We start from the raw sequence: 55,983 nt of genomic DNA, 5'->3' as shown, positions 1-55,983 counted from the left end.
GAAGCGATCTTCTTCCTGTGCTCGGATCGCGCCAGCTACATCACCGGACAGATCCTCGCCGTCGACGGCGGCTTCGACGCCGCCGGCATCGGCCTGCCGACCCTGCGCGGCGCGCGGCGGAATGGGTAACGGTTGATCGAACGAACTAATGTCACACCGCGACGGGACTGCACTCCCTCGCCCCGTTCTTACGGGGAGAGGGTTGGGGTGAGGGGCCCTCTCCGCGCGCGCAGTACCAGTTAGTCTCGCGGAGACTCCCCCTCGCCCGGAACGCATCTGTCGATGCGTTCCGACCCCGCACGCGGGGCGAGGTAAAGAAGAGTCACTGCGCTATCAGCGCTCGTTCACCGCGACCACGCGCCATGCATTCGGCAGCCGGTCGATCCGCGTCAATGACAGCGGATCGATGACGAAGCGCAGCGCGAGCTCCGGGGCAAGCTCGAGCGCGATCGCAAGGATCGCGCGAATGGTGCCGGAATGCACGACCAGTACGACGTCGCCGGACGGCAGACGCGCGAGCCCTGCCCGCGCCCGCGCGATCTGATCGGCAAAGCTTTCGCCGCGCGGCGGCCGGTTGCTGCCCGGCGATTGCCAGAACGCGCGATAGGCCGCGCCGAGCTCGGCTTCGATCTCGCTGTGACGCCGGCCGGTCCAATCGCCAAAATCCTGCTCGCGAAAGGCGTCGTCCTCCGTTGCCGTGAGACCGAGCTTTGCTGCGGTCTCACGGGTGCGCCGCGCCGGACTGCAGACCGCGCGAGCGTGGGCCGGCAGCCTCGCCTGCAACGACGCGAATGCCGCGGCATCGCCGAGGTCGGCGGGCGCATCCGGCGCGTGGATCACGCCGCGCGGACCGTCCACCGGTGCATGACGGATCAGCCAGAAACGCGTTTCGCGATCCATGCTCTGCTTACGCTTTCATTTTGACGCGTTTTCTTCACGCGAACCGGTCTCCACTTCGCTCGAAAACGCTCTAACCTAACCGCGCCGCGAGCAGTACCAGGATCGCGGTTTCCGCGACCTGCTCCGCACCGCCAAGCACATCGCCGGTCTGGCCGCCGATCTGCCGCTTTGCCACGAGCGCCATGACCAGCGCGCACACAGCGGCGGCGATCGCCGCCAGCAGCGCGCTGCTGAACGGCAAGGCGAGGATTGCGATCAGCAGCGCGATGCCGGCCGCGACCACGGCAATGGTCCCATCAGGCCTTCCGGCATTGGCGGCGAGCCCGTCCTTGCGCGCGTAAGGCTGGCTGATCGCAATCCATGGCAGCACGCCGCGGCCCAGCGCGTGCGCCGCGATCAGGCTCTGCACCACGAGACCATTCGGAATTGCCGCGAGAGCCGCGAGCTTGGCGGCAAAGCTCACCACCAGCGCCAGCGCACCGTAAGTGCCAAGCCGGCTGTCACGCATGATCTCGAGCTTGGTCGCGACATCGCGGCCGCCGCCGAACCCGTCGGCGACATCGGCGAGCCCGTCCTCATGCAGCGCGCCGGTGAGCAGCGCACCGCCGCCGAGCGCGAGCGCCGCCGCGGCGAGATCCGGCACACCGATCGCCCGCAGCAGCAGGCAAAACAGGCCGATCGCCGCCCCGATGGCGGCCCCGACCAGGGGAAACAGCCGCTGCGCCCGCGCAAAGCTCTCCGTCCGCGCGCCGTCCGGATGCGGCATCGGCAGGCGGGTCAGGAAGGCGGTCGCGGTCCGGAGATCGTCGAGCCATTGATTCATGGTGAAGGCCTGGAAATTGGGCTAAAGCGCGACGAGATCGGGCTCGATCTGATCGCGCTTTAGCTTCTTGTTAGGGCATGATCTCCGCGCAAATGCTACGCATTTGTCGCGAGGGAAAACCGCTTCACACGTTTCCGGATCATGCATTAGCTTGCGGCCCGCTCGACGAGGGAATCGCATGCAGTTCAGTACTCTAGACGACATCCGCGGCTTTTGTCGCGACCTGCCGCAGGGCGACGAGGCCAGTGCCGCGGCCGCCACGCAGCGCCAGCAGAACCTGACCAAGCCGCCGGGAAGCCTCGGCCGCCTGGAGGAGGTTGCGATCTGGCTGGCGCGCTGGCAGCGGCGTGAGATGCCCCGGCTCGACCACGTCACGATCGCCGTGTTCGCCGGCAATCACGGCATCGCCGAGCGCGGCGTTTCAGCCTATCCCTCCGAGGTCACCGCGCAGATGGTGGCGAACTTCGCCGCCGGCGGCGCTGCGATCAACCAGATCGCCAGGCTTGCCGGCGCCGAGCTGCGCGTCGAGCCGCTCGAGCTGGCGCGCCCGACCCGCGATTTCACGACCGGACCGGCGATGGACGCCGCCGATTTCCTCGTCGCGCTCGATACCGGCTGGCGCACGGTGCCCGAGCAATGCGATCTGCTCGTGGTCGGCGAGATGGGCATCGCCAACACCACGGTCGCCGCGACGCTGTGCGCCGCCTTGATGGGCGGGCGCGGAGTGCGCTGGGCCGGCCGCGGCACCGGCGTCGACGATGCCGGGCTGATACGCAAGCGCACCACGATCGATGCGGCGCTCAAGCTGCATCGCGGCGCGATCGACGATCCGCTCGCCACCGCAATGTCGCTCGGCGGACGCGAGCTGGCGGCGATCGCGGGCGCCGTGCTGGCGGCGCGCGCACGCTGCATTCCGGTGCTGCTCGACGGCTTCGTGGCGACAGCGGCGGTGCTGCCGCTGGCGCGGCTTCAACCCGACAGCCTCGCGCATTGCCGCGCCGGACATGTGTCGGCCGAGCTCGGCCACCGCGAATTGCTGCGCGAGCTCGAGCTCGCCCCCTTGCTCGACCTTAACATGCGGCTCGGCGAAGGCTCCGGCGCGGGGGTTGCGATCCTGCTGTTGCGCGCGGCGCTCGCCTGTCATGGCGGCATGGCTACCTTTGCGGAGGCCGGCGTCTCCGGCGCGGACTGAGGCTCCCGGGAGAGCCGGAGGGTTCCCTCAAAAAAGCCGGTGCATAGCGTCGGCGCGCGTCGACAATCTTCGCGTGTGCAGCATGGCCTCTGCGCGCTGGCGGCCTAACCTTCGCGGCGGTGGGACGCCGGCTGGCGTCTCACCCGTGCTGAACCAGATACCGGGAGAAATCACCTCGTGTCGGGCGTTCTCATCAATCTGATCATTCAGGTCATCAGCGGAGCCGTCGGCGGCAATGTCGCGGCGGGAGCGGCCAAGAACATCGATCTCGGCACGCTCGGTAACGCCATCGCAGGCGCCATCGGTGGCGGCGCGGGCGGACAGCTTCTGGGCATGCTGATCCCGCTGCTCGCCAATTCCGGCGCGACGCCTGACATCGGCAGCATCATCGGCCAGGTCGCCGGCGGCGGCGTTGCCGGCGCCGTGCTCACTACGATCGTGGGGGTCGCTCAAGAACCGCGCGGCCTGAGCCACGTGCTGTCGCAACCGGGACATCGGTCTTGACGATGCCCCATTCCGGCGCGAGCCTTCCGGCTTCAGATGCGGCGGCACCTCGATCGCATCGTGGCAGGGATTGCGCGCATGAAAATACTTGTCGCGGCGGCAGCTCTCTGCGCAACGGTTAGCTGCGCGCAAGCCGATGTTCGTATCCTCGCCAGCCCCGGCGGGCAGGTCGGCCCGTTCATCGAGCTGTTCGACAAGGTGCGCGAGTCGGGCGAGCGCGTCGTGATCGACGGGCCCTGCCTGTCCGCCTGCACCCTGGTACTCTCGATGGTGCCGGGCGACCGCATCTGCGTGACGCGGCGCGCCGTGCTCGGCTTCCACGCCGCGCGCTCGATCGACCAGCGCGGCCGCACCTATGCAGAGCCGGAAGCGTCCGTGGCGGTGCTGCAAGCCTATCCGGCACCGGTGCGCGGCTGGATCGCCCGCCGCGGCGGCCTGACCTCGCGCCTGCTATTGCTGCGCGGCCGCGAGCTCGCGGCGATCTATCCGCGGTGCAGGTAGCGGCAAATTACACGGTCATTGCGAGGAGCGAAGCGACGAAGCAATCCATGTCCCCGCTTGCGGAGCGATGAATTGCTTCGCGGAGCCTGTCATCAGGCGCGCTTACGCGCGACCCGTGGGCTCGCAATGACGTGGATAGCCGGCACGCACAATCTCCGTGAGCGCGAGCGAACAGAACCTGCGCGGCCTACATCCCCTGCGGGCAGTTCACCATCCAGGGGATGCCGAACTGATCGACGCACATGCCGAAGCCGTTGGAGAAGAAGGTCTTGCCGAACGGCATCGTCACCGTGCCGCCCTCGGACAGCGCCTTGAAGCGGCGTTCGGCTTCCGCGGGATCCTCGACCTGCAACGCGACGTGGAAGCCCTGCGGCTTCTGGAAGTGGCCGGGCGGGGCGTCGGAGGCCATGATGATCTCGCCGTCGATCGTGAGGCGGGCGTGCATGATCTTGTCTTTCCAGCCGGGCGGCGTCTGCATCTCCGCACTGCCCTCGCCGTAGGGGAAGGTGTCCTCGATCCGGGCGCCGAGAACCTTCTCGTAGAATTTCAGCGCGGCGCCGCAATTGCCGTCGTAGGAGAGATAGGGGTTGACCTGCATCGCATGCTCCCTTGGGTCATTCGAGCCTCGCCCCGGTGGTACCGGAACGAGGGCTCCGGATTGTCATCTTGACGCGTTTTCCCGACACGAACCGGTAACCACCTCGTTCGAAAACGCGCTACTTCTCAGTCAGTTTCTTCAGATTGGCGAGACCGGCCTCGAAATCCCTGCCGATCATGCGATCCAGGTTCATGAACACCTGCATCACCTTCGACATGAAGACGGCCGGACCATACATGGTCCATGTGACGCTGGTCGCATTTCCCTGCGGCAGCATTGTGAACTCGGCGGTGTTGTGGCCTTCGAACGGCTTGATGAAGTCGAGCTTGATGACGATCTTCGACGGCGCGGAGGATTGCAGGATCTCCATGCGGCCGGCGCCGACATTCTTGTTGCCGTCCCAGGCATAGGCCGCACCCTGCCCGCGCCCGGCGCCGCCATAGATCCGCTTCATGGCCGGATCCCGGTTCTCGTAGGGCGACCACAGCGTCCACTGATGGAAATCGTCGATCAATGGAAATATCCGCTCGGCCGGCGCGTTGATGCTGATCGCACGCGTGACGCGGAGCGTGCCCGGCTTGGTCGCCGCGAGGATGAGGATGACGGCGATCGCGACGCCGAGGACAATCGCGATGATGGCAATGGTCTCCAACATGACAGTCTCCACAAGGATGGATTGAACAATACCTCACCGGCGAAATGGAAGCATTGCGCGCAGATTGCCGTCGCGCAGATAGAGCCCGCCCCACAGCATCAGGCCGAGATAGAGCCCGAACAGCGTGTGGGTGAAAAGCGGGCTGCCGATCCGCACATGCGATGCGATCGCGCCGCCGAGATAGCCGGTGAGCAGGATGGCGCCGAGGATCGAGGTCGGCGGCACCGAGTAGAGCAGCGTGCAGACGATGGTGATGATGCCGAGGCTGCGCGCCAGCGCATCGCTCGCGCCGAAGCCCATCCTGTCCATGGTCTCGGTGACGACCGACAACGGCACCAGCTTGATCGCGCCGTCGAACAGCAGGAACAAGACGACCATGCCGCTCATGACACGGCCGGTGATGCGGGCGGGCTTTGAGACTTCGGTGTCGACGGTCGTCGGCATGACAGGCTCCGTAACGCTTGGTGATGCTCTCTGCCTTCATGACGAACGGCGGAGTACGCGGCCGACAAGGCGGGCGAAGATTTAGAGTCGATTGAGAGCTGCGACAAGCTCCCTCTCCCCAACCAAGACGTGGATACCCGGCACAAGGCCGGGCATGACGAGTTTGTGGAGCTATCGAGCCCATATGCGATTGCCCTGCACTCGCGGGGGAGGCGCGTTGCCAAAATATCGAAAACAACCCCATGCAAAGTAGCCGGCGGTGGCCGGCGGCCGACCGGGCTGCTTGACACGTCGGGCAACTCAGGGATATTTTTCCAATATTCCGAAATCACGCAGACTCGCGCTCGCCCCCGGGGGCATATGGCCTTCGCGCGCTTCTGTACGCGACGTTTCCACGTCGTCATGACCGCCAGCCATATGCGATAGCCCTGCGCTTGCGGGGGAGGTGCAGCGAGTATGCCGGTGCGCTGTTGCTGACCGCTACTTCGCCTTCGCGTTGTGCGGCTGGCTGTCGCGCATCAGGCGGTCGATATGCATGCGGATGTGGGCGGCTTCGGCTGTGGTGTTGGCGAGCGCGATGGCGCGGTCGAAGGCGATGCGGGCGTCCTCGTTGCGGCCGAGCTGCATCAGGAAGGCGCCGCGGACGCCGAAATAGTGGAAGTAGTTGGCAAGCCGCGGCGCCAAGGGCTCGATCATCTCGAGCGCGGCTTCCGGCCCCTTTACCTTGGAGACCGCAACGGCGCGGTTGAGCGTGATCACCGGCGACGGCTGCATGACCTCGAGCGCGCCGTACAGCAGATCGATCTGGGTCCAGTCGGTATCCTCGGGCTTTTCCGCACGGGCGTGCAGCGCTGCGATCGCCGCCTGCACCTGATACGGCCCGCTGCGGCGGTGGCGCATCGCCTTGTCGATCAGCGCGAGGCCCTCGGCAATCTGCTTCTGATTCCACAGGCTGCGGTCCTGGTCGTCGAGCAGGATCACCTGGCCATCGGCATCGAAGCGCGCCTCGGCGCGGGCATGCTGCAGCAACAACAACGCCGTCAGCCCCATGATCTCCGGCTCGCTCTGGAACAGCCGCAGCAGCAGGCGGGCGAGACGAATCGCCTCCTCGCACAGTGGCGCGCGGATTTCGGCGGTGTCGCCGCTCGCCGAATAGCCCTCGTTGAAGATCAGATAGATCATCGCCGCGACCGAGGCGAGCCGCTCGCTGCGCTCGACCGCGCCAGGCGTCTCGAACGGCACGTCGGCATCGGCGACGCGCGCCTTGGCCCGCGTAATGCGCTGCTCCATCGCGGCTTCCGAGACCAGGAAGGCGCGCGCGATCTGCTTCACCGTAAGACCTGAGACGATGCGCAGCGCGAGCGCGATCTGCTGCGTCGCCGGCAGATCCTTGTGACAGCAGATGAACAGCAGCCGCAAGATGTCGTCGCGGTAATGCGAGCCGTCGAGCCGCTCGGCGATCTCGTCCTCGGCGTCGTCGAGGTCGGAGATCGCCTGGTCGTCGTCGGGCAGCGGCTGCTGCTTCTTGTTGCGGCGGACCTCGTCGATCGCGACGTTGCGGCCGACCATGATCAGCCACGCCGCGGGATCGCGCGGCGGGCCGTTCTGCGGCCAGCTCTTGAGCGCCCGCAGGCAGGCGTTCTGGAACGCCTCCTCGGCGGTGTCGAGATTGCGGAAGTAGCGCAGCAGGGCGCCGACCGCCTGGGGACGCGCGGACGTCAACGCAGCATCGATCCAGGCGGTGTCGGTCACGCTCACGCCTTGGTACCTCCCTGATTGAAGTAGCCGACCGGGCGGATCTCATAGGTGCCGCCGGGATTGGCCTCGCCGAGGTCGCGCGCGATGTCGAGCACCTCGTCGAGGTTCTTGCCCTCGACCAGATAGAAGCCGAGCAGCTGTTCCTTGGTTTCGGCGAACGGGCCGTCCAGCACCAGCGGCGGGTTTTCCTTGCGCAGCGTGGTGGCGGCGGTGGTCGGCAACAGCCGCGCCACCGGGCCGAGCTTGCCCTGCTTGGCGAGCTTGTCCTGCACGACGGACAGTTTCTGCATGACGGAGGCGTCGTGTTCCTTGCTCCAGGAGCCGACCATGTCTTCGTCATGATAGCAGAGGATGGCGTACAGCATCGAAAAGGCATCTCCGTTCATTGCAAGAACGAACGATTATGCCCGCTGCCGACAGGGGGCGCGAAAGAAATTTAGGTTCCGGATGCCAACGGTGGATCTTGATCGCGGCTCCATGGCGCGCTTCGACGGACGGGACGTTTGTCGCGGCGGCGATGAACGTGCGGTTGCCGATAGACGCCGTAGCGGGCGGCGATCCAGCGCGCCTTGGCTTCATCGCTCTCGCGATGGCGGACGTGGCTCCTCGTCATCGGACGGGACGCCTGCTGCCGCGGAGACGCCACGGGTTGCGCCTGAGCCTGCGATCGGGCCGACCGGGCCTCGCCCTGCGTTGGAGCAACGGTCGGTTGAGCCTCAGCCGGCGTGTCAGCGTTTACGAGCACGGGCGTGGGCCGTGGCGCCGGCGGCGCGGATGAAAGCCGACGCCCGGATCAGTTTGCGCATGGAAGTTCTCCCCTGTTGATGGCAGGACATATGAGCGGGCCGGACCCGCTCTGTGACATGCATCACATAGACGTTGGAGGTATCGGGATGGGTAAGGGCGCGCTCGCGCTGCTGATCAATGGCGGCTCGGAAAACTGGTCGTCGGGGCGCTGGAAGGCGCGGTTCGACGCGGTCTGCCCGGACCGCCGCGTGGTGCTGCTGCCGGACGGCGCGCTCGATCCCGCCGAGGTGCATTACGCCGCGGTGTGGAAGCCGAAGCCGGGCGAGCTCGCGGCATTCAAGAACCTGCGCGTCATCTTCAACCTCGGCGCCGGGGTCGACGCGCTGATGGCTGATCGCTCGCTGCCCGACGTGCCGCTGGTGCGGGTCGCGGTCTCCGATCTCACCGACCGCATGACCGAATATGTCGTGATGCACGTGCTGATGCATCACCGCCAGGAGCTCTATTTGCGCGAGTCGCAGCGGGCGAAGCGCTGGGCGCCGGACTATCAGTGGGCGGCGAGCGCGATCACCGTCGGCGTCATGGGGCTCGGCACGCTCGGCGCTGCCGCAGCGCAGGCGCTCCGCGCGCTCGGCTTCCGCGTCGTCGGCTGGAGCCGCAGCGAGAAGCGGATCGACGGCATCGCCTGCTATCACGGCGCGGACGGGCTCGACGCATTCCTGCGCGAGACCAACATCCTGGTCTGCCTGCTGCCGCTGACGCCGGACACAAGGCACGTGCTCAACCGCGACGCGTTCGCGAAGCTGAACCGCAACAGCCCGCTCGGCGCGCCCGTCATCATCAATGCCGGCCGCGGCGGCCTGCAGAACGAGGCCGACATCCTGCGCGCGCTCGATGAAGGCACGCTGGGCGCCGCCTCGCTCGACGTCTTCGAGACCGAGCCGCTGCCCGAGGCGAGCCCGTTCTGGAGCCATCCGAAGGTGGTGCTGACGCCGCACAACGCCGCCGACACCGACGCCGACGAGATCTCGAAATATGTCGCGCAGCAGATCGCGCGCTTCGAGGCCGGCGGCGCGCTGGAGAACCTCGTCGATCGCAAGCGGGGATATTAGCACCGGCGCGTAGCCCGGATGCAGCGAAGCGAAATCCGGGGTTCTTTGCACCGGACAAACCGCTCCCGGATTGCGCTACGCTCCATCCGGGCTACGAAACCGGCGATGCGGAATCGCGCTTGAACGTCATTGCGGGGAGCTCGCGACAAAATTGCAAAGCAATTTTGCGCTGAAGCGACGAAGCAATGCTTCGCTTCGCTCGACGGACAAGATGCACGGCTGACTAAGACGCCTTGCGCGCGAAGGTGACGTGGGTCGCGTGCGGGCTCGCGACATGCGAGACGACGGCGTAGTCGAGGGCGGGCAGATCGATGCCCGCGAACAAACTCTCGCCGGCGCCGAGCACGACCGGCGGCAGCACCAGTTGCAGCTCGTCGAGCAGACGCGCCTGCAGGAATTGCCGCACCACCGAGACGCCGCCGCCGACGCGGATATCCTTGTCACCGGCAACCGCGCGCGCCCGCTTGAGCGCCGCGAGCATGCCGTCGGTCACGAAATGGAACGTGGTGCCGCCTTCCATCTCGATGTCGGGCCGCGCGTGATGGGTCAGCACGAACACCGGCGTGTGGTACGGCGGATTGTCGCCCCACCAGCCTTTCCAGGCATAATCCGGCCATGGTCCGCGGATCGGGCCGAACATGTTGCGGCCCAGGATCCAGGCGCCGATCCCCTCCATCGACTTGCGCGCGATCTCATCGTCGAGACCGGTGGTGCCGCCATCCTGGCCGGTCATCGCGCGAAAGGTTCGCGTCTCGAAGAACCAGGCGGCGGGCAGCGTCAGGCCGCCGACGCCGAACGGATGTTCGAGGCTCTGATTCAGCGCCGCGCCGAATCCGTCGATCGATACCGAGAATGCTGAAGTCCTGACTTTTCCCATGATGTTCCGCTTCCGTGAGTGGGGGGACCTTACGGAAGACGGGCGGGAAAGCCAGCGCCCGACATTTGCCCGGCGAGAAAATTTGCGCGGCTATTTCGCGCCGCACAGCACGTCGATGGCGCCCTTCACGATCGCCTCGAGCTCCTTGCGCGGCACGCGGGCGCGGGCGCGGATCGCGATGGTGTGGATGGTGGCGGACGCCAGATGCGCCAGCGACGCCGGATCGGTCTCCTCGGGCAGTTCCCCGCGTTCCCTGGCATGGCGGAAGCAGATGCCGAACGCCTTGTCGAGCTCGGTCAGGCCCTCGACCACCATGGTGCGGATGTCCGGATCCGACACCGCCTCGGACGCCGCCGTCATCACGGTGAAGCAACCGCGCGGGCCGGACTCGCCGGACAGATAGATGTCGAGCGCGATGCGATAGATGCGCTCGAGCCGCTCGCGCAGCGGCGCGTCGGCGCGGAAGATATCGACCATCGCGGCGCGCGCGTCGTCGCGATAGCGCTGGTAGCTCTTGATATAGAGCTCGCGCTTGTCGCCGAACGCGCCATAGAGGCTCGGCCGGTTCATGCCGGTCGCAGCGCTCAGATCATCGAGCGAGGTCGCGGCGAAGCCGTCGCGCCGGAACAGATCGAGCGCCTTGCCGAGCGCGACATCGGGCTCATACGCGCGCGGCCGCCCGCGGCGCTTCGGCGTGACCGGCCCCGCGATTTTGGCAGCAGTTGGCGGCCTCTTACTTTTTTGTACCATTTCGCATCTAATTCCTTGACGCCGCCAATATTATCCAAGACAGTACAAAAATCAACAACGGCCGGACACCCGCGCCAGACACTGGAGGCACCCATGGACCTTTATTTCTCGCCCCTCGCCTGCTCGATGGCGACCCGCGTCGCGCTCTATGAAGCGGGCCAGCCGGCCAACTATCTCGAGGTCGACCCGAAGACCAAGGCGGTGCGGAACGACGGCTCCGACTTCAACAAGGTCAACCCGCTCGGCCTGGTGCCGACGCTACGCACCGACGACGGCATCGTGCTGACCGAAAACGCCGCGATCCTGCAATATGTCGCCGACCAGTTTCCGCGCGCCGGCATCGGCACCGCGTCGAACGCCGAGCGTTCAAAGCTGCATCAATGGCTGTGCTTCATCGGCACCGAGCTGCACAAGGGCCTGTTCCTGCCGCTGCTCGACAAGAAGGCGCCGCCGGAAGCCAAGACCTATGCGCTGGAGAAGTACGTCTCGCGGCTCGACTATCTCGAGGACCACCTGAAGGGCCGCGACTACCTGCTCGATCATTTCAGCGTCGCCGACGCCTATCTCGTCACCGTGATCAACTGGACCATGGCAACGCCGCCGATCGAGCTCGCGAAATGGCCGGCGCTGAAGGCCTATTACGAGCGCCTGCGCGCCCGTCCCTCGGTCGCGAAGGCGATCGCGGAGGAGTTCGAACTCTACAAGGCCGAGATCGCGCGGCATAAGGCGGCGGCGTAAGGCTTCTTACGACGGAGGCACAGTCTTCTCTCCCTCTCCCCGTTCTTACGCAGGGGTGTCCGGGGAATGATTCACTGTGTCGCGGTGCATGCTCGGCAGGACCGAGGCAAATCGGTCTTTTCTGGTTGTCGAGACACAGAGGGCCGAGCATGCGATATCGCGGTAGCATTTTTGGAAGGCTGCTTGAACCGATCAATCGACGGCAGTTTCAGACGGTTGTGGATCGTCTGGACGGGGATGCCTACGACAAGTCGTTCAGGAGCTGGGATCATCTGGTGGCGCTGATCTATGCCCAGCTTAGCGGCCACAGCAGTCTGCGCGGGGTGGTGACTGGCTTCAACGCCAATTCGCAGCATCACTATCACTTGGGAACCGGCAAGCTGTCGCGCTCGACGTTGTCCGATGCCAATGCCCGCCGTCCGATCGGCATTTTCGCGCAAACCTTTGCGGCGCTGTCGGCGATGGCGCGTCGCCAGCTGCGGAGTGAAGGCATGGAGATGGTGCGTCTGATCGACGCCAGTCCGATCCCGCTCGGCAAGGTCTGCAGTTGGGCGACGTGGAACGGCCGCATCCGCGGCATGAAGCTGCATGTCGTCTACGACCCAAGGAGCGATGTCCCGACCTGCGTCGAGATGACGGCCGCGAACGTCAATGACATCGAGATCGGCCGACAGACCCCAATCCAGCCCGCCACCACCTATGTGTTTGACAAGGGCTATTGCCGTTTCGACTGGTGGCAGAAGATCAATGATAGCAAGGCTTTGTTCGTTACCCGGGCGAAGACGAGCATCCGTCTTCGCTCGCTCAGGCATCGCGCCATCCGCAAGCGTAACGGGGATGGCTTCGAAATCCTTGCCGATGACGAGGTGAAGCTCACCAGCAAGGGCGATTCGCGCCTTCCAATCCCGCTCCGCCGCATCAAGATCAGACGCGAGAAAGGCGGCAAGATCACACTCCTGACCAACGACCTTGCCCGTAGCGCCGTCGAGATCGCCGCCCTCTACAAGAGCCGATGGCAAATCGAGCTGCTGTTCCGCTGGATCAAGCAGCATCTCGATATTCGCAAGTTCCTCGGCGCCAACGACAACGCGATCCGCCTTCAGGTGCTCGCTGCGATGATTGCCTACCTGCTGCTGCGCATCGCCGCTCACACCAACTGCATCAAAATGCTCCCGCTCAGGTTCGCCGAACTCGTCGGCCAGCTCCTGCTCACGCGTCGATCCCTCGCTGCCATCGACAAACCTCCGCCCATCAACCCCAGCCGTCGGAAATCAACCATCTCACCTGACCAGATGGAGCTCCGCTATGCCTGAATTTCCCCGGACACCCCTGCGTTCTTACGGGGAGAGGGTTGGGGTGAGGGGCCGCTTCCGCGAGTTGCGAATGCGGTGAGACCTGTACCCCCTCACCCGGATCGCATCTTGCGATGCGATCCGACCTCTCCCCGCAAGCGGGGCGAGGTGAAGGGGTGCCGCCGTCAGCATCCTCGGCAAATCGAAAGCTTGCGCTTATCGAGCTCCCCGGCTGCAGGCTTCCCCTTCCCGCCGGGAGGGGACGGCATCTCTAGAAACACCGGCATGAAGTATTTCCATTCATCGTAGTATTCGGCCGGCAAGGAATATGGCTGGCATAGCGTGATCGCTTGCAGCGCGCTCTTGCGATAGGCTTGGGAGTAGTCTGACACGGCCGGACTGTTCTGCGACGACACCGACGGTTGCTCCGCCAGCGAGCCCTCGCGCGTCAGCCTGATCTCGACAACCAACTTTACGTTCGCTGCCTCGTCCCCAACGGGGGCAGGTTTACGCCAACACTTGGTGACCTGAGAGCGAAACAGCGGCCCCATTTTGCGGAATGGTCTGCGCTGCTCTGCGCAGCCGCGGGCTGGGCAAGGATGAGAGCAGTCGCGAGCAAGAGGCCTGCCAGCACTACGGCTGTAGAACGTTCAATTGGCATGTAATGGATCCGGCGGACGCGGTGAGGTTGCAATCGCCGACCAGCATAAATCAGCCCTCTTCGAGACGCGCAAACGTTTTCGATGAGTCCCCACAACGACCCGTAGCCCCGGATGGAGCGCAGCGCGATCCGGGATCGACCGCACAACAGGAGAGATCGTCCCGGATTTCGCTTCGCTCCATCCGGCTACAAGGCTACGGAGAGCCGATCAGAACGGCTCCTGCCCCAGGCCCGGCACGTCGGCCGGACGCGGGCCCGGGGCGGGCCAGTGGAAGCGGCGGTCCTTCTCCGAGATCGCGATGTCGTTGATCGAGGCCTCGCGGCGGCGCATCAGGCCGTGCTCGTCGAACTCCCACTGCTCGTTGCCGTAGGAGCGAAACCAGTTGCCGCCGGCATCGTGCCATTCGTACTGGAAGCGCACCGCGATGCGGTTGCCGTCGAATGCCCAGAGATCCTTGATCAGGCGATACTCCTGCTCCTTTTCCCATTTGCGGGTCAGGAAGGCCACGATCGCCTCGCGGCCCTGAAACACCTCGGAGCGGTTACGCCAGCGGCTGTCCTCGGTATAGGCGCCGGCAACCCGAACGGGGTCGCGCGAATTCCAGGCGTCCTCCGCCATGCGCGCCTTCTGCACGGCGGTCTCGCGGATGAAGGGTGGCAGCGGCGGGCGTGACATTGGCGATCCCTCGTTGTTGAAGCATGATCCGGAAAAGTGTGAAGCGGTTTTCCGAAAAGATCATGCTCGAAATGTAAGACAAACGCGATCAATCTGATCGCGCTTTGTCAGCCGCAAATCTATCGCCGCGCCGCGCAGAGTCGATGGGTCGGTTCTTATCGCCCGATAGCTGGAGCCTATTCCGTTCCGATCGCATCGGAACGGGGCTCCAGCTTCTTGTTTTGACGCGTTTTCTTCACGCGAACCGGTGCCCACTTCGCTCGAAAACGCTCTAAGCCAGATCGGCCTTCATCAGCGCGCGAATAGCCTTCGGAATCGGCTGCGCGCGGCCGCCGCTGATGAAGGCGACGCGGACCTCGGCCTTCACAAGCACGTCATCGCCGCGCCGGACTTCCTGAGCGAGCATGATGGAGGCGCCCTTCACAGCGATCGGCCAGGTCACGACGTCGAGCACGTCATCCATCCGCGCCGGCTTGAGGAAGTCGAGCGTCATCGAGCGCACGACAAAGGCGAAGCCGCCGGTCTCCTCCTGCGCTTCATCGAACAGCGCCTGCTGCTCGGCGCCCATCAGGCGGAGATGATTGGTGCGGCCGCGCTCCATGAAGCGCAGGTAATTGGCGTGATAGACGATGCCGGAAAAATCGGTGTCTTCGTAATAGACGCGGACCTGCATATGGTGGCGGCCATCGCGGATCTGGCCGTCGAGAATGGGTGAGGTCATTTGCAGCCCCCGATTGCGCAAGACTTTGGTTCGTATTGCGCAAAATCGCCGGCCGACGCAAGCACGGTCGGGAAATCTTGGGATCGGCTGGCGATCTGGATCAGGCGACCTTCTGGAATACCTTGTTTCTGACGACCTCTTGGTACCGATGATCTGTTCTGACCAGGTCGTCAACGATCATCTTGACTTGAAAAGCGTCGATCTGCTCATCGGTATATTGATCGCCGATTGCCGGAATTTTCGTCGGATCGAGTGACGATCCCCTCAGACGCCATTCATAGTCGTCGAAATCCATGTAACCGCCAACCTTGAGCAGTTTGTCGCACAAGAAGTAGTTCAAAGCGTCGACTGCGACCGTGTGCGCGCCGTCGAGAAAGCAATAATCATAGATCGGAGCGCCCTCATACTGCCTGATCAGCTTCATGAGAGACCAGTTGTAGGAATCGTTGAACTTCTGGGTGTTGCCGAAATATGAGATCTTGTTGGGGTAGGCGCTGAGCTTTGTCTCCGCGCGCTGGACCGCATCGTTGAAATCGAAAAGATGCAGCTCACACTCGGGAAACAGCTGGCAGACGTTTCTTGCGGTATCCGCCATGTAGATTCCAAATTCGGCGTAACGGAACGGCTGCTCCCGGCCGAAAACGGTTTTCATGAACTCGTAGGTGCCTGTCGTCCCCTGAACGCCGACGACGAGCTTCTTGGGATACCAATCCTGCATTTTGCGCAATCCCTCCCGCTACCTTAGGGTGAAGGGTACCGCCCACAGAAATATGCGGCAACTTACCATCCTTCATCGCGGCCATGTCGAAAGGCGCCACTCCGGAACCGGAACGCATACAGCAGTTACTTTCGACGGAACCGCCGTCGGCCCGCATCCGATGCGCAGCTCTCGCCCACGCAAGCGCGCTCAGGACACCACCGGCCCCTTTGCGCCGAGCGTGACCTGCACGATCTCGGGCGGCACGCCGAGGCGGAACGGCATGATGCTGCAGCCGAGGCCGCCGGAGACGACGACGTCGCATTTCAGCTTGATATGGCCATAGGCGAGCCGCATGCCGTGCTTCACCGGCACCGCCGGCGACCAGCCGAGCAACCGGACCTGCCCACCATGGGTGTGGCCGGACAGCTGCAACGCGACGCGCGAGGGCACCCGGAGCGCGACGTCGGGCTCATGCGCGAGCAGGATCACCGGCGCGTCGTCCGTGACCTTGGCAAGCGTCGCGTTGAGATCGTCGACGCCGATGCGCGAGACCTGGCGATAGGGCCGCGCCGCCATGAAGGCGAGCTGGTCGCCGAGACCGGCGAGCCAGAACGGACGACCGTCCTTGGCGAGCCGCACCGCGTCGTTCTCGTAGACCGGAATCCCCGCCCCCTCCAGCGCGCGGCGCGCGAGCGGGATGCCGCGCCCCAGGCGCTGTACCGCCTTGTCTTCCCAGTAGTCGTGGTTGCCGAGCACGGCGTGTACGCCGAGCGGCGCCTTCAGGCCCTTCAGCACCGCGGCCCAGTCGGAGGCCGGAATGAAGCGGGTGACGTGGCGCAGCCCGGCGACATAGTCGCCGAGCAGCACGATGATGTCGGGGTTCAGACCGTTCGTCCGCTCGACGATCTCAGCGATGCGATCGAGCGACATCCAGGGATCGCAGGCGTGGATGTCGGCGAGCGCGGCGATCTTGAGCGGAAAATCCGCCGGCCATTGCCGCGGTGACAGATCGTAGCGCGTGAGCGCGAGGCGGACGACCGGCTCGCTCAAGCCATAGGCCGCGGTCGAAGCGGTGGCGGCGGTCAATCCGCCGAACCCGCGCAGAAAATGACGACGTGAAATCATGGACGTGTGATCGGTGATGCCTGGCGCTTGTCGAAAACACTCTGGGCTATCATAGGCCCTTTGATTGGAGCGAAATTGGGCCGTGCTTGTGCAGACGGCCTGCAGAGATGCCGCAATGGTTAGCAGGCAAGGTTACCGGCGGCGCGACGCGCCGCATCAACACGTCTCTTCACGTCTTCGAGAGCGGAGGGCTTTTGTTCGAGCATGAAAACCGCTTCGCCCTCTTCCGGATCATGCGTCAATCCTCGTCGCCATTGCCGCCGAACAGGCCGAACTGCGAGGGGTCGCGGTTCGGCTCGGCGAGGCCGAGATGGCGGAAGGCATGCGAGGTCAGGAGCCGGCCACGCGGAGTACGCTGCAGATAGCCGCACTGGATCAGATAGGGCTCGATGATGTCCTCGATCGCATCGCGCGGCTCCGACAGCGCCGCCGCCATGGTCTCGACGCCGACCGGCCCGCCGCCATAGTTCAACGCGATGGTGGTGAGATAGCGCCGGTCCATCGCGTCTAACCCGACGCTGTCCACCTCGAGCGCGCTCAACGCCCGGTCAGCGATGCCGCGGTCGACGGAATCGGCATCGGCGGCGGAGGCAAAGTCGCGCACCCGGCGCAGCAGGCGGCCGGCGATGCGCGGCGTGCCGCGGGCGCGGCGCGCGATCTCATTTGCGCCATCAGGACTCATGCCGATATTGAGCACGCGGGCACCGCGGGTGACGATCTTCTCGAGCTCTTCCTCGGTGTAGAAATTGAGCCGGATCGGAATGCCGAAGCGGTCGCGCAACGGATTGGTGAGCAGGCCTGCGCGCGTCGTCGCGCCGACCAGCGTGAACTTCGACAATTCGATCTTGACCGAGCGCGCCGCCGGACCCTCGCCGATGATCAGGTCGAGCTGGAAATCCTCCATCGCGGGATAGAGCACTTCCTCGACCGCCGGGCTGAGGCGATGGATCTCGTCGATGAACAGCACGTCGCGTTCTTCGAGATTGGTCAGCAGCGCCGCGAGATCGCCGGCCTTCGCAATGACAGGGCCGGAGGTGGCACGAAAGCCGACGCCGAGCTCACGCGCGACGATCTGCGCCAGCGTGGTCTTGCCGAGGCCGGGGGGACCGACGAACAGCACGTGATCGAGCGCCTCGCCGCGTTTCTTCGCAGCCTCGATGAAGATCGAGAGATTCTTGCGCGCCTGGGCCTGACCGACGAACTCCGTCAGCGACTGCGGCCGCAGCGCGGTGTCACCGACATCGTCGGAGCGGCGTTCAGGCGAGACCATGCGCGAGGGCGTATTCATGATGCGAGACTAACACGAGATTGTTCTCCCTCTCCCCGCTCTTGCGGGGTGAGGGGCTGCTTCCGCGAGCGCAATGTGTGTCGAGACCTGTACCCCCTCACCCGGATCGCATCTGCGATGCGATCCGACCTCTCCCCGCAAGCGGGGCGAGGTGAAGAACAGAGGCGCTCCAATCCACTGATCACTTCGACAGTTCCTTCAACCCCAGCCGGATCAGCTGCGCGGTCTCGGCCTTCTCACCGGCGCTGCGCGAGGCGGCGGCGATGGCGGCGGCGGCCTGCGGCTGGCCGTAGCCGAGATTGACCAGCGCCGAGATCGCGTCGGTGACAGGACGCGGCGCGCGGTTGTTGTCGATCGCGCCTGACAGTTGCACCACCGCGGGATCGACATCGGCAAAGCCTGGCGCCTTGTCCTTCAATTCGCTGACGATGCGCTCGGCGACCTTCGGCCCGACTCCCGGCGTCCGCGCCACCGCCGCCTTGTCGCGCAGCGCGATGGCGTTGGCGAGATCGGTCGGCGGCAGCGTGCCGAGCACCGCGAGCGCGACCTTGGCGCCGACCCCCTGCACGGTCTGCAGCAGGCGAAACCATTCGCGCTCGTGATCGGTGCGAAAGCCGAACAGTTTGATCTGATCCTCGCGGACATAGGTCTCGATCGAGAGCACGGCGGCGCCGCCTGGCGACGGCAACGCCTGCAACGTGCGGCCCGCGCAGTGCACCTGATAGCCGACGCCGCCGACGTCGAGGATCACGTAATCCTCGCCATAGGAATCGATCAGGCCCTTCAGCTTGCCGATCATAGGCTCGCCACCCTGAGCCGCAGCGCGGTGCTCTGGCGGTGATGGGCGTGGGTGATCGCGACCGCGAGCGCGTCCGCGGCGTCGGCGGACGGCGGCTCGGCTTTCGGCAGCAGGATCTTCAGCATCACCTGGATCTGGTTCTTCTCGGCATGTCCGGCGCCGACCACGGTCTTCTTGACCTGGTTCGGCGCGTATTCGGCGACCGAGATACCGAACATTGCGGGCGCCAGCATGGCGACGCCGCGCGCCTGGCCGAGCTTCAGGGTGGCAACGCCGTCCTTGTTGACGAAGGTCTGCTCGACCGCCGCCTCCGCAGGCTTGTAATCGCCGAGCACGGCGGCCAGCCCCTCATGGATTGCAAGCAGCCGGCTCGCCAGCGGCAGATCGTCCGGCGGCTCGACCGAACCGCAGGCGATATAGACGAGACGATTGCCTTCGGTCTCGATCACCCCCCAGCCGGTGCGGCGGAGACCCGGATCGATACCGATGATGCGGACGGGAGAGCGAATCGGCTGGGATGTCATGGGCTAGTGATACCGCCTGCGCCGGGAGAACGAAACACAAACGGAGCCTCATCCCCTGCCGCGGTCGTCGTACTCGACCCACTTGTCATCCCCGCCTAGTGCGCAATTGCGCACGGGAGCGGGGGATCCAGTACGCCGCGGCTTCTCGGATCAAATGCATGTCTCTGGAATGCTGGGTCGCCCGGTCCAGCCGGGCGACGACAGCAGTGCAAGCGACTAGCCGCCCATCTTCGCGATCAGCGCGTCGGACACCTCGAAATTGGCGAACACGTTCTGCACGTCGTCATGCTCGTTGAGCAGGTCCATCAGCTTCAGCAGCTTTTCGCCGGTCTCGTCGTCGACCGAAACGGTGTTCTGCGGCTTCCAGGTCAGCGCCGCCTTGCGCGGCTCGCCGAACTTCGCTTCCAGCGCTTTTGCGACTTCGCGGAAAGTGTCCTGCGAGGCGTAGACCTCGTGGCCGCCTTCGCTGGAGACCACGTCGTCGGCGCCGGCCTCGATCGCGGCGTCCAGCATGGCGTCGTCGGAGGCGACCTTGGCGTCGTATTCGATGATGCCGGTGCGGTCGAACATGAAGGCGACCGAGCCGGTTTCGCCGAGATTGCCGCCCGACTTGGTGAAGAAGGAGCGGATATCGGAAGCGGCGCGGTTGCGGTTGTCGGTCAGCGCCTCGACGATGACGGCGACGCCGCCGGGGCCATAGCCCTCGTAGCGGATCTCGTCATAGTTCTCGCCCTCATTGCCCGCGGCCTTCTTGATGGCACGGTCGATATTGTCCTTGGGCATGTTCTCGGCGCGGGCCGCGACCACGGCGGCGCGCAGCCGCGGATTCATCGCCGGGTCCGGGGTGCCGAGCTTGGCCGCCACGGTGATTTCGCGGGCCAGCTTGCCGAAAAGCTTCGACTTCTGGGCATCCTGCCGGCCCTTGCGGTGCATGATGTTCTTGAATTGGGAATGGCCGGCCATGCGACGTCTCTTCGGAGCTTAGGGTCTGAACAGGGATGGAAAACGCGGCCTTATAGGCCCCTCACGGTCAAAATCAAAGGATCGGCGGGGCCCTCCGGCAGAGGAATACTACCGCAAGCCGGAATATGAGGCACTTGTTAACCATGACTTCATGCCCGGGTGCGAGGATCGCCCCGTCCCGCCGCAACTTTCCACAGCCCCCAAAGAGCCCACATGGCGTTCGGTTTGTTTCGAAAGCAAGTGCCGGAGCCGGCTGCGCCGGCCGTCGCGCCGCAGGTTCCAACCGCGGCCGCAACCCTTGAGGTCTCAGCCGAGACTGATTCGGCCAAGGATTCATCCAAGGATTCCTCCAAGGAGATCCTGGAATTGCTGGAACTCGAGCTCGGCGCGATGATCCGCCAGCTCGAACGCGCCGCGAGCTCGGTCGCCGACGGCGCCGAGGCGACGGCAGCCAAGCTCGCCACGATCCGCACCCGCACCGACGCGCTGACCGGCCGCAGCAGCGATGCGCAGAGCACCGCGACGACGTTCTCGCAAGCCGCCGACCGCTTCACCCACTCCGCCGAGGGCATCGGGGCACAGGTGCGCAGCGCGAGCCAGCTCGCCGACGACGCCGCGGCCGCGGCGCGCGAGGCCACCGCCAATGTCGATCGCCTGCGCGAATCCTCGGCCGCGATCGGCAACGTCGTCAATCTGATCGCACAGATCGCGCGGCAGACCACGCTGCTCGCGCTGAACTCGACGATCGAGGCGGCGCGCGCCGGTGCCGCCGGCAAGGGCTTTGCGGTGGTCGCAACCGAGGTCAAGGCGCTGGCGGTGCAGACCCAGAGCGCGACCGAGGAGATCACCCGCAAGATCGAGGCGTTGCAGAAGGACGCCACCGGATCGGCCGACGCGGTGCATCGCATCTCCCAGGCGATCGAAAAGATCCGCCCGGTGTTCGAGAACGTCAACGGCGCGGTTGCCGAGCAGAATGAAATCACCGGCGAGATGGGCCAGAACGCCGCCTCCGCCTCGCACTTCATCGTCTCGGTCGGCACCAGCGCCGGCGAGATCGACAGTGCAACGCGCGAAGCCGCCGCGCATGGCGACAATGTCGCCAGGGCCGGCAAGGCGGTGACTGCATTCGCGCAGAAGCTGAAAGCGCGCTGCGCGGTGCTGCTGCGCCAGGACGAGCGCGGCGATCCGCGCAAGAACGAGCGCCTGCCCTGCAGCCTAAAGATCGAGATCACGACCGCGCGCGGCATCGTCACCGCACCGGTCTACGAAATCGCGATGGACGGCATTCTGATCGGCGGACCCGATGCCGGGAAGCTGCCGGTGCAGGAGACCCTGAACGCGACATTGCAGGAGATCGGCGCCTGCCGGATCCGGGTCGGCGAGCGCTCCAAGGCAGGCAGCCAGGCCCGCTTCGAGGCGGCAACGGCCGAGCTGCGCGAAAAAATCGAAGACCGGATGTGGGCGATCCACGAGGAGAACGCCGAGCTCGTCACCCGCGCGATCGAAGCCGGCAGCACGCTGAGCAAGATGTTCGAGAACGGGCTGGCGAGCGGCGCGATTACAATCGCCGACATGTTCGACACCGACTATGTCGAGATCGCAGGCACCAACCCGGTGCAGTACCGCACCAAAATGCTGGACTGGGCGGAGCGCACCCTGCCGGCGTTCCAGGACGCATTCCTCGCCAGGGACAAGCGAATGGCATTCTGCGTGATGATCGACCAGAACGGCTATCTGCCGGTCCACAACAAGCTCTACTCGCAGCCGCAGCGGCCGGGCGACGTGGCATACAACACCGCCAACAGCCGCAACCGCCGCATCTTCAACGACGCCGCGGGCCTCGCCGCCGGCCGCAACCAGCGCGCCTATCTGATCCAGACCTATGCGCGCGACATGGGAGGCGGCAACACGGTGATGATGCGCGAGATCGACGTACCGATCCGCGTGCGCGGCCGGCACTGGGGCGGGTTCCGCACCGCCTACAAGCTTTGAACGCTTCGTAGCGACAAAAGGCCCGAGTGCGCGCTCAGGCAAGACCGGCAGCGCGAATCACGCTTTAGGGTTGGAATGGGGAATGCTGCGGCGGCCGACAGGCCGCTGTAACGGAGGAAGCGTCGACATGTCGGCCGCGCAGCTTGCAGTTCTGGATACGTCATCGGACCGAACGCTGGCCGAGCGGCTGGTGGACCAGCTCGCCGACCGCATCGGCGGCCTGGGGGTGGAACTCGCCGACATCGCCGGCAACGTCCAGGAGGTCGCGAACCGCGTCAGCAGCCAATCCGAGCGCTTCCATCATTTGCAGACGACGGCCGAGACGATGGTCGCCGCCAATCACGACATCGCCAACGCATCGCAGGCGGTGCAAACGACCGCATCCGCCGCGGTCGGCCAGATCGCGGAGTCCCGCCATGTGGTCGAGACGGCGGTCAACCATATTGCAGAGCTCGTCGCGGCGGTCGGACGGATCGAGGCGCGGCTCGCCGCCGTCGGCTCCGCGCTGAGCCAGGTCGCCAAGGTTTCCGGTTCGATCGAGGCGATCGCCAAGCAGACCAATCTGCTGGCGCTCAACGCCACCATCGAGGCGGCGCGCGCCGGCAATGCGGGCCGCGGCTTTGCCGTGGTCGCGAGCGAGGTCAAGAACCTTGCGGAAGCAACCCGCCAGGCGACGCATCAGATTTCCGACACCGTGCGCGATCTCGACGGCCAGATCGGCAGCCTGATCGGCGAGAGCAGCGATGCCTCGTTGCGCGCCAAGAGCGCCGGCGAAGGCGCCCAGCAGATTTCGGGCATCATCATGCGCGTGCAGGAAGGCTTCTCATCCGTCGGCGCCGAGATCGGCAGCGTGGCGCGCGCCGCGACCTCCAATCTCGGCCATTGCGACAGCGTGATCGCGGAGCTGAACGAGCTGGCGAAGGGCGTCGATCTCTCCTCGCGCGACCTCAAGCACGCCGACAGCCGCGTCGCGAAACTGCTCGAGCTCTCCGAGAGCCTGATCGTGACCATCGCCGACAGCGGCGTGGAGACCAGCGACACGCCGCTGATCCGCGTCGTGATCGACACCGCAAGGCAGATCTCGGAGCTGTTCGAGAATGCCGTGGCGCGCGGCGAGGTCACGCTCGCGCAATTGATGGACGAGAATTATCGCGAGATCGCCGGCACCAATCCGAAGCAGTACCTGACCGACTACGTCGCCTTCACCGACCGCGTGCTGCCCGCGATCCAGGATCCGATCCAGAAGAGCGATCCGCGCATCGTGTTCTGCGTCGCCTGGGCGCGCAGCGGCTATCTGCCGACCCACAATCCGAACTACCGGCAGCCACAGGGGCCGGACCCGGTCTGGAACAACGCCAATTGCCGCAACCGCCGCCTGTTCAACGACCGCGCGGTGAGCAAGGTCGCAGCCAACAAAAAACCGTTCCTGCTGCAGACCTATCGCCGCGACATGGGCGGCGGCAATTTCGTGCTGATGAAGGACCTGTCATCGCCGATCGTCGTGAACGGCCGCCACTGGGGCGCATTCCGGATGGGTTTTCGGCAGTCGTAGTTCGTAGCCCGGATGCAGCGAAGCGCAATCCGGATCAATGCGACCGCGGAGAGATTCCCGGATTTCGTTTCGCTGCATCCGGGCTACGGCAACCTCACTTCACCCAAAACCCCGGCACCGCAGGCTCGAGCCGCCCGCCGGCGCGCACCGGCGCGACCTTCACCGCGAGCCCGGTCGCATCGTCGGTCTCGACCGCGATGCCGCTCAGTGTTGCCACGCCGCCCGCCGGCTCGAAACGGCCGGAGGGAATGCCGGTGAGGAAGCGCTGCAGCGGCTCCTCCTTCTGCATGCCGATCACCGAGTCATAGTCGCCGGTCATGCCGGCATCGCTCATATAGGCGGTGCCGCCCGGCAGCACCTGATGATCGGCGGTCGGCACGTGGGTATGGGTACCGACCACGAGGCTGACGCGGCCGTCGCAGAAGAAGCCGACGCCCTGCTTCTCGCTGGTCGCCTCGGCATGGAAATCGAGCACGATGGCATCACAGCCCTCGCGCAGCGGGCAGGCCTCGAGCTCGCGCTCGATGGCGCTGAACGGATCGTTCGAGGACGGCTCCATGAAGACGCGGCCGATCGCGTTGAGGACCAGCGCGCGCTTGCCGCTCTTGGTATCGACCAGCGTGGCGCCGCGGCCGGGCGAATGGCGCGGAAAATTCAGCGGGCGGATCAGGCGCGGCGCGCGCTCGATGAAGACCAGCGCCTCCTTCTGATTCCAGGCGTGGTTGCCGAGCGTGATCGCATCGGCGCCGGCGTCGAGCAGCTCCTGATAGATCGCCTCGGTGATGCCGAAGCCGCCGGCGGAATTCTCGCCATTGACGACCACGAGATCGAGCGACCAGTCCCTGATCATGCCGGGAAGGTGGTCGGCGATGGCGGTGCGGCCGGTCCTGCCGACGACGTCACCAACGAAGAGAATTCGCAAGGCTAGCTACTCCGGAAATCGAACGTCTTGCGCTCCGTTAGCACAAAATCAAGCGGGACGTCGTGCGACAGCGCCGGAATCGCCTTGGTTTCCTGTGCAGCAAAGGCAAGTCCGACCCCGATTACATGCTTGGCCTTGCGCAGATGCGCGAAGGTATAGTCGTAATAACCGGCGCCGTAGCCGATGCGGTGACCGAGCTTGTCGAATGCCGCGAGCGGCACCAGCATCACGTCCGGATGCACCTCGGCGGCGGCCGGCGACGGCTCGGGAATGCCGAGCGGCCCAAGCATCAGCCGGTCCTGCGGCGACCAGCTGCGGAAGGTCAGCGACTGGCCGCGCGCATTGATGCAGGGCAGCGCGAGCCGCGCGCCCTTGTCGGCAAGCTTCTTCATCAACGGCGCCGGATCGAGCTCGCTGCGGATCGGCGCATAGCCCGAGACGATCATGCCCAGCGCGATCTCGAACGGCGCGCCGCGCTTGGCGAGCACTTCGGCAGCCGTCGCGCGCTGCTCGTCGCTCAGCGCATCGCGCTTGGCGAGAGCAAGTGCCCGGAGCTCGGCCTTCGATGGAGATGCGTGCATGATCCATCTTCCGCTGTCGTCGTCCGCGACAACGGACGATCCATCATTCCAGAGACGCTAGCTTTCGTTAAGGCCAGGCCGCGGCGCGCTGGACGCCCCGTCTCGCGGGGCACAACACTGCTAGACAATTCAACCGCCGCAGCGCGACGACAAGGCAACAGCAAAAATCAGTGCGAAGCCGCAGAGGCCGTTGGAGCGCTCGATCCCGGAGTTCCCTACGAAAGTAGGTGGGCACCATATGTCCGGGTCCACGGACCCGGCCAGGGACAGTTCCCTAAAGGATCGATAAGGCCCCGGGGATATATGGCTCCTGACGCACGACGCAGCTTCGCGGAGGCTAATCTAGCCATCGTTGCCCCAATCCGCCAGCGGTAAGGAAGACGCAGCCGAGACTCATGCACTTCTCTCCACCCTCCCCTGGAGGGGGAGGGTCGGTACGCATGAAGCGTAGCGGAATGCGAACCGGGGTGGGGCGATCTCTCAACGCGGGCACTACACGTGTGGAAAGACCGTCACCCCACCTCGCCGCTCATTTCATGAGCGTCGATCCTCCCCCTCCAGGGGAGGATACGATTCACCCGATGCCGGAAAATATAGATCACCCGATCGCGATGCCGCCGCCGATGGTGCGGTTGAGCACCTGCGTGGTGCGCTCGATCCGCTCCGCGGCGGCGTTGAGCGCGTTGGAGACCGCGGTCTGGGTCGCGCGGGCGCGGTCGATGGCGGCAACGCGCGCGTTACGCAGCTGCTCGACCTCTTCCTCGAGGCTGCGGATGCGTGCGCTGGCGTCAACCAGTTCGTCGCAGGCGGTGAGCGCCGCCATCACCGTCAGCCGCGCATCGCCGATTTCGCCGAACTTGCCGCGCAGCGATTCCACGCGCTGCTGGAGATTTTCCGCGAGCTTCAGGAGCCGCACCTCCTGGCCCTCCTCGCAGGCCATCCGGTATTGCCGGCCATTGATGGTGACGTTGATGTGGCTCATCTGCTGTCTCCGCCGTCGAGCACGGCGCGAATGCTGCCGATTGCCGCGTCGAGTTTTTCCGCGATCTCGCGATTGGCGCGCTCGAGCTTGCGCGTCTTCACCAGCGATCCGTCGAGTTCGTCGGCAAGCCTGGAGCGATCGGCGCCGAGCGCCTGGATGCGGCTCGCCAATTCGTTCTCGTCGCGGTCGGCCTCGCGGCGCCGCTCCACCGAGCTCTCCAGCGCATCAAGCGCAGCCATCAGCCGCTTTGTCGCAGCATCGATATCGGCAAGCGGTGCCTCGGTATTGCCAGACCCGTTGGCGAGACGATCACTCATGACACGCGGCGTGGACCTTTCAAGTCGGTTGGCTTGGTAGCCTGCGGAAGACAGGCCTGCCGCACGGCAAAACAGGCGGTTCGGCAAGCGTTTACGGGACGAAATTTACGTGGCAAGCGAGCCCAGCGCAACGGCGGCGCAGAACTATGCACCGTTGAATGAAATAGGGCGATTTCGGGCAACTTTTCCCCGTTTTGAGGCGTTCCATCGCCTTGGACTTGCGGAATTGAGGTGCTAATCCAGCCCCCAACCCGTAAGGCCATCCACGCGCGTATCGCGGCTGCCCGCCCGATGCGTCCAGCATCAGCTCCTCATTTTAGGCGGACTTTTCATCATGACGCAGGTCGATCACACCCGTATGGCCAATGCGATCCGTGGCCTTGCCATGGACGCCGTCGAAAAGGCGAATTCCGGCCATCCCGGCCTGCCGATGGGCGCCGCCGACATCGCGACCGTCCTGTTCACGAAATTCCTGAAATTCGATGCGGCCGACACGGCGTGGCCCGATCGCGACCGCTTCGTGCTCTCGGCCGGCCATGGCTCGATGCTGCTCTATTCGTTGCTGTACCTCACCGGCAACAAGGACATGACGCTCGACCAGCTCAAGCATTTCCGCCAGCTCGGATCGCTGACACCGGGACACCCCGAGAACTTCCACACCAAGGGCATCGAGACCACCACCGGTCCGCTCGGCCAGGGCATCGCGACCGCGGTCGGCATGGCGCTCGCCGAGAAGATGCTGGCCGCCGAGTTCGGCAAGAAGATCGTCAACCACCACACCTATGTGCTTGCCTCCGACGGCGACCTGATGGAGGGCATCTCGCAGGAAGCGATCGCGCTCGCCGGTGTCTGGCGGCTCAACAAGATGATCGTGCTGTACGACGACAACGGCATCTCGATCGACGGCCCGACCTCGATCTCCGATTCCGTCGATCAGGTGAAGCGCTTCAAGTCCGCAGGCTGGGCCGCCGAATTGATCGACGGCCACGATCCGCAGGCGATTGCCGCTGCAATCACCCGCGCGCAGAAATCCAACAAGCCCTCGATGATCGCCTGCAAGACCACGATCGGGTACGGCGCGCCGCACAAGGCCGGCACCGCCAAGGCGCATGGCGAAGCGCTCGGCGCCGACGAGCTCAAGGCGGCCAAGGAGAAGCTCGGCATCTCGCTCGAGCCGTTCTCGGTGCCCGACGATGTGCTGAAGGCCTGGCGCGAGGCAGGCGCCCGCGGCGCCGCCGAGCACAAGGCTTGGGACGAGCAGTTCGCGCAGCTCGGCAGCCGCAAGCGCGCCGAGTTCGAACGCCGCATTCGCCACGAGCGGCCGCAGTCGCTCGCCAAGGGGCTGCGCGCCTTCAAGAAGGGACTCCTGGAAAATCCGCTCAACGTCGCGACCCGCAAATCGTCGGAAGCCGCGATCGAGGTGATTGCGGCTGCGATGCCGATGGAATTCGTCGCCGGCTCCGCCGACCTCACCGGCTCCAACAACAACAAGGCGAAGTCGGCGACGGCGTTCGGCGCCAAGACGCCGAAGGGTCGCTTCATCCATTACGGCGTCCGCGAGCACGGCATGGCGGCGTGCCTCAACGGCATCTTCCTGCATGGCGGCTTCGCGCCGAACGGCGCCACCTTCCTGGTATTCACCGACTACGCGCGCGGCGCGATGCGGCTGTCGGCGCTGATGGGCACCGGCGTCGTCTATGTCATGACCCATGACTCGATCGGCCTCGGCGAGGACGGCCCGACGCACCAGCCGGTCGAGCATCTCTCCGCGCTCCGCGCGATGCCCAACATGCGCGTGTTCCGTCCCTGTGACGCGGTCGAGACCGCCGAGTGCTGGGAACTGGCGCTCAACCGCGTCGACGGACCGACGGTGCTGGCGCTGACTCGCCAGAACCTGCCGCAGCTCCGCACCACGGCGCCGAACGACAACCCGTGCAGCCACGGCGCCTATGAGCTGGTCGCGGCGCAGGGTGACGCAAAAGTGTCATTGTTCGCGTCGGGTTCCGAGGTCCAGATCGCGGTCGAGGCGCAGAAGCAGCTCGCCGGACGCGGCATCGCGACGCGGGTGGTCTCGGTCCCGTCGCTGGAATTGCTGCTGGCACAGCCCGCCGAACGGCAAAATGCCATTATCGGCAACGCCCCAGTCAAGATCGCGATCGAGGCCGCGGTGCGCTGGGGCTGGGATGCCGTGATCGGCCATGACGGCGAATTCATCGGCATGCACGGATTCGGCGCCAGCGCCCCGGCGAAGGACCTTTTCCCGCATTTCGGCATTACTGCTGAAGCCGTCGTTAACGCTGCCACGAAGCGCGTCTGACGCTGGCCTGACACCTGTCGGCCAAGGTTGAGCTTGTCGCAAAAAAGGATTACCTAAGCTCCATCTTTTCCGTACGCGCCCGGCCGAACCGGGCGTTCCGCCGTAAAAACCTCGTGGGAGCGCTCCCGCGGGGCTGACAACAGCATTAGAGGAGACGAGCATGGCAATCCGCGTCGCGATCAACGGGTTTGGGCGTATCGGCCGCAACATTCTGCGCGCCATCGCCGAGTCCGGCCGCAAGGACATCGAGGTGGTCGGCATCAACGACCTCGGCCCGGTCGAGACCAACGCACACCTGCTGCGCTTCGATTCCGTGCACGGCCGCTTCCCCGGCACCGTCACGGTCGACGGCGACACGATCAGCCTCGGCGACAACAAGATCAAGGTTTCGGCCGAGCGCGATCCCTCCAAGCTGCCGTGGAAGGCGCTCGGCGTCGACGTCGCGCTGGAATGCACCGGCATCTTCACCGCGAAGGACAAGGCCTCCGCGCACCTCACAGCCGGCGCCAAGCGCGTGCTGGTCTCGGCGCCCGCCGACGGTGCTGACGCCACCATCGTCTACGGCGTCAACCACGACACGCTGACCAAGGATCACCTGGTGATCTCGAACGGCTCCTGCACCACCAACTGCCTCGCGCCGGTCGCCAAGGTCCTGAACGACACCGTCGGCATCGAGACCGGCTTCATGACCACGATCCATGCCTATACCGGCGACCAGCCGACGCTCGACACCCTGCACAAGGATCTCTATCGCGGCCGCGCTGCGGCGATGTCGATGATCCCGACCTCGACCGGTGCCGCGAAGGCGATCGGCCTCGTGCTGCCCGAGCTGAAGGGCAAGCTCGACGGCGTCTCGGTCCGCGTTCCGACCCCGAACGTTTCCGTGATCGACCTCAAGATCGTCGCCAAGCGCGCAACCGACGTCAAGGAGATCAACGAGGCGATGAAGCGTGCGTCCGAGCAGCAGCTCAAGGGCATCCTCGGCTACACCAACGCGCCGAACGTCTCGATCGACTTCAACCACGATCCGCACTCGTCGACCTTCCACATGGACCAGACCAAGGTGCAGAACGGCAACTTCGTGCGCGTGATGTCCTGGTACGACAATGAGTGGGGCTTCTCGAACCGTATGGCGGACACCGCCGTCGCGATCGGCAAGCTGGTTTAAGTTCGACTGTTCGCGATGCCCGGCTCACCGCCGGGCATCTGCGTGTTTGCCGCTCCGTCATTCCGGGATGGTCCGCAGGACCAGACCCGGAATCTCGAGATTCCCCGATGCGCAATTGCGCATCTGAGGTTCGATGCTCCGCATCGCCCCGGAATGACCCCAGGAGTTCGACACCCCCCATGACAAAATCGTTCCGCACCCTCGACGACGTCAACGTGAAGGGCAAGCGCGTGCTGCTGCGCGTCGACCTCAACGTCCCCATGGAAAATGGCCGCGTCACCGACGCCACCCGGCTCGAGCGCGTGGCCCCCACCATCACCGAAATATCCGACAAGGGCGGCAAGGTGATCCTGCTGGCCCATTTCGGCCGCCCCAAGGGACGCGATCCCAAGGAATCGCTGAAGCCGGTCGCGGAAGCGCTGTCGAAAGTGATCAAGCGCCCGGTGGCCTTCGCCGAGGACTGCATCGGCGAGCCCGCGGCCGCCGCTGTCGGGGCTCTCAAGGACGGCGACATCCTCTGCCTGGAAAACACGCGTTTCCATAAGGAGGAAGAGAAGAACGACGCCGGCTTCGTTGCAGAGCTCGCCAAGCTCGGCGACATCTGGGTCAACGACGCCTTCTCCGCCGCGCATCGCGCCCACGCCTCGACCGAAGGCCTCGGCCACAAGCTGCCGGCCTATGCCGGCCGCACCATGCAGGCCGAGCTCGATGCGCTCGGCAAGGCGCTGGAAGCGCCGACCAAGCCGGTGATCGCGATCATCGGCGGCGCCAAGGTCTCGACCAAGATCGACCTCCTGGAAAATCTCGTGAGCAAGGTCGACGCGCTGGTGATCGGCGGCGGCATGGCCAACACCTTCCTGCACGCGCAGGGCGTCGCCGTCGGCAAGTCGCTCGCCGAAAAGGATCTTGCCCCGACCGCGCTGCGGATCATGGAGAAGGCCAACGCGGCCAACTGCGCCATCATCCTCCCCGTCGACGCTGTCGTCGCCAACCAGTTTGCCGCCAACGCGCCGTCCCATGCCTATGGCCTCGATGCGATCCCGGCCGACGGCATGATCCTCGACGTCGGTCCGCAATCGATCGCGCGCATCCATGCCGCGATTGACGACGCGGCGACGCTGGTCTGGAACGGCCCGCTCGGCGCCTTCGAGCTGACGCCGTTCGACCGCGGCACCGTGGTATCGGCCAAACATGCCGCCGAACGCACCAAGGCCAGGAAGCTGATCTCGGTCGCCGGCGGCGGCGACACCGTCGCGGCGCTGAACCAGGCGGGCGTGGGCGGCGATTTTTCCTACGTCTCGACCGCGGGCGGCGCGTTTCTTGAATGGATGGAAGGCAAGCCGCTGCCGGGCGTCGAAGTTCTGAAAAACCGTTGATCCAGAGCATGATCCGGAAAGGTGTGAAGCGGGTTTCCGAAGAGATCATGCTCAAACAAAGAGCAAAAGCGCGATGAAAATGAGCTCATCGCGCTTCACATCCACGAACTTGCACTACAGGGAGAAATGGAATGGCTCGCATAACGTTGCGGCAACTGCTCGACCACGCGGCCGAGCATGATTACGGCGTACCTGCCTTCAACATCAACAACATGGAACAGGCGCTGTCGATCATGGCGGCAGCCTCCGAGGTCGACGCGCCCGTCATCATCCAGGCTTCGCGCGGCGCGCGGTCCTACGCCAACGACGTCATGCTCAAGCACATGATGGACGCCGTCACCGAGATCTACCCGCAGATCCCGGTCTGCGTGCATCTCGACCACGGCAACGAGCCCGCCACCTGCATGACCGCGATCCAGGCCGGCTTCACCTCGGTCATGATGGACGGCTCGCTGAAGGCCGACGGCAAGACCCCCGGCGACTGGGACTACAATGTCGGCGTCACCAAGACCGTGACCGGCATGGCCCATCTCGGCGGCATCTCGGTGGAAGGCGAGCTCGGCGTGCTCGGCTCGCTCGAGACCGGCATGGGCGACAAGGAAGACGGCCATGGCGCCGAGGGCAAGCTGTCGCACGACCAGCTGCTGACCAACCCGGACGAGGCCGTGAAGTTCGTCAAGGAAACCAAGGTCGACGCGCTGGCGATCGCGATGGGCACCTCGCACGGCGCCTACAAGTTCACCCGCAAGCCCGACGGCAACATCCTCGCCATGAACGTGATCGAGGAAATCCATCGCAAGCTGCCGAACACGCATCTCGTCATGCACGGCTCCTCGTCGGTACCGCAGGAGCTGCAGGAGATCATCAACGCCAATGGCGGCAAGATGAAGCCGACCTGGGGCGTGCCGGTCGCCGAGATCCAGCGCGGCATCAAGAACGGTGTGCGCAAGATCAACATCGACACCGACAACCGGATGGCGATGACCGGCCAGATCCGCAAGGTGCTGAAGGACAATCCGGAAGAGTTCGATCCGCGTAAATACCTCAAGCCCGCAATGGAGGCGATGACCAAGCTGTGCAAGCAGCGCCTGCAGGAGTTCAACACCGCGGGCCAGGCCAGCAAGATCAAGAAGGTGCTGACCACGGCGGAAATGGCCAAGCGCTACGCCGCGGGCCAGCTCGACCCCAAGGTTGCCTGACGCGTATCTCTCCCTCTCCCCGCCCTTCGCGGGGAGAGGGTTGGGGTGAGGGGCTGCTTCCACGAGCGGCGAATGCGGTTAGACCTGTACCCCCTCACCCGGATTGCATCTAGCGATGCAACATAGCCGAAGCTCGACTTCGGCGTTCTTTGCCGACGGCCGCCGAAGGCGGCCTATGCCTCTCCCCGCAAGCGGGGCGAGGTGAACAGAACAAGCCAAATCTACGCGCGATCTCAGCCGCGACGAACGTTTTCTAGGCATTTGCCCGAGAACCGCCTATTTTGGTTTGCAAAGGCAATGGCTCTGGAGGACGCCCCGATGAACCTCTCCGACCTCAACAAAATCGCGCTTGCCATGGTCACCCCGGGCAAGGGCATTCTCGCCGCCGACGAATCCTCCGGCACCATCAAGAAGCGGTTCGACGCCATCAAGGTCGATTCGACGGAGGACAATCGCCGTGACTATCGCGAGATGCTGTTCCGCTCGCAGGAGGCGATGAGCAAGTACATCTCCGGCGTCATCCTTTACGACGAGACGATCTGGCAGAATGCCAAGGACGGCACGCCGCTGGTCAAGCTGATCGAGCAGGCCGGCGCGATCCCCGGCATCAAGGTCGACGAGGGCACGCAGGCGCTGCCGAACTGCCCAGGCGAACTCGTCACCGTCGGCCTCGACAAGCTCGCCGAGCGGCTGAAGAAATATTACGAGCGCGGTGCGCGCTTTGCGAAGTGGCGGGCGGTGATCGATATCGGACCGCGAATCCCGACCCAGACCGCGATCCGTGCCAACGCCCATGCGCTGGCGCGCTACGCCGCGCTGTGCCAGGCCGCGCAGATCGTCCCGATCGTCGAGCCGGAGGTGCTGATGGACGGCGATCATGACATCGACCGCTGCTACGAGGTGACGCAGCGCGTGCTGAACCGCACCTTCCAGGAATTGCGGGTGCAGCGCGTCGCGCTCGAAGGCATGATCCTGAAGCCGAACATGGCGATCTCGGGCAAGAAGTGCCCGAAGCAAGCGCCGGTGCAGGAAGTCGCCGAGAAGACCATCCGCCTGCTCAAGAGCTGCGTACCGGCCGCGGTGCCCGGCATCGCCTTCCTCTCCGGCGGCCAGAGCGACGAGGAAGCAACCGCCCATCTCGACGCCATGAACAAGATCGGCAATTTGCCCTGGCGGCTGACCTTCTCCTACGGCCGCGCGCTGCAGGCGGCGCCGCAGAAGGTGTGGTCCGGCAAGCCCGACAACGTCCCCGCGGGCCAGCGCGCCTTCTCGCATCGCGCCCGGATGAACGGGCTCGCGAGCACCGGCAATTGGGAAGCCGGCCTCGAGAAACAGGCGGCATAGTTGGCGACCAAGCCCGTTCCGCCGCGGCCGGCGCCGCGCCTCTATCTGGCAACGCCGGCGGTCGATGAGCCCGCTCAGCTTGCGGCCGAGCTCACCGAGCTGCTTGCCGCGGCCGATGTCGCGGCCGTGCTGGTGCGGCTGCGCGAGAGCGATCCGCGCAGCATGATCTCCACCATCAAGGCGCTGGCGCCTGCGATCCAGCACGCCGGCGCGGCGCTGCTGATCGACGGCCATCCCGATATCGTGGCCCGCGCCGGCGCCGACGGCGCGCATCTGACCGGCGTCGCCGCGATGGAAGAGGCGGTGCCGTCGCTGAAACCCGACCGCATTGTCGGCGTCGGCGGGCTCGCGACCCGCCACGATTCCATGGCCGCGGGCGAAGCTGGTGCCGACTATGTGCTGTTCGGCGAGCCCGACGCCAACGGACAGCGGCCCTCGCGCGAGGCCATCGCCGAGCGGCTGGAATGGTGGGACGAATTGTTCGAGCCGCCGTGCGTCGGCTTTGCAACCTCGCGCGAGGAAGCCGAGGCGTTTGCGGCGGCCGGTGCGGATTTCGTGCTGGTCGGAGACTCCATCTGGTCCGATCCGCGCAGCGCCAAGGCGGCGCTTGTCGAGATCGGAGAGGCGATTGCGCGGGCGCATGCCGGCACATTCGGCAAGGCCAAGGCCGACGGAAAGGCCGAGGGATGACGCCGGAATGAAATGCCTGCGTCCGATAGCTGTTGCGCTCGGCTGCACGATGCTGGCGAGCGGCGCGATGGCGCAGCTCTCGATCACGCCGCCGGCACAGACGCTGCCTGCGAAGAAGGAGGCTCCGAAGCCGAAGGTGCATTCGCCGGTCGCGAAGAAGCCGACGCCGAAGCCCGCCGCCTCCGCGACGCCGAAGCCTGCCGCATCTCCGACGCCCTCGCCGACCCCGACCCAGGCCGTCGACGATCCCAATGTCGACCTCGTCTACGGCGCCTATCAGCGCGGCATGTACAAGACCGCGTTCGATCTCGCGACCGCGCGCGCGCAGAACAACAACGATGCCAAGGCCATGACGATGCTGGGCGAGCTCTATGCCAATGGGCTCGGCGTCAAGCGCGACTACGTCAAGGCCGACGAGTGGTACAAGCGCGCCTCCGATGCCGGCGACCGCGAGGCGATGTTCGCGCTCGCCATGATGAAGATCGCCGGCCGCGGCGGCGCCGTGGACAAGGATGCCGCGGTCAAGCTGCTGGCGTCGTCGGCCAAGCTCGGCGAGCCGAAGGCGGCCTATAATCTCGCGCTGCTCTATCTCGACGGCCAGACCCTGCCGCAGGACCTCCGCCGCTCCGCCGAGCTGTTGCGCATGGCCGCCGACGCCGGCAGCCCCGAGGCGCAATACGCGCTCGCGACCTTCTACAAGGAAGGCACCGGCGTGCCGAAGGACCTCGAGAAGGCGGCGCGGCTGCTGCAGGCCGCCTCGCTGGCCGACAATGTCGATGCCGAGGTCGAATATGCCATCGCGCTCTACAACGGCTCCGGCACCCCGCGGAACGTGCCGGCGGCGGTGGCGCTGCTGCGCAAGGCGGCCCGGCAGAACAGCGCGATCGCGCAAAACCGCCTCGCCCATGTGCTGGCGACCGGCGCCGGCGCCCCGGTGGACAAGGTCGAGGCGCTGAAATGGCACACGGTCGCCAAGACCGCCGGCAAGGGCGACCCCGATCTCGACGACATCCTCGCCGATATGAGCCCGGAAGACCGCGCCAAGGCCGAGGCAGCCGCGCGAAAATGGATCGGAAACAACGTCAAATGACGCCTTGACGGCGCCACTTCCAGAGGGCACCCAGTCCGAAACCCAGGGCGCCACAGGCCGTTTCCCGTCATCCTGAGGTGCGAGCGGAGCGAGCCTCGAAGGATGCACGGCCCCGGACCGGGCCGTCGATGCTTCGAGACGCGCGTTCCGCGCTCCTCAGGATGACGGGCAGGGTCTTGCTACGCTGCCCGATCGATTTCCAACGCTCGAAAGCCACCAGCTTCCATCATGCTCTATTCCGCTCTCATCAATGTCATGGTCAAGGCCGCGCGCCGCGCCGGCCGCAGCCTCAAGCGCGACCTCGGCGAGATCGAACATCTCCAGGTGTCGCTGAAGGGGCCGGCAAACTTCGTCTCGCTCGCCGACAAGCGCGCCGAGGAGATGCTCTACACCGACCTCGAGAAGGCCCGGCCCGGCTACGGGTTCGTCGGCGAGGAAGGCGGCAAGCGCGAAGGCTCTGACAAGAGCCACACCTGGATCGTCGATCCCCTGGACGGCACCACCAACTTCCTGCACGGCATCCCGCAATTCGCGATCTCGATCGGGCTGAAGCGCGAGGACACCGTGATCGCCGGCGTGATCTACAATCCCGCCAATGACGAGCTCTACATCGCCGAGCGCGGCAAGGGCGCGTTCCTCAACGACCAGCGCCTGCGCGTCGCCGGCCGCCGCCAGCTCAACGAATGCGTCGTGGCCTGCGGCCTGCCGCATATCGGCCGCGGTAGTCACCAGCTGGCGCTGCAGGAGATGGCGGCGCTGCAGACCAAGGTCGCGGGCTTCCGCCGCTTCGGCGCCGCCTCGCTCGACCTCGCCTTTGTCGCCGCCGGCCGGCTCGACGGCTATTGGGAGCGCAATCTGCAGGCCTGGGACGTCGCGGCCGGCCTGCTGATGGTCCGCGAAGCCGGCGGCACCGTCTCCGGCATCCAGGGCAATGACGACCCGCTGCAGACCGGCCACATCGTCTGCGGCAACGAGTTCGTGCACGGCGAGCTGATCAAGGTCCTGAAGCCGCTCGGGCAGTAACGCGACGGCGCGATTTAATCGTCGTCATCCTCATCATCGTCGTCCTGCCCGTCACGAAATTCACCGCCCGCGGTCAGGCCCTCGATGGTGGTGGCGCCCTTCGTCTTGATCACCCGGCGCAGCGGCACCGCGCTCTCGCTGCGCAGCGCTTCCATCAGAGGCTCCGAATGGGTGACGATCCAGATGTCGGCACGGCGCGATGCCTTGGCGATCAGCCGCGCCAATGGCGCCAGCAGCGATGGATGCAGGCTGGTCTCGGGCTCGTTCAGCGCGATGAACGGCGGCAGCCGATAGCCCATGAACACGGCGAGCAGGCAGATATATTTCAGCGTGCCGTCGGATAGTTCGTGCGCCTTGAATGGCCGCGGCATGTCCTCCAGTTGCAACTGGAATTCACATAGCCCATTTTTTTCCCAAGCCCGCAGTTCGGCGCCCGGAAATGCGTCCTCGATCGCATCCTGCAGATCGCCGGCATCCTGCCTGATCGTGAACAGGGTTGCCAACACGGCAGCCAGATCGTGGCCATCGGCGCTCAGCGAAGGTGTCGTGATCGCGAGACACGGCTTTCGTATCGGCGACGCCGGATCGGTCCGGAAGTCGTGATAGAATCGCCAACTCAGCATTGCATTTCGGATCAGGTCGATCTCGGGACTTCCCTTACCATCCGAAAATCCGGCCAGTGCGGTTTCCGACGGCAGCACCGCATCCTTGTGCTGGCTCCAGGTGCCGTTCTCATCGCGGACACTGACGAGTGAGTTGGTGCGCTCCAACATCAGTATTGTCTTCTTGCCGTGGGTCGCCTCGATCGTTTCGGACTTGATCATCGGCTCACCGGGAAATGCCGCCACGACCGGGCTCGGGAATCCGAGCTCGATGGAATATCTGACGTGGTCGAGCCTCACGGCCAACCGCAGCCTTGCATCCTCGCCGCGCTTGCGCAGGCCCGACCAGTAGACCGAGTTCAGCCCGCCCTCGTCCGCGATCGTGCGGGTGATCCGGCCGGTGGCCGCGTCGCGCAGCAGCGACAGCGACTTGTAGAGGTTGGATTTGCCGACGCCGTTCTCGCCGACGAAGACGGACAGCGGCTGGATGGGCATGAAGAGCCGCCGGATCGAGCGATAATTCGAGATCGCAATATCGCTCGGCCGCATCGCATGCCCTCAATCCCCGGGTTGCCCAAACGCTTCCCGTTCAATCCAGAGCTGCAATCTGGATTGGTCAGCTTGCGAAAGCAAGCTGCTGCTGAGCAGCACCGGTCCCTGATGTCAGTGACCGATCCTTGCCGGCGCGGGCGGGCCATATACCTCACCCTGCCCCGGCGCCGTTTCGCGATCGCCGGCCAGCACGCGCTGCACGCTGACGAAGAACACCGGCACCAGGAGCAGCGCGAGGATCACCACCGCGATCATGCCGCCCATCACTGACGTGCCGAGTGCCTGCTGGCTGGCGCCGCCGGCGCCGGTCGCGATTGCCATCGGCAGCACGCCGCAGACGAAGGCCAGACCGGTCATCAGGATCGGGCGGAATCTGAGGCTGCACGCCTCGATTGTCGCCTCGACCAGCGGCTTGCCTTGCGCGCGCAGATCCTTGGCAAACTCGATGATCAGGATCGCGTCCTTGGCGGCAAGACCGATGATGGTGATCAAACCGACGGTGAAATAGACGTCGTTGGAGAGCCCGCGCATCGTCGCCGCCACCACCGCACCGAGAATGCCGAGCGGAATGGTGAGCAGCACCGCGAGCGGAATGGTCCAGCTCTCATAGAGCGCGGCGAGCAGCAGGAACACCACCAGCACCGACAGCGCGAGCAGGAACGGCGCTTGCGAGCCCGACAGCTTCTCCTGCAGCGACTGGCCGGTCCATTCATAGCCGAAGCCACGCGGCAGCTTGTCGGCGAGCCGCTCCATTTCGGCGATCGCATCGCCCGAGGTGAAGCCCGGCCGCGCCTCGCCGGAGATGCGCACCGCCGGATAGTAGTTGAAGCCCGCGATCTGCGTCGGCCCCTTCGTCCACTCGATGGTGGCGAAGGCCGAGAACGGCACCAGCTGGCCGCGGCTGTTCTTGACGTTGTAGTTGAGAATGTCGTCCGCGTTCATGCGGCTGGTCTTGTCGGCCTGCACGATGACGCGCTGCATGCGCCCGCGGTTCGGGAAGTCGTTGATGTAGTTCGAGCCGAGATTGGTCGAGATCGTGTTGTTGATGTCCTCGAAGGTGAGGCCGAACGCGCCCGCCTTCTCGCGGTCGATCATCAGATTGACCTGCGGCGCGGGCGGCAGGCCTTCGACATAGACCTTCTGCAGGATCGGGCTGGCATTGGCCTCCGCGATCAGGCGATCGGACGCGGCGATCAGCGCCGAATAGCCCTTCTGGCCGCGGTCCTGCAGGCGGAACGAGAAGCCCGAGGAGTTGCCGAGATTGTCGATCGGCGGCGGCTGCAACGCCGAGATCCTGGCGTCGCGGATCGACGACAGGTCGCGGTTGATGTCGGCGACGATGGCGGCGGCCGAATCCTTCGGGCCGCGCTCCGACCAGTCCTTCAGCGTGATGAAGGCCTGCGCGGTGTTCATGCCCTGGCCGAGGAAGCTGAAGCCAGTGAGGAACGTGACGTTCTCGATGCCGGCGCGGTCCTTGAGGTACTTCTCGACCTGCTCGACCGCGGCTTCGGTCCGGGCATAGGACGACTCCGACGGCGTCTGCACGTCGGTCGTGATGAAGCCCTGGTCGTCGACCGGCAGGAAGCCGCCGGGCAACCGCACGAAGCCGTAGGCGACGCCGAGGAACAGCACCAGATAGATCAGCATCAGGCGGCCGGTGCGCTTCAGCGAGCCCTGCACGGTGCGGGTGTAGCCGGCGCGGCTGGTGTCGAGCACGCGGTTGAACCAGCCGAACACGCCCTTGCTGGCATGGCCGTGGCCCTTCTTGACCGGCTTGAGCAAGGTCGCGCACAGCGCCGGCGTCAGCGACAGCGCGAGCAGCGCCGAGAACGCGATCGCCGCCACCATGGTGACCGAGAACTGCCGATAGATGATGCCGACCGAGCCGGGGAAGAACGCCATCGGCACGAACACCGCCATCAGCACCAGCGTGATGCCGATGATGGCGCCGGTGATCTGCGACATCGCCTTCTTGGTGGCTTCCTTCGGCGGCAGGCCCTCCTCCGCCATGATGCGCTCGACGTTCTCGACCACGACGATGGCGTCGTCGACGAGGATGCCGACCGCCAGCACCATGCCGAACATCGTCAGCATGTTGATCGAAAAGCCCGCGATCATCAGCGTGGCGCAGGCGCCGAGCAGCGCCACCGGAACCACGATGGTCGGGATGATGGTGTAGCGGATGTTCTGCAGAAACAGGAACATCACGACGAACACCAGCACGACGGCCTCGACCAGCGTCGTCAACACCTTCTTAATCGAAGCCTCGACCACCGGCGTGATGTTGTAGGGGATTTCGTAGGAGATGTTGGCCGGGAAGAAGCGCGACAGCTCCTTCATCTTGGCTTCGACCGCGCTCGCGGTCGCCAGCGCATTGCCCTTCGGCGACAGCAGCACCGAGAGGCCGGCGGTCGGCTTGCCGTCGAGGCGGGTGTTGAACTGGTAGCTGAGGCCGCCGACCTCGATCCGCGCGACGTCGCGCAGGCGGACCGTCGAACCGTCATTGTTGGCACGCAGGATGATGGCGCCGAACTCGTCGGGCGAGGACAGCTGGCCCTTCACCAGCACCTGCGCGGAAATCTTCTGCGTATCGGTGCTCGGCTCGGCGCCGATGCTGCCGGAGGCGACCTGGGCGTTCTGCGACGTGATCGCCTTGTTGACGTCGTCGGCGGACAGGCCGTAGCCGACCAGCTTGGCCGGATCGATCCAGATTCGCAGGCTGCGTTCGGTCGAATACAGCGTGGCGCGGCCGACGCCGGGGATGCGGCGCACCTCGCCCAGCACGTTGCGGATCATGAAGTCGCCGAGGCCCACTTCATCCAGCGAGCCGTCGGTCGAGTTCAGCGTGATGATCTGCAGCACGGCTGACGAGGCTTCCTCGACCAGGATGCCCTGCTGGATCACGGCGCGCGGCAGCCGCGCCTCGACGCGCTTGAGGCGGTTCTGCACCTCGACCGAAGCCTGGCTGGTGTCGGTGCCCGGCTTGAAGTTGGCGATGATCTCGACCTGGCCAAGCGAGTCGGAGGTCGATTCGAAGTTCAGGATGCTGGCGGCGCCGTTGAGCTCCTCCTCGATCAGGCGCGTCACGCTGTTGTAGAGGTTCTCCGGCGACGCGCCGGGATAGCTGGTCGAGATCGAGATCGAGGGCGGCGCGATGATCGGATATTGCGCGACCGCGAGCAGCGGAATCGAGATCGCGCCGATCAGACAGATGAACAGCGCGACGACCCAGGCGAAGATCGGCCTGTCGATGAAGAAGCTAGGCATGTCGGATCACCGCACTGCGTGCGCGGTCTGGTGCGGATCCGTCGGTGCTGCAGCTGCGTCGACCTCGCGCCAGGCTTGCGGCCGGACCTTGTCGCCGGCGGCGAATTTCTGGAACCCCTCGACGACGACCTTGTCGCCGGCTTTAAGACCGTCGGTCACGAACCAGGAACCACCCTGCAGCGAGCCGGTGCGCACCGGCTGCACCGCGACGTGATTGTCGGCCTTGACGACGAACACCTCGCTGCCGCCGCCGCCATTGCGCTGGATCGCCTGCTGCGGCACGGCAATCGCATCGCTGTCGATGCCCTGCTCGATCAGCACGCGCACATACATGCCCGGCAGCAGGATGCGATGCGGGTTCGGGAACTCGCCGCGCAACGTCACCTGCCCGGTATAGGCGTCGACCTTGGCGTCGGAGAACAGCAGCTTGCCCGGCAGCGGGTAGATCGAGCCATCGTCGAGCACGAGGCGCACCTTCATCGCGTCGGGCGCGATGCGGTCGAGATCGCCGCTCTCGAAGGCACGGCGGAGCTGGTTCATCTCGGTCACCGACTGCTGGAAGTCGGCGTAGATCGGATCGAGCTGCTGGATGGTCGCAAGGCTCGCGGCGTCGTTCTGCACGACGAGCGCGCCCTCGCTGACCAGCGCCGCGCCGATGGTGCCGTCGATCGGCGCGCGGATCGTCGCATAATCCAGATTGAGCTTGGCGCGCGCAACTTCGGCCTCGCGTCCCTGCACATCGGCTTCGGCCTGCTTCAGCGTCGCGATCGCCTTTTCGTTCTCGGCTTCCGGCGCCGCGCGCTGGCTGGTCAAGGTGGCGATACGGCGGGCCTGCAGCGCGGCCTGTTCGAGCACGGCCTTGGCGCGCGCCAGCGCCGCCTCGGTCGACTGCAATTCGACTTCGAACGGGCGCGGATCGATCTGGTACAGGGGATCGCCGACCTTCACCTCGCTGCCCTGATGGAACATGCGGTTGACCACGATGCCCGAGACGCGCGGGCGTACCTCGGAAACACGGGTCGGCGCGATGCGGCCCGGCAGCTCGCGCAGCATCGCGCGCGCCTGCGGCTTCACGGTGACGACACTGACGTCCGGCTCGGGTGCTTGCACGGCGGCGGTTGCGGTGTTCGGCTCGTCGCAGCCTGCAAGCAGTGGCGCCGTCACGGCCAGCATCAGAGCAATGCATGCCGATTGCGCGCGAAGTCCAGACATTGAGATAATCGCCCCTGAAAGGTTTGAACAAACGAACGGCGGTGTCACGGCGACACCGCTCGCGTTGCTGCGATGAAAATAAAATCTGCTTGCTGCGACGCAATGCGTTTTTGGGCGGCTCAATGTCACAGAATGCTATCACTCTGATTTCGCGGCATCTTTTGTCTTGTCACCGCATTGTGAGCGGGTTCCATCGCAGGCTGTGGGAATGCATTAAGGTCTGCGTGAGCGGGAACCCCGCCATTTTGCCTGCGCGGAATGCCGCACCTTGCAACATCGAGACAATCGGACCGAATCACCATCGTCGCGTTCGCCTCACCGAATGACGCGTGCAAGCCGACCTCATTTCGCGATCTGCGGGTGGGGTGTGCAGTTCAGCGGATGGTGATGCGCCGAGCGGTCGGAAAGCCGTGCAAAGCGGCAACGGCCCACGAGATTCCAACTCAAGGTCCTATTTGCTGCCCCTGGAATCGGCTTTCCTCACTCCGCCGCTGTGCCATATTGCTCGCAGATGCGGCCTTCGCGAACGGATGACCCGGCAATGCCTCCTTCCCGCTCCGACATGGAGATCGAATTGAGCAAGCTGTCCTCGCCTCGTATCTTCCTGGTGCGGATGCTGGTGTTCCTGGTGCTCTGCGGCCTGGTCGGGGTCGTGCTGTACAAGCAGATCGTCACCGCCTTCTTTGCCAATCCGGGGCTGAACGCCCTGATCGGGGCGGTGCTGCTGATCGGAATCATCCTGGCGTTCCGCCAAGTGATCCGGCTCTATCCCGAGGTCGCCTGGGTCAACAATTTCCGCATCGCCGATCCCGGCCTTGCGATCGAGCGCCGCCCGACGCTGCTTGCCCCGATGGCCGCGATCCTCGGCGGCGAACGCTCGGGGCGGATGTCGATCTCGCAGCAGACCATGCGACATCTGCTCGATTCGATCGCAACCCGCCTCGATGAAGCCCGCGACATCTCGCGCTACATGACCGGCCTGTTGGTGTTCCTCGGCCTGCTCGGCACCTTCTGGGGCCTGATCGAGACGGTGGGCTCGGTCGGCAAGGTGATCGACGGGCTCAAGGTCGGCGGCGACTCCGGCGCGCTGTTCGATACGCTGAAGGAGGGCCTCGCCGCGCCGCTCGGCGGCATGGGCATCTCGTTCTCGTCCTCGCTGTTCGGCCTCGCCGGCTCGCTGATCCTCGGCTTCCTCGACCTGCAGTCGAGCCAGGCCCAGAACCGCTTCTACACCGACCTCGAGGACTGGCTCGCCGGCACCGTTCGCGGCATTTCCGGCGATGAAGCCGGCGTCTCCGGCGACATGCAGGGCGCGATCGATCGGCTCCGCACCGCGCTCGAGGAAGGCGGCGGCGGCCGCAGCACCACGGCCGCGATGGCCAATCTTGCCGAGGCGATCCAGGGACTGGTTGCGCATATGCGCACCGAGCAGCAGATGATCCGGGAATGGGCCGACGGCCAGGGCGAGCAGAACCGCGAGATCAAGCGGCTGCTCGAACGCCTCGCCCGCCAGCCCGAGAAAAGCTAGCCGGGGAGCAAGCCCAAGGAGACACCCATGGCCCTCGCCCGCTCGCGCCGCAGCGAATCCGGCTTCAACTACTGGCCCGGCTTTGTCGACGCATTGTCGACGCTGGTGCTGTCGATCGTGTTCCTGCTGTCGGTGTTCCTCGTCGTGCAGTTCTTCCTGTCGCAGGAGGTCACCGGCAAGGACAAGGCACTGGAACAGCTCACCGCCAAGATCGCTCAGCTCAACGACCTGCTATCGCTGGAGAAGCTCTCCAAGCTGACGCTCGACGACCAGGTAGCGCAGCTGCGCGCGCCGGGCTCGCTTCCGCCGAAGGCGAGCGCGACCGCATGAAGGGACTCTATGAGGGGCTCGCGAGTTCCGGCAGCGACGCGCAGGGCCGCGCCAACGAACTCAACAAGGCGCTGGAGTCCGAGAAGGCCGTATCGTCCCGCGCACTTGCGCAGATCGAGCTGCTGAACCAGCAGATCAGCGCGCTGCGCCGCCAGCTCGCCGCGCTCGAGGAGGCGCTCGACGCCTCCGAGAAACGCGACAAGGAATCGCAGAACCGCATCGCCGATCTCGGCCAGCGCCTCAATGTCGCGCTGGCGCAGCGGGTGCAGGAACTGTCGAAATACCGCTCGGAATTCTTCGGCCGGCTGCGTGCGATCCTCGGCAACCGTCCCGATATCCGCGTCGTCGGCGACCGCTTCGTGTTCCAGTCGGAAGTGTTCTTCGACACCGGCCAGGCGACGCTGCTGCCCGAGGGCAAGACCGAACTCGAAACTGTCGCGAGCGCGCTGATCGATCTCGACAAGCAGATTCCGCCCGAGATCGCCTGGGTGCTGCGCGTCGACGGCCACACCGACGTGCGGCCGATCAACAGCCCGCTGTTCAAGTCCAACTGGGAGCTGTCCTCGGCGCGCGCGATCTCGGTGGTGCAGTACCTGGTCTCGCTCGGCGTGCCGGCGCAGCGCCTGGTCGCCGCCGGCTTTGCCGAATTCCAGCCGCTCGACACCGCGCAGACCGAAGAGGCCTACAAGCGCAACCGCCGCATCGAGCTGAAGCTGACAGAACGCTAGGACGACGGCGCCTGGCCAACCAGTCGTCATTGCCGTGTTTGCGTGAACCCGTGAGGACGGGCACACGGCGCTATCCGTTCGTTGTCCTGGCGAAAGCCAGGACCTATAACCATCCCACTTGATCCTGGACGGGATCGTGGCCCCAGCGTCGCGCAACAATTGAGATTTGGGGTAATGGGTCCTGGCTTTCGCCAGGACGACATTGAGTGTGTGGCGAGGTCTGTGAGTCACACATCCGCATTCTCGCGACATGAATGTCCAAACTTCATGTCGAAAGATCCGCAACACCGGCGAGGCGTCGCCGCGATCGGTGGAGACCGTTCATTACACGGATATTTGCTTCGCCCTGGCGAGGCGTCCGGGAACGCATCAAATGCGGCTGACGTTATGTTGGTATCGCAATCTCGCGGGCTTGGCGGATGTCTCGTCTCCGTCGCGGCTGTGCCTGTCGCTCAAGCCTCACCGCGCCATCTCGGACCAGCACATGTTCAAGACCAAATTTGCCATCGTCGTCGCCGCCGGCCTCATCCTCGCACCGGCCCCGCTTCTCGCGCAGAACACCGGCGGCACCCCGCTGCCGCCGAGGCCTGGCGACCGCGCCGCGCCGTCGAACGGCGTCGGCGGCACTGCGCTCCCGACCCAGTCCGGCCAGCGCGTCGCACCGTCTTCGGGCACCGGCGGCGGCAGCGCCGCACCGGCGCTTCCGGGAGGCCCGACGGGCACCACCACCGGCAATGCCGACAATCCGCAGCGACGTTGACGTGAGCCACGCTTGCGCGGGACGTCCTGGCGTGAGCCATTGAACGCGCGCCCGATCCGATCGGCGATGGCCTGCGCCGAACGTCCATTCGAACATTGATTGATGAAACGCCGCGCTAGGTCGCGCCGGCCGGCTCCGCGGCCGGTTCAACCGGCTCGGCTTCGGCCGTCACGAATTTGAGCCCGTAGGTCTTGCCGCGACGCCAGACCACCTCGCACGGATAGCGCTTGGCGTGATCGGCGAGCAGCGTCAGCGCGAGGCGGTCATTCACCTCGAACTCGACCTCGGTGGTGATCTTGGCGCCGCCCGGCGAGATGTCGACCACGGCGCATTCGCTCTCGGTCGCGCCGTCGTCGACCGTGATCCAGGCCGCACGATTGTTGAGCTGGCGCCGCGGCTCGCGACTGACCTTGATCCGTGCTCCATTGCTCGCCATCGTCGCCGTCCTTAAGCCATTGGTCATTGAAAGACATTGCACGCCGTGCACGTCGCTCGACGCGCCCGGCACAGAACCGCAACGGCCACAATGCCGGCCCCCCGTAAAGCCCGGCTTAGCGCGATCGCTTGAACTTTACCGGAATCTTGACGCGGCTTTTAGCGAACAGGGATTCTGCAACTCCATCAGCGGGATACCGGCCGCATGGACAGCCGCCGGCTTGACACGGAGACTGCACTCTTGGTGAAGTGGCGGCCGTGGCCTTGGCCACATCCCTGCAACAAGAGCGCTTCAAGCCGCCTTTTCCGACGGAAACGACCATGCTGATCCCCCTCGCCGACGTGCCGCGCTGGTATGCCGAACGCAAGCCCACGGATGCGATCGCCATCAGTCATGGCGCGGATGCGCTGACCTGGCTCGAGCTCGAGCGCCGCGCCAATGCACGGGCGCGCGCCTTCGCCGCCAAGGGCGTCAAGCCCGGCGACTTCGTCGCGATCGGGCTGCCCAACAGCAACGCGTTCTTCGAGACGACCTTCGCGGTGTGGAAGTGCGGCGCGACGCCGACCTCGCTGTCATGGCGGCTGCCGCGCGGCGAGGCCGCTGCCGTGCTCGAGATTCTGAAACCGTCGCTGGTGGTCGGCGGCGAGGCCGACTGGAATGCGCCGAATTCGCTGCCGGTGAATTTCGTGCCGGACGGATTCTCCGAGGAGCCGCTCGATGCGCCGGTCGCGCGCTACTGGAAGGCGATGACGAGCGGCGGCTCGACCGGGCGGCCGAAGGTGATCCTCGATCACAACCCCGCGGTGATCGAGACCACGGCCGAGGCGACGCTTGGCATTGCGCGCGACACCTCGCTGCTCAATCCGGGGCCGCTCTATCACAATGCGCCATTCATCCTCTCGCACTTTGCGCTGTTCGGGGGCGGAAGGGTCACCGGCATGGTGAAGTTCGACGCCGAGGAGACGCTGCGGCTGATCGAGCGCGAGCGCGTGCAATGGGTGAACTTCGTGCCGACCATGATGCACCGGATCTGGGCGCTGCCCGAGGAGGTGCGCAGCCGCTACGACGTCTCCAGCCTGAAAATCGTGTTTCACATGGCAGCGCCGATGCCGCCCTGGCTGAAGGAGAAATGGATCGAATGGCTCGGCCCCGAGCGGATCTGGGAGCTCTATGGCGGCACCGAGCGGCAGGGCGCCTGCGTGATCTCAGGCACCGAATGGATGGCGCACAAGGGCTCGGTCGGCAAGATCGGCGAGACCGCGAAACTGCGCATCATCGGCGAGGACGGCAACGACGTCGCGCCCGGCGAGACCGGCGAAATCTATTTCCTGCCCAATGACGGCGCCGGCTCGACCTATCACTATCTCGGCGCAACGCCGAAGCGGCGGCCGGATGGCTGGGAGTCGCTCGGCGACATCGGCCGACTCGATGAAGAAGGCTATCTCTATCTCGGCGACCGGCTCGCCGACATGGTTCTGCGCGGCGGCGCCAACATCTATCCGGCCGAGGTCGAGGCCGCGGTCAGCGAGCATCCCGAGGTGCGCTCCTGCGTCGTGGTCGGACTGCCCGATCCGGAATTCGGCCAGCGCGTGCATGCAATCCTCGAGCTCGCCGACAGCGCCGATGCGCAAGCGATCGCCGACGGCATGGGCGATTTCCTGAAGGACCGGCTCAGCCGCTACAAGCATCCGGAAAGTTTCGAGCGCGTCGGCACCGCGCCGCGCGACGATTCCGGAAAGGTTCGCCGCACCATGCTGCGCGACGAGCGCGCCGCGTGGATCAAGGACAACCGTGCCTTCCGCATCATGCCGGCGCGTGCGGCAAAAACCGAATAGGTTCAATTATCTTGCGAGGGGCAGGTCTGCACGCCACATGAGCTGTGCAGGCTGCCCTGCAAGGTATATCATTCCATCTTCCCTGCCGGCAGAACCTCGGTCTACCTTGAGGTTCCAGCGCCCTGCACGCCAGGAGATCCCTTGATGCCCTCCACGACCGAATGGAAAGTGCCCGCGGCCTTTCAGCCTCGCCCCGAAGATTACCGCTACGATCTCGATCGCGCGCTGATGAGTGTGGTCGGGCTGCACTCGATCATTCCGCCGGATGCTTTCAGCGCCGAGACGCTCGGCACCGAGCGCGCCGGCAATGGCGTCCTGATCGACGACGGGCTGGTGCTGACGATCGGCTATCTGATCACTGAAGCCGCCACGGTGTGGCTGCATCTCGGCGACGGCCGCGCGGTCGAGGGCCACGCGCTCGGCTTCGATTTCGAATCCGGCTTCGGCCTGGTGCAGGCGCTCGGCCGGATCGATCTCGAGCCGCTGCGGATCGGCTCGTCCGCGGCGACGCAGGTCGGCGACAATGTGGTGCTCGGCGGCGCCGGCGGCCGCACGCGCTCGGTCGCAAGCCAGGTCGCGGCGAAGCAGGAATTCGCCGGCTACTGGGAGTATCTGCTGGACGAGGCGATCTTCACTTCTCCGTCGCATCCGAACTGGGGCGGCACCGGGCTGATCAACAATGCCGGCGAGCTGATCGGCATCGGCTCGCTGCAGCTCGAACGCGAGCGCTCGGGCCACGCCGAGCATGTCAACATGATCGTGCCGATCGATCTGCTCAATCCGGTGCTGGACGATTTGCGCAAGTTCGGCCGGGTCGACAAGCCGGCGCGGCCGTGGCTCGGCATGTTCACGACCGAGATCGACAACCGCCTCGTGGTGGTCGGCGTCGCCAGCAAGGGACCGGCGGCGCGCGCCGAACTGAAGACCGGCGACGTGATCCTCGCGGTCGACGGCGACAAGGTGACGAGCCAGGCCGGCTTCTACCGCAAGCTCTGGTCGCTCGGCGCGGCCGGCGTCGACGTGCCGCTGACCATCTATCACGAGGGCGTCACCTTCGACGTCACGCTGACCTCGATCGACCGCATAAAGCTGTTGAAGGCGCCGCGGCTTCATTGAGGCAAAGGAAATAGGCAGCGGCGATGAGCGAGGCGGTGGTTGACGACATCGTGGCCGTGCTGCCGCCGCTGTTGCAGACGCTGGAATCGCTGTCCTTTGTCGCGCGCAACCTCAATCCGCCGGACTTCGATCGCGTGATGCAGATTGCGGGCGAGCCGGAGGAGGCCTTGCAGGCGGTGCGGCCGCGGCTCGCCGACTGGCCGGAGAAATTCGCGCACATCAAGACCGCGCTGGAAGCCGCGATCGAACCGGCGCTCGCCGGCTACGCAGGGCTGCGCGCCGTGCAGAACGGCGAAGGCGATCTGGTCAACGTATTCCGCGCGCTGCGCTATCTGCCGCGGGCGCAGGAGGCGCTCTATCCCTTGACCGAGTTGCCGCCGGTCAGCGGCTTCTTCATCGCGCCCGATCTGCGCGAGGATACCGAGCTGCAGGCGAAGCTCGCGGCCAAGCCCAACGCCGACACCGGCATCTTCCACGAGCGCAACGAGCCGGGCAGCCGCGGCGGCTTCTCGATGTACGTGCCGGAGTATTACACGCCCGACCGCGCCTGGCCGCTGGTGATGGCGCTGCATGGCGGCAGCGGCAATGGCCGCGGCTTCCTGTGGAGCTGGCTGCGCGATGCGCGCAGCCGCGGCGCCATCCTGGTGGCGCCGACCGCGACCGGCCAGACCTGGGCGCTGATGGGCGAGGACACCGACACGCCGAACCTGAACCGCATCATCGACCAGGTGCGCGCGCACTGGACGATCGACGAGACGCGCACGCTGCTCACCGGCATGAGCGACGGCGGCACCTTCAGCTATGTGAGCGGGCTCGACGGCGCCTCGCGCTTCACGCATCTGGCGCCCGTTGCCGCGACCTTCCATCCGCTGATGGCGGAAATCGCCGACGCGGAGCGGCTGCGCGGCTTGCCGATCTTCATCACCCACGGCCGGCTCGACTGGATGTTCCCGGTGCAGACCGCGCGGCAGACCCAAGGCCTGCTGTCGGCCGCCGGCGCGAGGGTGACCTATCGCGAGATCGACGATCTCAGCCACACCTATCCGCGCGAGATCAATGCGGAGATCATGCAGTGGATGAATGGTGAGCGAGCCGACAGCACCTGAGGGATCGTATCCCGTCATTGCGAGCGAAGCGAAGCAATCCATTGTCACCGAGCACGCAGGCAGATGGATTGCTTCGTCGCTGTCGCTCCTCGCAATGACGTTGCGGGGAGAAGATTACCCGTTCACTCGCGGCTTGAGCAGGTCGGAGAAGCCGACCCGGTGCAGCATCTCGTTGCGGACGCGGTCGATCACGCCGAATGCGACTTCGGCGCCATCTTGCGTCGGATCGATGTGGACGCGGAACGGCCGCTTGCCGAACGGCGTATCGACGACCTTGACGATCGCGTCGGCGACCGACGAGGCGTCGGCATCCTCGGGCACGATCGCCGCGAACGCCTTCATGATCTCCTCGCCGAAGCCGGCATAGGGACCAGCCTCATATTCGGCGACGCGGGCCTCGTCGGCGGGACGGCCGGAATGCGCAAAGTGGTTGGTGCCGCCGGTGAAGGCGCCGGGCACGATGATCGAGGTCTCGATGCCCCAGCGCGTAAGCTCCCGGGCATAGATCACCGCCATCGCATCCATGCCGGCCTTGGCCGCGAAATACGGCGCGAGATAGGGCGGCGTGCCGCCGGCCGAAGAGCTGCTCGACACCCAGACCACGAGTCCCCTGCCCTGCTTGCGCAACTGCGGCAGCGCCGCGCGATTGACGCGTTGGGTCGATAGCACGTTGACGTCGTAGAGCTCGGCAAGCTGCTCGGGCGTGAAGGCCTCCGCCGGGCCGAACACCATGTGGCCGGCATTGTGCATCACGACGTCGAGGCGGCCTTCCTCGGCGACGATCTGCGCAATCGCCGCATCGACCGACGCCTGCGAGCCGACATCGAGCTCGAGCGCGCGCAGGTCGACCTTGTTGTCGCGCGCGAACTCATCGATATCGGCGACCGCGGCGGCGTTGCGGCCGGTGGTGTGGCGCATCGAGGCGTAGACGGTGTGGCCGGCCTTGGCGAGCGCGTTGGCGGTGAGGCGGCCGAAGCCGCTCGAAGCGCCGGTAATGACGATGACCTGTTTCATGACACGTATCCTTGTGAAGTCGGTTGAATGCGAGTTGGGTTGGAGATGTGCGGGCGTCAGACCAGGCCGCCATTGGCGCGGAGCGCCTGGCCGTTGATCCAGGAGCCGTCGGGGCCGGCGAGGAACGACACGACATTGGCGATGTCATCGGGCGTGCCGAGCCGCTCCAGCGGCACCATCTTGGCGAAGCGGTCGATCAATTCGTCCGACTTGCCGTGCAGGAACAGGTCGGTCGCGGTCGGCCCGGGCGCGACCGCATTCACCGTGATGCCGCGGCCGCGCAACTCCTTGGACAGGATCGCGGTCAACGACTCGATCGCGGCCTTGGTCGCGACATAGATGCCGTAGGTCTCGAGCTTGGTGCCGACGACGCTGGTTGAGAAGTTGACGATGCGTCCGCCGTTGCGCAGGCGGCGCGCCGCCTCGCGCATGGTGTTGAAGCTGCCCTTCAAATTGACCGCGACCTGCTGGTCGAACGCGGCATCGTCGCTGTCGGCGATCTTGCCGAGCTTCATGATGCCGGCATTGTTGACCAGCACGTCGACGCCGCCGAAGGCGGCTTCCGCCGCGTCGAACATGCCGCGCACCGCGTGGGCATCGCTGACATCGGCCTTCGCGGTCGGTGCCCGGCCGCCGGCGGCCTCGATCCTGTCGGCCACCGCCTGGGCGGACTTGGCGTCGCCGGAGTAGTTGATGACGACGGTGAAGCCGTCCTTGGCGAGGCGTTCGGCCACCGCCGCGCCGATCCCGCGCGAGGCACCCGTCACCAGAGCTACCTTGTTGGTTTGGTTGGTCATTTTCAGTCTCCCATCAGGTTGTGCGGCCGCGCCGCGTTCGTTGGGAGGACACTATGTCTTGGCACCTGCCGGATAATCGTACATGATCCGACATCACTATTCGTTAATACCGGATAATAGATGGACCGTTTCGACGCGATGCGCGTGTTCACCCGGGTGGTCGAGCGGCGCAGCTTTTCGCTCGCCGCCGAGGATCTGGGGCTGCCGCGCTCGACGGTGACGGACGCGGTGAAGGGGCTGGAGGCGCGGCTCGGCGTGCGGCTGCTCGAGCGCACCACGCGCACGGTCCGCCCGACGCTCGATGGCGAGGCGCACTACCGCCGCTGCCTGTCGCTGATCGCGGACCTCGAAGACGCCGAGGGCGCGTTCGGCGGCGCGCGGCCGAAGGGGCTGCTGCGGCTCGAGGTGCAGGGCACACTGGCGCGGCACTTCCTGCTGCCGAACCTGCCGGGCTTCCTCGCCGAATATCCTGATATCGAGATCAACATGAGCGAGAGCGACCGCTGGGTCGATCTGATCCGCGAAGGCGTCGACTGCGTGCTGCGCTTCGGCAAGCTGCCCGACAGCGACATGATCGCGCGGCAGGTCACGATGCTGGAGCGGCTGACTTGCGCGACGCCGGATTACCTTGCGCGTTTCGGCACACCGGTCGACCCGTTCGCACTCGATGGCCATCGCATGATCGGCATCCGCTCGCTGACGACCGGACGCCTGCGGCCGATCGAGTTCGTGATCGACGGCGCGCTGAAGCAGTTTCCGCTGCCGGCGCCGATGTCGGTGACCGGCCCCGAGAGTTACCTGGCGAGCGCCAAACTCGGCCTCGGCCTCGTGCAGGTGCCGCGCTTCCACGCCGAAGCCGATCTGACAAACGGCACGCTGATCCCGGTGCTGCAGCAATGCCCGCCGCCATCGGTGCCGGTAAACCTGCTCTATCCGCGCAACCGCCAGCTCTCGCCGCGCGTGCGCGTGTTCATCGATTACGTGATGCGGGCGTTCGCGCGCAGTTGATCGATCGCCGGAACCACAGCGAGCCCGGCGACGTTATGCTTCCGACACCGGAGGGATTGAGCGATGCGGACCTTTTTCGGCATGATTTTGGGCGCGCTGCTGCTGATATGCGGCGTCTACGTCTACGATTCCATGCGGACATCGAGCGTCGCCAATGGCGAGGTGGCGCACGACACGCGCACCATCGTCAATTGGGACGTCGCAGCGCATGACTGGAACCTGCTGAAGACGCGCACCCGCGAGCAGTGGGACAAGATCGCGGCGAAGTAACGATTGTTTTCAAGCCGACACAAAAGCAAATGGCCTCTCGCCGGAGAGGCCATTTTCGTTGCAGGAAGCGCGATCAATTCTGCTCGGTCTTGCGACCCATATTGGCCTTGCGGGCGTCGGCGATCACCTGCTCGAACTGATCCATGCTGAGCACGCCTGGTACGCGGTACTTGCCGACGATGAATGACGGCGTGCCGTTGAAGCCGAACGCCAGCGCCTGCTCGTTGTTGCGGGAAAGGATCGCATCGATCGCCTTGGCGTTGGCGTCGTGATCCTTCTTCAGGCGGTCCATGTCGAGGCCGGCGCCCGAGAGCAATTCGGCGATGCGCGGCTCGGTGATGCGCGAATTGACCGAGATCATCGCCTCATGCGCGACGTCGAACTTGTTCTGGTACTTCGCCGCCAGCGCCATCCGCGCCGCGACCTTGGAGACCGGTCCGAGGATCGGCCAATCCTTCAGCACGAGGCGGACCTTGCCGTCGTCCTGCACCACCTGGCGCAGCTCCGGCGCGAGCTTGCGGCAATAGGGGCAGTTGTAGTCGAACCATTCGACGATGGTGATGTCGCCCTTGGGGTTGCCGATGTCAGGAATATCCGGATCGCGCAGCACCTGCTCCTCGGTCAGGACATTGTCGTCCTCGGCGCGTGCGGCGCCCGCGGCCATGAGCGCGATGCCGGCACCGATCAGGCCGAGCGCGCCGCGGCGGGTGGCACCGGCGTTGATCAGGGGCGATTTCGTCATTTGGTTCATGGCTGGCTTTCGCAAGAGCTCTTCGCCCTTCTACGTTCAGGACACATTGATGTTACGCAGCAGCATATAGATCGCCACCACGATAATCACAGTCGCAAACACGATATTAAGCGCGCCGCGCCGTTCCGACAGGTGGCGGGCGCTGCTTGTGCCGAGCAGGCCGCCCGCGATGCCGCCGGCGACGAATAGCCCCGCCAGGCCCCACGACACCAGCCCGGACCACGCATAGCTCAGGGCCGTGGTCATGCCGAAGGCGGTGACGGCAACCAGCGAGGAACTGACCGCGTTCATGATCGGCATCCCGGTCGCCAGCATCAGGGCCGGCACGATCAAAAAGCCGCCGCCGATGCCGAAGAAGCCGGACATGGTTCCGGTGGCAAGTCCGAGGCCGATGATCGCGGGCATGTTGGACATCGAGATCTTGACGTCGGTCAGCCCGACCCGCGCGCGGTTCTTCAGCATCAGGCCCGCGATGACCAGCATCACCAGCGAGAACAGCGCGAGCAGCTTCTGCCCCTCCAGCATCTTGCCGAGGATGGAGCCGCCGAATGCGCCCAGCATGCCCGACAGCGCGAACACCAGCGCGCAGGACCAGATCACGGTGCCGCCGCGGGCGTGGTTGGAGAGATTGACCGCGGCGTTGGCGGCGACCGCGATCGCCGAGGTGCCGATCGCGACATGCGGCTCCGGCACGCCGACCACGTAGACCATCAACGGCACGGCAAGGATCGAGCCGCCGCCGCCGACCAGGCCCAGCGAAAAACCGACCAGCATGCCCGATGCCAGCCCAAGCACGCTTTGAGTTGCGGAGAAGACCAAGGGGAACAGACTCGCGTTTGAGCCGGCGACCCTAGAAGGATTTGCTGCTCAACGCCATACCAATAGCACAAAACTGCCCTGCAGCCGAACTCTCTATATCAGCATGATCTCCGCGCAAACGCGTTGCGTTTGTCGCGAGGGAAAACCGGTTCCCACTTTTCCGGATCACGCTCAGCGCAGCAGATATGTCACAGCCAGCGGCACCAGCAGCGAGGTGACCAGCGCATTCAGGCTCATCGCGATCCCGGCGAAGACGCCGGCGACCTCGTCGACCTGGAAGGCGCGCGCGGTGCCGATGCCATGGGCGGCGATGCCCGCCGCAAAGCCACGGGCACGAAAGTCCGTGATGCCGGTGAAGTTCATCAGGGGCGTGACGATGATCGCCCCCATGATGCCGGTGAGGATCACCGACACCGCGGTCAGCGAGGGATCGGCATGCAGGGATTCGCTGATGCCCATCGCGACGCCGGCGGTGACCGATTTCGGCGCCAGCGACAGGATGACGTCGCGCGGCAGCCCGAACGCCTGCGCCAGCAGCACCACCGAGACGATCGCCGTCAGCGAGCCGATCGCGAGAGCAACCAGCATCGGCAGGATCGCCGCCGCGACCCGCCGGCGATTCTCGTAGAGCGGCACCGCGAGCGCCACCGTCGCCGGCCCGAGCAGGAAGTGCACGAACTGCGCACCGGCAAAATAGGTGGTGTAGGAGGTCCCGGTCAGCAGCAGGAATACGCCGATGATCCACACCGAATGCAGCACGGGATTGGCGAGCGGGTGCCGCCTCGTCTTCAGCGACACCGCGTCGGCCGCCGCATAGGTCAACAGCGTCACCGTCAGCCAGAGCAGCGGCGACTGCGAGAGATAGACCCAGAGCGAGAACGAATTGTCGTTCACGGCCTCTCCTCCTCGCTCGAAAGCAGGCTGCTCGCCGCAACGAAGGTCGCAACCGTC

Annotated in this window: 56 protein-coding genes, 1 other RNA gene and 1 pseudogene (2 of these 58 cut by a window edge); 25 read left to right on the top strand and 33 right to left on the bottom strand. The window is 65.4% G+C overall.

Features of this window, described 5'->3' with window-relative positions; genetic code table 11:
• Positions 1–129, top strand: the 3' portion of a protein-coding gene (locus ACVMIH_RS32870; RefSeq protein ID WP_456864662.1) for an SDR family NAD(P)-dependent oxidoreductase. Its footprint begins 660 nt before the window's first position; the window shows 129 of its 789 coding nt (coding positions 661–789); its start codon lies beyond the left edge, outside the window; its stop codon occupies positions 127–129.
• 204 nt (positions 130–333) lie between these two features.
• Here ACVMIH_RS32870 and ACVMIH_RS32865 read toward each other — a convergent pair whose 3' ends face one another.
• Positions 334–900 carry a histidine phosphatase family protein gene (locus ACVMIH_RS32865; RefSeq protein ID WP_253624965.1) on the bottom strand — a complete coding sequence of 189 codons (567 nt, stop codon included), beginning with the start codon at positions 898–900 and terminating at the stop codon, positions 334–336.
• Between the two features lie 70 nt (positions 901–970).
• A complete protein-coding gene (cobS, locus tag ACVMIH_RS32860; protein WP_168857852.1) occupies positions 971–1,723 on the bottom strand; it encodes an adenosylcobinamide-GDP ribazoletransferase in 753 nt (250 codons plus the stop codon).
• A gap of 178 nt (positions 1,724–1,901) precedes the next feature.
• Between cobS and cobT the strand changes: the two genes are divergently transcribed.
• The 3 genes from cobT to ACVMIH_RS32845 all read left to right on the top strand — a co-directional run bounded on the left by cobT (position 1,902) and on the right by ACVMIH_RS32845 (position 3,920).
• Positions 1,902–2,915 (top strand): nicotinate-nucleotide--dimethylbenzimidazole phosphoribosyltransferase, encoded by a 1,014-nt coding sequence (gene cobT / locus ACVMIH_RS32855; protein ID WP_092087585.1) that lies wholly within the window; start codon positions 1,902–1,904, stop codon positions 2,913–2,915.
• 177 nt (positions 2,916–3,092) lie between these two features.
• Positions 3,093–3,419, top strand: coding sequence for a hypothetical protein (locus tag ACVMIH_RS32850; protein WP_456783570.1), 327 nt, complete (start codon positions 3,093–3,095; stop codon positions 3,417–3,419).
• A 78-nt stretch (positions 3,420–3,497) separates the two neighbouring features.
• Entirely contained in the window at positions 3,498–3,920 is a 423-nt protein-coding gene (locus ACVMIH_RS32845; RefSeq protein ID WP_057016263.1) for a S49 family peptidase domain-containing protein, read from the top strand.
• 187 nt (positions 3,921–4,107) lie between these two features.
• Here ACVMIH_RS32845 and ACVMIH_RS32840 read toward each other — a convergent pair whose 3' ends face one another.
• The 5 genes from ACVMIH_RS32840 to ACVMIH_RS32820 all read right to left on the bottom strand — a co-directional run bounded on the left by ACVMIH_RS32840 (position 4,108) and on the right by ACVMIH_RS32820 (position 7,740).
• Positions 4,108–4,518, bottom strand: coding sequence for a VOC family protein (locus ACVMIH_RS32840; RefSeq protein ID WP_028343957.1), 411 nt, complete (start codon positions 4,516–4,518; stop codon positions 4,108–4,110).
• A gap of 118 nt (positions 4,519–4,636) precedes the next feature.
• On the bottom strand, positions 4,637–5,173 hold the full coding sequence (locus tag ACVMIH_RS32835) for an SRPBCC family protein (protein WP_253624967.1): 537 nt from the start codon (positions 5,171–5,173) through the stop codon (positions 4,637–4,639).
• A gap of 33 nt (positions 5,174–5,206) precedes the next feature.
• Positions 5,207–5,617: a DoxX family protein gene (locus tag ACVMIH_RS32830; RefSeq protein WP_076827733.1), complete on the bottom strand. Its 411-nt coding sequence runs from the start codon at positions 5,615–5,617 to the stop codon at positions 5,207–5,209.
• 480 nt (positions 5,618–6,097) lie between these two features.
• The gene (locus ACVMIH_RS32825; protein ID WP_253624968.1) at positions 6,098–7,375 is read right to left on the bottom strand and encodes an RNA polymerase sigma factor; all 1,278 of its coding nucleotides are present in this window, start codon (positions 7,373–7,375) and stop codon (positions 6,098–6,100) included.
• Positions 7,372–7,740 carry a YciI family protein gene (locus ACVMIH_RS32820; RefSeq protein ID WP_028332829.1) on the bottom strand — a complete coding sequence of 123 codons (369 nt, stop codon included), beginning with the start codon at positions 7,738–7,740 and terminating at the stop codon, positions 7,372–7,374. Before ACVMIH_RS32820 ends, ACVMIH_RS32825 begins: the two co-directional genes overlap by 4 nt.
• Positions 7,741–8,268: 528 nt before the next feature.
• Here ACVMIH_RS32820 and ACVMIH_RS32815 point away from each other — a divergent pair.
• Positions 8,269–9,234: a 2-hydroxyacid dehydrogenase gene (locus ACVMIH_RS32815; RefSeq protein WP_229192762.1), complete on the top strand. Its 966-nt coding sequence runs from the start codon at positions 8,269–8,271 to the stop codon at positions 9,232–9,234.
• A gap of 223 nt (positions 9,235–9,457) precedes the next feature.
• Here the strand turns inward: ACVMIH_RS32815 and ACVMIH_RS32810 are convergent, their stop codons facing one another.
• Together ACVMIH_RS32810 and ACVMIH_RS32805 are read right to left on the bottom strand one after the other, a co-directional pair.
• Positions 9,458–10,111, bottom strand: a complete 654-nt coding sequence (locus ACVMIH_RS32810; RefSeq protein ID WP_456864659.1) for a dihydrofolate reductase family protein — start codon at positions 10,109–10,111, stop codon at positions 9,458–9,460.
• 90 nt (positions 10,112–10,201) lie between these two features.
• The gene (locus tag ACVMIH_RS32805; protein WP_057016212.1) at positions 10,202–10,861 is read right to left on the bottom strand and encodes a TetR/AcrR family transcriptional regulator; all 660 of its coding nucleotides are present in this window, start codon (positions 10,859–10,861) and stop codon (positions 10,202–10,204) included.
• Between the two features lie 93 nt (positions 10,862–10,954).
• Between ACVMIH_RS32805 and ACVMIH_RS32800 the strand changes: the two genes are divergently transcribed.
• Both ACVMIH_RS32800 and ACVMIH_RS32795 read left to right on the top strand, forming a co-directional pair.
• A complete protein-coding gene (locus ACVMIH_RS32800) occupies positions 10,955–11,599 on the top strand; it encodes a glutathione binding-like protein (protein WP_310881509.1) in 645 nt (214 codons plus the stop codon).
• Positions 11,600–11,748: 149 nt separating this feature from the next.
• Positions 11,749–12,912 carry an IS4 family transposase gene (locus ACVMIH_RS32795; protein WP_456864657.1) on the top strand — a complete coding sequence of 388 codons (1,164 nt, stop codon included), beginning with the start codon at positions 11,749–11,751 and terminating at the stop codon, positions 12,910–12,912.
• 164 nt (positions 12,913–13,076) lie between these two features.
• Here ACVMIH_RS32795 and ACVMIH_RS32790 read toward each other — a convergent pair whose 3' ends face one another.
• The 9 genes from ACVMIH_RS32790 to ACVMIH_RS32750 form a co-directional block, all read right to left on the bottom strand.
• Entirely contained in the window at positions 13,077–13,361 is a 285-nt protein-coding gene (locus ACVMIH_RS32790) for a hypothetical protein (RefSeq protein WP_456864655.1), read from the bottom strand.
• Positions 13,362–13,760: 399 nt separating this feature from the next.
• Positions 13,761–14,228 (bottom strand): nuclear transport factor 2 family protein, encoded by a 468-nt coding sequence (locus tag ACVMIH_RS32785; protein WP_456783561.1) that lies wholly within the window; start codon positions 14,226–14,228, stop codon positions 13,761–13,763.
• Positions 14,229–14,499: 271 nt separating this feature from the next.
• The gene (ybgC, locus tag ACVMIH_RS32780; protein WP_028332822.1) at positions 14,500–14,949 is read right to left on the bottom strand and encodes a tol-pal system-associated acyl-CoA thioesterase; all 450 of its coding nucleotides are present in this window, start codon (positions 14,947–14,949) and stop codon (positions 14,500–14,502) included.
• A 100-nt stretch (positions 14,950–15,049) separates the two neighbouring features.
• Positions 15,050–15,667, bottom strand: coding sequence for a hypothetical protein (locus ACVMIH_RS32775; protein ID WP_076825032.1), 618 nt, complete (start codon positions 15,665–15,667; stop codon positions 15,050–15,052).
• Between the two features lie 189 nt (positions 15,668–15,856).
• Complete coding sequence (locus ACVMIH_RS32770) at positions 15,857–16,774, bottom strand: metallophosphoesterase (protein WP_456864653.1); 918 nt, start codon at positions 16,772–16,774, stop codon at positions 15,857–15,859.
• A gap of 238 nt (positions 16,775–17,012) precedes the next feature.
• A complete protein-coding gene (ruvB, locus tag ACVMIH_RS32765; RefSeq protein WP_253604533.1) occupies positions 17,013–18,062 on the bottom strand; it encodes a Holliday junction branch migration DNA helicase RuvB in 1,050 nt (349 codons plus the stop codon).
• Positions 18,063–18,243: 181 nt separating this feature from the next.
• Positions 18,244–18,861, bottom strand: coding sequence for a Holliday junction branch migration protein RuvA (gene ruvA, locus ACVMIH_RS32760; protein WP_057016205.1), 618 nt, complete (start codon positions 18,859–18,861; stop codon positions 18,244–18,246).
• Positions 18,858–19,385 carry a crossover junction endodeoxyribonuclease RuvC gene (ruvC, locus tag ACVMIH_RS32755; RefSeq protein ID WP_028343970.1) on the bottom strand — a complete coding sequence of 176 codons (528 nt, stop codon included), beginning with the start codon at positions 19,383–19,385 and terminating at the stop codon, positions 18,858–18,860. The genes ruvA and ruvC overlap by 4 nt, the downstream gene beginning before the upstream one ends.
• 216 nt (positions 19,386–19,601) lie before the next feature.
• A complete protein-coding gene (locus ACVMIH_RS32750; protein ID WP_028332817.1) occupies positions 19,602–20,348 on the bottom strand; it encodes a YebC/PmpR family DNA-binding transcriptional regulator in 747 nt (248 codons plus the stop codon).
• A gap of 213 nt (positions 20,349–20,561) precedes the next feature.
• On the opposite strand from ACVMIH_RS32750, the gene ACVMIH_RS32745 reads away from it, so the two are divergent.
• Positions 20,562–22,340: a methyl-accepting chemotaxis protein gene (locus ACVMIH_RS32745; RefSeq protein ID WP_456864651.1), complete on the top strand. Its 1,779-nt coding sequence runs from the start codon at positions 20,562–20,564 to the stop codon at positions 22,338–22,340.
• Between the two features lie 127 nt (positions 22,341–22,467).
• Positions 22,468–23,892 carry a methyl-accepting chemotaxis protein gene (locus tag ACVMIH_RS32740; protein ID WP_456864649.1) on the top strand — a complete coding sequence of 475 codons (1,425 nt, stop codon included), beginning with the start codon at positions 22,468–22,470 and terminating at the stop codon, positions 23,890–23,892.
• 94 nt (positions 23,893–23,986) lie between these two features.
• Here the strand turns inward: ACVMIH_RS32740 and ACVMIH_RS32735 are convergent, their stop codons facing one another.
• The 5 genes from ACVMIH_RS32735 to ACVMIH_RS32715 form a co-directional block, all read right to left on the bottom strand.
• Positions 23,987–24,814: a TIGR00282 family metallophosphoesterase gene (locus ACVMIH_RS32735; protein WP_253624978.1), complete on the bottom strand. Its 828-nt coding sequence runs from the start codon at positions 24,812–24,814 to the stop codon at positions 23,987–23,989.
• A 2-nt stretch (positions 24,815–24,816) separates the two neighbouring features.
• On the bottom strand, positions 24,817–25,395 hold the full coding sequence (locus tag ACVMIH_RS32730; RefSeq protein WP_456864647.1) for a 5-formyltetrahydrofolate cyclo-ligase: 579 nt from the start codon (positions 25,393–25,395) through the stop codon (positions 24,817–24,819).
• 171 nt (positions 25,396–25,566) lie between these two features.
• A non-coding RNA gene (ssrS, locus tag ACVMIH_RS32725) (6S RNA) lies at positions 25,567–25,727 on the bottom strand.
• A 266-nt stretch (positions 25,728–25,993) separates the two neighbouring features.
• Positions 25,994–26,377: a cell division protein ZapA gene (locus ACVMIH_RS32720; RefSeq protein ID WP_028332812.1), complete on the bottom strand. Its 384-nt coding sequence runs from the start codon at positions 26,375–26,377 to the stop codon at positions 25,994–25,996.
• Positions 26,374–26,694 (bottom strand): DUF4164 domain-containing protein, encoded by a 321-nt coding sequence (locus tag ACVMIH_RS32715; RefSeq protein WP_018269681.1) that lies wholly within the window; start codon positions 26,692–26,694, stop codon positions 26,374–26,376. Before ACVMIH_RS32715 ends, ACVMIH_RS32720 begins: the two co-directional genes overlap by 4 nt.
• 334 nt (positions 26,695–27,028) lie before the next feature.
• Here ACVMIH_RS32715 and tkt point away from each other — a divergent pair, with 334 nt between their 5' ends.
• The 8 genes from tkt (at position 27,029) to ACVMIH_RS32675 (ending at position 36,901) form a co-directional block, all read left to right on the top strand.
• On the top strand, positions 27,029–29,011 hold the full coding sequence (gene tkt / locus ACVMIH_RS32710; protein ID WP_076825019.1) for a transketolase: 1,983 nt from the start codon (positions 27,029–27,031) through the stop codon (positions 29,009–29,011).
• Between the two features lie 160 nt (positions 29,012–29,171).
• Positions 29,172–30,179 (top strand): type I glyceraldehyde-3-phosphate dehydrogenase, encoded by a 1,008-nt coding sequence (gene gap, locus ACVMIH_RS32705; RefSeq protein ID WP_016842563.1) that lies wholly within the window; start codon positions 29,172–29,174, stop codon positions 30,177–30,179.
• 179 nt (positions 30,180–30,358) lie between these two features.
• Positions 30,359–31,555, top strand: a complete 1,197-nt coding sequence (locus ACVMIH_RS32700; RefSeq protein ID WP_141341967.1) for a phosphoglycerate kinase — start codon at positions 30,359–30,361, stop codon at positions 31,553–31,555.
• Between the two features lie 131 nt (positions 31,556–31,686).
• On the top strand, positions 31,687–32,754 hold the full coding sequence (fba, locus tag ACVMIH_RS32695) for a class II fructose-bisphosphate aldolase (RefSeq protein WP_057016199.1): 1,068 nt from the start codon (positions 31,687–31,689) through the stop codon (positions 32,752–32,754).
• A 318-nt stretch (positions 32,755–33,072) separates the two neighbouring features.
• A complete protein-coding gene (locus ACVMIH_RS32690) occupies positions 33,073–34,098 on the top strand; it encodes a class I fructose-bisphosphate aldolase (protein WP_456864645.1) in 1,026 nt (341 codons plus the stop codon).
• Positions 34,099–34,788 (top strand): thiamine phosphate synthase, encoded by a 690-nt coding sequence (locus tag ACVMIH_RS32685; protein WP_456864643.1) that lies wholly within the window; start codon positions 34,099–34,101, stop codon positions 34,786–34,788.
• A gap of 7 nt (positions 34,789–34,795) precedes the next feature.
• Complete coding sequence (locus tag ACVMIH_RS32680) at positions 34,796–35,878, top strand: HcpA family protein (protein ID WP_456864641.1); 1,083 nt, start codon at positions 34,796–34,798, stop codon at positions 35,876–35,878.
• A 228-nt stretch (positions 35,879–36,106) separates the two neighbouring features.
• Positions 36,107–36,901 (top strand): inositol monophosphatase family protein, encoded by a 795-nt coding sequence (locus ACVMIH_RS32675; RefSeq protein WP_456864639.1) that lies wholly within the window; start codon positions 36,107–36,109, stop codon positions 36,899–36,901.
• Positions 36,902–36,915: 14 nt separating this feature from the next.
• Here the strand turns inward: ACVMIH_RS32675 and ACVMIH_RS32670 are convergent, their stop codons facing one another.
• The 3 genes from ACVMIH_RS32670 to ACVMIH_RS32660 form a co-directional block, all read right to left on the bottom strand.
• Complete coding sequence (locus ACVMIH_RS32670) at positions 36,916–38,052, bottom strand: AAA family ATPase (protein ID WP_168859138.1); 1,137 nt, start codon at positions 38,050–38,052, stop codon at positions 36,916–36,918.
• A gap of 114 nt (positions 38,053–38,166) precedes the next feature.
• Positions 38,167–41,322, bottom strand: a complete 3,156-nt coding sequence (locus ACVMIH_RS32665) for a multidrug efflux RND transporter permease subunit (protein WP_456864637.1) — start codon at positions 41,320–41,322, stop codon at positions 38,167–38,169.
• Positions 41,323–41,328: 6 nt separating this feature from the next.
• Positions 41,329–42,534 (bottom strand): efflux RND transporter periplasmic adaptor subunit, encoded by a 1,206-nt coding sequence (locus ACVMIH_RS32660; RefSeq protein WP_141341973.1) that lies wholly within the window; start codon positions 42,532–42,534, stop codon positions 41,329–41,331.
• 541 nt (positions 42,535–43,075) lie between these two features.
• Between ACVMIH_RS32660 and ACVMIH_RS32655 the strand changes: the two genes are divergently transcribed.
• The 3 genes and pseudogenes from ACVMIH_RS32655 (at position 43,076) to ACVMIH_RS32645 (ending at position 45,880) form a co-directional block, all read left to right on the top strand.
• On the top strand, positions 43,076–44,062 hold the full coding sequence (locus ACVMIH_RS32655) for a hypothetical protein (RefSeq protein WP_057016194.1): 987 nt from the start codon (positions 43,076–43,078) through the stop codon (positions 44,060–44,062).
• A gap of 27 nt (positions 44,063–44,089) precedes the next feature.
• A pseudogene (locus ACVMIH_RS32650) lies at positions 44,090–45,120 on the top strand (peptidoglycan -binding protein).
• 373 nt (positions 45,121–45,493) lie between these two features.
• On the top strand, positions 45,494–45,880 hold the full coding sequence (locus ACVMIH_RS32645; RefSeq protein WP_057016192.1) for a hypothetical protein: 387 nt from the start codon (positions 45,494–45,496) through the stop codon (positions 45,878–45,880).
• A 115-nt stretch (positions 45,881–45,995) separates the two neighbouring features.
• Here the strand turns inward: ACVMIH_RS32645 and ACVMIH_RS32640 are convergent, their stop codons facing one another.
• Positions 45,996–46,316: a PilZ domain-containing protein gene (locus ACVMIH_RS32640; protein WP_057016191.1), complete on the bottom strand. Its 321-nt coding sequence runs from the start codon at positions 46,314–46,316 to the stop codon at positions 45,996–45,998.
• Between the two features lie 320 nt (positions 46,317–46,636).
• Between ACVMIH_RS32640 and ACVMIH_RS32635 the strand changes: the two genes are divergently transcribed.
• From ACVMIH_RS32635 to ACVMIH_RS32625, 3 genes are all read left to right on the top strand, one after another.
• The gene (locus ACVMIH_RS32635) at positions 46,637–48,151 is read left to right on the top strand and encodes an AMP-binding protein (protein WP_229192663.1); all 1,515 of its coding nucleotides are present in this window, start codon (positions 46,637–46,639) and stop codon (positions 48,149–48,151) included.
• Between the two features lie 144 nt (positions 48,152–48,295).
• Positions 48,296–49,267 (top strand): S1C family serine protease, encoded by a 972-nt coding sequence (locus tag ACVMIH_RS32630; protein ID WP_456864635.1) that lies wholly within the window; start codon positions 48,296–48,298, stop codon positions 49,265–49,267.
• Positions 49,268–49,290: 23 nt separating this feature from the next.
• Positions 49,291–50,373 (top strand): carboxylesterase family protein, encoded by a 1,083-nt coding sequence (locus ACVMIH_RS32625; RefSeq protein WP_168859135.1) that lies wholly within the window; start codon positions 49,291–49,293, stop codon positions 50,371–50,373.
• A gap of 114 nt (positions 50,374–50,487) precedes the next feature.
• Here ACVMIH_RS32625 and ACVMIH_RS32620 read toward each other — a convergent pair whose 3' ends face one another.
• Positions 50,488–51,387 (bottom strand): SDR family oxidoreductase, encoded by a 900-nt coding sequence (locus ACVMIH_RS32620; protein WP_456864633.1) that lies wholly within the window; start codon positions 51,385–51,387, stop codon positions 50,488–50,490.
• Positions 51,388–51,443: 56 nt separating this feature from the next.
• Positions 51,444–52,184: an SDR family oxidoreductase gene (locus ACVMIH_RS32615; protein WP_057016187.1), complete on the bottom strand. Its 741-nt coding sequence runs from the start codon at positions 52,182–52,184 to the stop codon at positions 51,444–51,446.
• 120 nt (positions 52,185–52,304) lie between these two features.
• On the opposite strand from ACVMIH_RS32615, the gene ACVMIH_RS32610 reads away from it, so the two are divergent.
• Together ACVMIH_RS32610 and ACVMIH_RS32605 are read left to right on the top strand one after the other, a co-directional pair.
• Positions 52,305–53,192 (top strand): LysR family transcriptional regulator, encoded by an 888-nt coding sequence (locus tag ACVMIH_RS32610; protein WP_076824997.1) that lies wholly within the window; start codon positions 52,305–52,307, stop codon positions 53,190–53,192.
• Between the two features lie 63 nt (positions 53,193–53,255).
• A complete protein-coding gene (locus tag ACVMIH_RS32605; RefSeq protein ID WP_456864631.1) occupies positions 53,256–53,462 on the top strand; it encodes a hypothetical protein in 207 nt (68 codons plus the stop codon).
• A gap of 73 nt (positions 53,463–53,535) precedes the next feature.
• Here the strand turns inward: ACVMIH_RS32605 and ACVMIH_RS32600 are convergent, their stop codons facing one another.
• The 4 genes from ACVMIH_RS32600 to ACVMIH_RS32585 form a co-directional block, all read right to left on the bottom strand.
• Positions 53,536–54,213, bottom strand: coding sequence for a DsbA family protein (locus tag ACVMIH_RS32600; RefSeq protein ID WP_199805202.1), 678 nt, complete (start codon positions 54,211–54,213; stop codon positions 53,536–53,538).
• A gap of 36 nt (positions 54,214–54,249) precedes the next feature.
• Positions 54,250–54,987, bottom strand: a complete 738-nt coding sequence (locus tag ACVMIH_RS32595; protein WP_051003131.1) for a sulfite exporter TauE/SafE family protein — start codon at positions 54,985–54,987, stop codon at positions 54,250–54,252.
• Positions 54,988–55,203: 216 nt separating this feature from the next.
• Entirely contained in the window at positions 55,204–55,926 is a 723-nt protein-coding gene (locus ACVMIH_RS32590; RefSeq protein ID WP_057016186.1) for an LrgB family protein, read from the bottom strand.
• Positions 55,923–55,983: the final stretch of a CidA/LrgA family protein gene (locus ACVMIH_RS32585; RefSeq protein WP_168859405.1), read on the bottom strand. Its footprint extends 326 nt past the window's final position; the window shows 61 of its 387 coding nt (coding positions 327–387); its start codon lies beyond the right edge, outside the window; the stop codon is at positions 55,923–55,925. Before ACVMIH_RS32585 ends, ACVMIH_RS32590 begins: the two co-directional genes overlap by 4 nt.

This window comes from Bradyrhizobium sp. USDA 4503 (genome assembly GCF_054055815.1).
Note: the sequence above shows the minus strand (reverse complement) of the source record. Positions and strands in the feature narration are given on the sequence as shown.

Coding starts and splice junctions, on each gene's coding strand:
- ACVMIH_RS32865 (WP_253624965.1), bottom strand. CDS start 900: ATGGATCGCGAAACGCGTTTCTGGCTGATCCGTCATGCACCGGTGGAC.
- cobS (WP_168857852.1), bottom strand. CDS start 1,723: ATGAATCAATGGCTCGACGATCTCCGGACCGCGACCGCCTTCCTGACC.
- cobT (WP_092087585.1), top strand. CDS start 1,902: ATGCAGTTCAGTACTCTAGACGACATCCGCGGCTTTTGTCGCGACCTG.
- ACVMIH_RS32845 (WP_057016263.1), top strand. CDS start 3,498: ATGAAAATACTTGTCGCGGCGGCAGCTCTCTGCGCAACGGTTAGCTGC.
- ACVMIH_RS32840 (WP_028343957.1), bottom strand. CDS start 4,518: ATGCAGGTCAACCCCTATCTCTCCTACGACGGCAATTGCGGCGCCGCG.
- ACVMIH_RS32835 (WP_253624967.1), bottom strand. CDS start 5,173: ATGTTGGAGACCATTGCCATCATCGCGATTGTCCTCGGCGTCGCGATC.
- ACVMIH_RS32830 (WP_076827733.1), bottom strand. CDS start 5,617: ATGCCGACGACCGTCGACACCGAAGTCTCAAAGCCCGCCCGCATCACC.
- ACVMIH_RS32820 (WP_028332829.1), bottom strand. CDS start 7,740: ATGCTGTACGCCATCCTCTGCTATCATGACGAAGACATGGTCGGCTCC.
- ACVMIH_RS32815 (WP_229192762.1), top strand. CDS start 8,269: ATGGGTAAGGGCGCGCTCGCGCTGCTGATCAATGGCGGCTCGGAAAAC.
- ACVMIH_RS32810 (WP_456864659.1), bottom strand. CDS start 10,111: ATGGGAAAAGTCAGGACTTCAGCATTCTCGGTATCGATCGACGGATTC.
- ACVMIH_RS32805 (WP_057016212.1), bottom strand. CDS start 10,861: ATGGTACAAAAAAGTAAGAGGCCGCCAACTGCTGCCAAAATCGCGGGG.
- ACVMIH_RS32800 (WP_310881509.1), top strand. CDS start 10,955: ATGGACCTTTATTTCTCGCCCCTCGCCTGCTCGATGGCGACCCGCGTC.
- ACVMIH_RS32795 (WP_456864657.1), top strand. CDS start 11,749: ATGCGATATCGCGGTAGCATTTTTGGAAGGCTGCTTGAACCGATCAAT.
- ACVMIH_RS32785 (WP_456783561.1), bottom strand. CDS start 14,228: ATGTCACGCCCGCCGCTGCCACCCTTCATCCGCGAGACCGCCGTGCAG.
- ybgC (WP_028332822.1), bottom strand. CDS start 14,949: ATGACCTCACCCATTCTCGACGGCCAGATCCGCGATGGCCGCCACCAT.
- ACVMIH_RS32775 (WP_076825032.1), bottom strand. CDS start 15,667: ATGCAGGATTGGTATCCCAAGAAGCTCGTCGTCGGCGTTCAGGGGACG.
- ACVMIH_RS32770 (WP_456864653.1), bottom strand. CDS start 16,774: ATGATTTCACGTCGTCATTTTCTGCGCGGGTTCGGCGGATTGACCGCC.
- ruvB (WP_253604533.1), bottom strand. CDS start 18,062: ATGAATACGCCCTCGCGCATGGTCTCGCCTGAACGCCGCTCCGACGAT.
- ruvA (WP_057016205.1), bottom strand. CDS start 18,861: ATGATCGGCAAGCTGAAGGGCCTGATCGATTCCTATGGCGAGGATTAC.
- ruvC (WP_028343970.1), bottom strand. CDS start 19,385: ATGACATCCCAGCCGATTCGCTCTCCCGTCCGCATCATCGGTATCGAT.
- ACVMIH_RS32750 (WP_028332817.1), bottom strand. CDS start 20,348: ATGGCCGGCCATTCCCAATTCAAGAACATCATGCACCGCAAGGGCCGG.
- ACVMIH_RS32745 (WP_456864651.1), top strand. CDS start 20,562: ATGGCGTTCGGTTTGTTTCGAAAGCAAGTGCCGGAGCCGGCTGCGCCG.
- ACVMIH_RS32740 (WP_456864649.1), top strand. CDS start 22,468: ATGTCGGCCGCGCAGCTTGCAGTTCTGGATACGTCATCGGACCGAACG.
- ACVMIH_RS32730 (WP_456864647.1), bottom strand. CDS start 25,395: ATGCACGCATCTCCATCGAAGGCCGAGCTCCGGGCACTTGCTCTCGCC.
- ACVMIH_RS32720 (WP_028332812.1), bottom strand. CDS start 26,377: ATGAGCCACATCAACGTCACCATCAATGGCCGGCAATACCGGATGGCC.
- ACVMIH_RS32715 (WP_018269681.1), bottom strand. CDS start 26,694: ATGAGTGATCGTCTCGCCAACGGGTCTGGCAATACCGAGGCACCGCTT.
- tkt (WP_076825019.1), top strand. CDS start 27,029: ATGACGCAGGTCGATCACACCCGTATGGCCAATGCGATCCGTGGCCTT.
- gap (WP_016842563.1), top strand. CDS start 29,172: ATGGCAATCCGCGTCGCGATCAACGGGTTTGGGCGTATCGGCCGCAAC.
- ACVMIH_RS32700 (WP_141341967.1), top strand. CDS start 30,359: ATGACAAAATCGTTCCGCACCCTCGACGACGTCAACGTGAAGGGCAAG.
- fba (WP_057016199.1), top strand. CDS start 31,687: ATGGCTCGCATAACGTTGCGGCAACTGCTCGACCACGCGGCCGAGCAT.
- ACVMIH_RS32690 (WP_456864645.1), top strand. CDS start 33,073: ATGAACCTCTCCGACCTCAACAAAATCGCGCTTGCCATGGTCACCCCG.
- ACVMIH_RS32680 (WP_456864641.1), top strand. CDS start 34,796: ATGAAATGCCTGCGTCCGATAGCTGTTGCGCTCGGCTGCACGATGCTG.
- ACVMIH_RS32675 (WP_456864639.1), top strand. CDS start 36,107: ATGCTCTATTCCGCTCTCATCAATGTCATGGTCAAGGCCGCGCGCCGC.
- ACVMIH_RS32670 (WP_168859138.1), bottom strand. CDS start 38,052: ATGCGGCCGAGCGATATTGCGATCTCGAATTATCGCTCGATCCGGCGG.
- ACVMIH_RS32665 (WP_456864637.1), bottom strand. CDS start 41,322: ATGCCTAGCTTCTTCATCGACAGGCCGATCTTCGCCTGGGTCGTCGCG.
- ACVMIH_RS32660 (WP_141341973.1), bottom strand. CDS start 42,534: ATGTCTGGACTTCGCGCGCAATCGGCATGCATTGCTCTGATGCTGGCC.
- ACVMIH_RS32655 (WP_057016194.1), top strand. CDS start 43,076: ATGCCTCCTTCCCGCTCCGACATGGAGATCGAATTGAGCAAGCTGTCC.
- ACVMIH_RS32645 (WP_057016192.1), top strand. CDS start 45,494: ATGCGGCTGACGTTATGTTGGTATCGCAATCTCGCGGGCTTGGCGGAT.
- ACVMIH_RS32640 (WP_057016191.1), bottom strand. CDS start 46,316: ATGGCGAGCAATGGAGCACGGATCAAGGTCAGTCGCGAGCCGCGGCGC.
- ACVMIH_RS32635 (WP_229192663.1), top strand. CDS start 46,637: ATGCTGATCCCCCTCGCCGACGTGCCGCGCTGGTATGCCGAACGCAAG.
- ACVMIH_RS32630 (WP_456864635.1), top strand. CDS start 48,296: ATGCCCTCCACGACCGAATGGAAAGTGCCCGCGGCCTTTCAGCCTCGC.
- ACVMIH_RS32625 (WP_168859135.1), top strand. CDS start 49,291: ATGAGCGAGGCGGTGGTTGACGACATCGTGGCCGTGCTGCCGCCGCTG.
- ACVMIH_RS32620 (WP_456864633.1), bottom strand. CDS start 51,387: ATGAAACAGGTCATCGTCATTACCGGCGCTTCGAGCGGCTTCGGCCGC.
- ACVMIH_RS32615 (WP_057016187.1), bottom strand. CDS start 52,184: ATGACCAACCAAACCAACAAGGTAGCTCTGGTGACGGGTGCCTCGCGC.
- ACVMIH_RS32610 (WP_076824997.1), top strand. CDS start 52,305: ATGGACCGTTTCGACGCGATGCGCGTGTTCACCCGGGTGGTCGAGCGG.
- ACVMIH_RS32605 (WP_456864631.1), top strand. CDS start 53,256: ATGCGGACCTTTTTCGGCATGATTTTGGGCGCGCTGCTGCTGATATGC.
- ACVMIH_RS32600 (WP_199805202.1), bottom strand. CDS start 54,213: ATGAACCAAATGACGAAATCGCCCCTGATCAACGCCGGTGCCACCCGC.
- ACVMIH_RS32595 (WP_051003131.1), bottom strand. CDS start 54,987: ATGCTGGTCGGTTTTTCGCTGGGCCTGGTCGGCGGCGGCGGCTCGATC.